A 56,451-nucleotide genomic window follows, 5' to 3' on the forward strand; every position below is an offset into this window, starting at 1 on the left:
GCCAACAGTTCGTCGGCCCGATCGGTGTAGCGCCGCATCAGCTTCGCCGACCGCCAGAACCGCCAGCCCAGCCCGCTCGGACTCTGCAACGCCAATTCGACATGTTCCCGGGCGGACAGCTGCGGAAAGAGGCTGGTGATCTGGAAGGAGCGGGCGACGCCCCGGCGGGCGACCTGCTCCGCCGGCAGGCCGGTGATGTCGCATCCCGCCAACTCGATCCGGCCACCGGTGGGCGACAGGAACCCGGTGAGCAGGTTGAACAGAGTTGTCTTGCCCGCACCGTTCGGGCCGACGAGCGCATGCACGCTGCCGTCGGCGACCGCCAGGTCAATGCCGTCGACCGCGCGGAAGCCCCGGAAGTCGCGGGTCAACCCGTGGGCCGACAGGAGACCTTGCCCGGCCATCGCCACCCCTCTCCCCGGCCTGGCGACGGACGAAAGTGGTGACTGCGGTCACAGGTCCGTCGGGTGTGCAGGAAACCTACGGCCGTAGATCGAGGAGAGGCTATGTTGCCGGACACCACATTCCGACATCCGGATGCGTGGCCGAACGACGCCCCTTCCCCCAGGTTCATCTCGCGGAGATGCTCAATCAACACACCCCCGCACACCAGCGAGCGTCTTCGGCAAGGCCGCCAACTCCTAACCCGCGGGCCTTGTTGCTTCTTCCGGTGTTGTTGCTTCCTCGGGGATTTGAAAACCGGGATCAGGCGGTCGCCGCCGAAGTGGATCTCGGCGATGTTGGCTTCGATCAGTGCCTTGCGCTGGCGTCGCGGCGGCGTGTGAGCTGCTCTAAGCGGATCTTGAGCTCACGAACCCCGCTCGCCGCAGAGGTCGGCGGTGAGGCTGCCCTCCAGGAGTACCTGGGCGTCCGGCGGGTACTGCTGGCCAGCTCCGGCACGGTCGCCCTGTACTCGGCGTACGCTGCATGCGGCATCGGACCGGGCGACGAGGTGATTGTGCCCGCGTACACCTTCTTGGCGACCGCGACACCGCTGTTCCACCTCGGCGCGATCCCGGTCTTGGCCGACTGCGACAACACCGGGAACATCGACCCCGCCGACGCCGAGTCCCGCATCAGCCCACGCACCAAGGCGATCATGGTCACCCACCTGTGGGGTATCCCCTGCAACATGGCAGCCCTGAACAGGCTCGCCGAGAAACACGGAATCATGCTGCTGGAAGACGCCTCTCATGCCCACGGGGCAATATCCCGTGGACGCAAGGTCGGCACCTTCGGGGCGGTATCCGCGTTCAGTCTCAACGGCCCCAAGCCCTTGTCGGCGGGCGAAGGCGGGCTCCTCGCGACCGACGACGACGAGATCTACTACCGGGCGCTGCTGCACGGGCACTACAACAAGCGCTGCCGTACGGAGATCCCCGAAGGCCACCCGCTGCGCACATACGCGACAACGGGTTTGGGACTCAAGTTCCGTATTCACCCTCTCGCCGCTGCGATCGCTCTGGAACAACTGCGCCATCTGGATGAGTACCTCGACGGACGAGCGCAGATGGCCGACTACATAACCAAGCAGCTCGCCGGAGTGCCGGGGATCGAGGTCCCCGAGTTGTACGACGGTGACCGTGCCGCCTGGTACGGGCTGCCGCTCCTTTACAAGCCAGGTGATCTTGACGGCCTGACGGCCGAGACGTTTTACGCCGCACTCAAGGCCGAGGGCTGCGCGGAGGCCGATCAGCCGGGCTCGACTTGTCCGCTCAACCTTCACCCGCTCTTCCAGGACCCGGGACCTCTCTTCCGCGCATACAGGGAGAAGCTGTCCTACCAGCCCGGCGACTTTCCGACCGCTGAACGCATCCACCAAAACACGATCAAGCTGCCGGTGTGGCACCGGTCCCAGGAGCGCCGCCTTGCTGACCAGTACATCGCGGCGATCATCAAGGTCAGTTCCCACTATCGCGACTTGCTAGGGTGATGAAATGGTCGATTTCACCGTCCTGGATGACCTCTGCACGACGGCGAAGGCCGACGGGGTACAACAACTCGTCGTCGGCGCGGTCGTCGCCGAAGACGATGCGGTCCTGCTTCTACAGCGACCCGCCGATGACTTCATGGGCGGCATATTCGAACTGCCCTCCGGCAAGGTCGAGCACGGCGAAGCGCTTGACGATGCCCTGCGCCGGGAGGTCGCGGAAGAAACCGGCCTGACCGTCGCCGACATCAACGAGTACCTGGGCAGCTTCGACTACACCTCGGGCAGCGGCAAGAAGACTCGCCAGTTCACCTTCGCCGTCGCAGTCGGCACGACCGAGCCAGTCCGCCTCACCGAGCACGACAGCTACCAATGGGCACCACTAAACGGTGACGTGCCGGTAACCGACGCGGTGTCGACCCTGCTGGATACCTACCGACAACTGCGCCCGCCCGCTCTCTGACCCACACCCACCCTGTAGGAGCAACGCTGACGCGTTCGAGGGACAAGACGGCGCAGGCAAAACCACGTTCCTCAATGCGGCATACGAACAGCTCACGGCCGACGGAGTGGACTGCCTCATCGTGGAGGAGTTCTCGACAAGTCGCCACGGACAACGACTTGTCGACGCCGTCGCACGCGACAAGTTCCTTCGGCCCGTTCCCGGTGATGAGAGCACCGCCATCACCCGCGCCCTGGAGATCGCCGCCGACCTCTACTACCTCAACCATCACGTGATCGGTCCGGCGCTCTCCAGGGACGGTGGTTCTCAAAGACCGCCATCGTGACACCCACATTTACACGGTCGCACCGATGCTGCTGGCCGCCGGAGCGATGCCCGACGAGGGCATCGCAGTGGCATGGCTGACGAGCCTGAATGTCACCGACGAAGACATCCGGATCTTCGGACACCGCGACAAGATCGCAAAAGCGCTCATCACAGCACACCCGGACCGCTATCTCGCCGTCGACAACATCGACATCGATGTAGCCGCAACTGCAGCGGCGATCATCTCCGCCGCACGCCAGCGGAGCAGGGGACTCCCCGCTCGGGCCCGCCCCAAGACCTGAACCTCGACGCAAGCCCTGCGACGACGACTGTTATCGCTATGCGACTTGCTGCCCATCGAGCGTGCTCGCGACACATGCACCGTGACGCGAACACCGACGGACTCACCGCAACCCGACGGCTCCCCGCCAAAGGCACGGGAGCCCACCGCCCACCACGACGGGATCACTGACATGGTGCTTGCCCTGCCTCTCACAACCAGGCTTGAGTCCGACGAGATCCGTACCGTGCTGGCGATCCATGTAGCCGAGCCGGACGGGCTCTGCCGTGGCTGTCTCGACGGGGCCCGGCTCGCGTACGCGCCGTGCCCTTGGGCGGTCTACGCGCTGCGTGTTCGCGCCGCGATCGAGTACGTCGACTGGCAGGAGCAATCATGGCGTGTTGTTCGAGGCGTGGCGTGAGCGGCAAGCGAGCCGTGGTCGCGGCGAACGCGCTGGCCGGGCCACAGGCGGCGCACAAGGTGATCGCCGAACACCTGCGATCGGATAGGGGCGGCCGGTGTCTGGCCTGCAGCGAGCTGGAGCCATGCAGCCAACGCGCGATGGCCCACGCGGTGCTGTTCGGCCACAGTCGTCAGCTTCCGCGACGCCGGCCGATGGAGCTGATCGGAGTACGGGGTGACTTCACCAACGGCGAATCGGAGACATTCCACGCGTTCGGCGAGTCGGGCTGACGCCGAGACTCGAATGTAAGCGCGGGTCGCCACGGAGGGACCCCCCGGCGGTTCCTTCGGCCCTCAAGACCTGCCCTGGCGTCTCCGTGGAAGGAGACGCCGGGGCGTGCATGGAACTCAAGCGGACCCGATTCCTGCATCATGCGGCATCACCACCCCGCCGAACCGGGGTCACGGGCAGCGGATCACCCGTGACCAGGAGTGTCGGCTCCGCCTGAAAACTGACCACGTGGTTCCGGCTGAATCGGGACCACCTCCTGAAGCATCGGGAGGTGCTGAGCGTGGAGGACTGGGCAGAGATCCGGCGGCTGCGGCGGTCGGAGGGTATGGCGATTCAGGCCATCGCACGGCGGTTGAGGATGTCTCGCAACACCGTGAAGAAGGCCCTGGCTAGTGATGAGCCGCCGCGGTATCGGCGGGCGGCGAAGGGCTCGATCGTGGATGCGGTCGAGCCGCAGATTCGGGCGTTGTTGGCGGAGTTCCCGGACATGCCCTCGACGGTGATCATGGAACGGGTCGGGTGGACCCGCGGTAAGACGGTGTTCTGTGATCGGGTGCAGCAGTTGCGGCCGTTGTTCCGCCGGCCCGACCCGAGCCAGCGGACGGAGTATCTGCCGGGTGAGTTGGCGCAGTGTGATCTGTGGTTCCCGCCGGCGGATGTGGCGTTGGGTTTCGGGCAGGTCGGCCGGCCGCCGGTGCTGGTGATGGTGTCGGGGTATTCGCGGTGGCTGTCGGCGGTGATGATCCCGTCGCGGCAGTCGCCGGACCTGCTGGGCGGACACTGGACGCTGATCTCCGGCTGGGACCGGACGCCGAAGGGCCTGGTCTGGGATAACGAGTCCGCGGTCGGGCAGTGGCGGGCCGGCCGGCCGCAGCTGACGGAGGCGATGAACGCCTTCCGCGGCACCCTCGGCATTACGGTGATCCAGTGCCGGCCGGCGGACCCGGAGGCCAAGGGCCTGGTCGAGCGGGCCAACGGCTATCTGGAGACCTCGTTTCTGCCCGGCCGCCGGTTCGCCTCACCGCAGGACTTCAACGCCCAACTCACCGAGTGGCTGGTGCGGACGAACAACCGCCAGCACCGGGCGTTGGGCTGCCGACCCGTGGACCGGTGGGACGCCGACCGGCAAGCGATGCTGTCGCTGCCGCCGGTCGCACCGGTGGTTGGCTGGCGGCAGAGCACCCGGCTGCCCCGGGATCATTACGTCCGGTTGGACAGCAACGACTACTCGGTGCACCCGGCGGCGGTGGGCCGACGGGTGGACATCGTCGCCGACGCCGACCGGGTGCAGGTGTTCTGCGAGAACCGCCTTTTCGCCCGGCATGACCGGTGCTGGGCCAAGCATCAGAGCATCACCAATCCCGCTCACCGCCAGGCCGCCGCCGATCTGCGAACAGCAGCCCGGCAGACACCAGCGGCGGCGGGCAGCATGCAGGTGGAGCACCGCCAGTTGGCCGATTACGACCGCATGTTCGGCCTCGATGTTGAGGTGGCCGCCTGATGGCCACCAAAACCAGCCGCAACGTCGCATCGGAGATCGCGTTCCTCACCCGCGCACTCAAGGCGCCGTCCCTGGCTGCCTCCGTCGAGAGGCTGGCGGAACGGGCCCGAGCGGAATCGTGGACGCACGAGGAGTTCCTCGCCGCCTGCCTACAACGCGAAGTCGCCGCCCGGGAGGCTCATGGCGGTGAGGGCCGTATCCGGGCCGCCCGCTTCCCGGCCCGCAAGAGCCTGGAGGAGTTCGACTTCGAGCACCAACGCTCCCTGAAGCGAGAAACGATCGCCCACCTCGGCACTCTCGACTTCATCACCGGCCGGGAGAACGTGGTGTTCCTGGGCCCGCCCGGCACCGGCAAGACGCACCTGTCCATCGGCCTGGGGATCCGGGCCTGCCAGGCCGGACACCGCGTCGCGTTCGCCACCGCCGCCGGATGGGTGTCCCGCCTCGCCGACGCCCACCACGCCGGCCGCCTGCAAGACGAACTCGTCAAACTCGCCCGGATCCCGCTACTGATCGTCGACGAGGTCGGCTACATCCCCTTCGAAGCCGAAGCCGCGAACCTGTTCTTCCAACTCGTGTCCAACCGCTACGAACGAGCCTCACTGATCGTCACCAGCAACAAACCCTTCGGCCGCTGGGGCGAAGTCTTCGGCGACGACGTCGTCGCCGCAGCCATGATCGACCGCCTCGTCCACCACGCCGAAGTCATCTCCCTCAAAGGCGACAGCTACCGCCTCAAAGACCGCAACCTCGGCCGCGTCCCCGCAGCCACCAAGACCAACAACTAAAGATCAAACAAACCCAAGGTGGTCCAGTTTCAGCCGGACCACGGTGGACAAGTTTGGGGCGGTGTTGACACAGGAGAAACTGGTTCAGGTTCCGCTGACCACCGCGCATCAAGAGCAAGGCCCTGACCTGGTATTTCGGTGCCGGTCGGGGCCTTTTCGCGTACGGCGGCGGTGGCTGGTCGCTCGGTGGGTGCTCAGGAGCCGTTGGACTTCGCGATCGTCCTGGCCGTCGCCAACCTCCTGGTTCTGAGGAGGCCGGCGGCGTGGTGCTGGAGTCGGCGGTGTCGTGCTGCGCTGCTCCCCCTACGCTGGCGGCATGAGGGGATCCCGGCGCGGACCGGACTGGTAGGTGCTGATGAACCGGCGTGCGGCAGCTGCTGCCGAGGCGATTCCCGACGCTGTCCGGGCGGACGTGGTGACGCTGTGGCGCTACCACGACCTGCGTCATGAGTTGCGTTCGTGCGATGTGGGGATCGGGCTGGGCAGTCATGATCTTGGGGTGGCGGTCGTCGCGACGCGTCTGTTCCACGAGGGCCTGTTTCCAAGGATCGTGTTTACTGGCGCGAATGCTCCGACGACGGTTGGGCGGTTTCCGCGTGGGGAGGCGGTGCACTACCGCGAGTACGCCGTTGAGCGGGGCGTATCGGCGGGAGCGATTCTGGTGGAGCCGCGTGCCACGAATACCGCCGAGAATCTGGAGTTCTCCCGTGCGTTGCTGGCCGAACGCCGGATCTCGGTGGCGTCGGTGTTGATCATGTCGCGGCCCTACCAGCAGCGTCGGGCTTATGCGACGTGCCGGCTGGTGTGGCCGGAGGTCGAGGTGGTGTGCGCGTCGAACCCACTCGACCTGGATGACTACGTGCGTAGCATCGGCGACGCGCGGCGGGTGGTGGACATGCTGGTGGGCGACACGCAGCGGATCGAGGTGTACGCGCAGCGCGGGTTCGCGATTCCGCAGGAGATGCCGGACGAGGTACGGGCGGCGTTCGAGCGTCTGGTGGCGGCCGGCTACACGAGCCGGCTGATCTGAGCCGGGCTACCAGCGCGGCCCTTCCGGCCGGACTCCCATCCGGTCGCTGAGTTCGACGGCGAGTCGAGGTGACCGGGGCGGGTGAGGATGTCCCGGACCAGGTCGCGGGAGAGCCGGTGGTAGCGCACCTGGTCAGGGCCGATGACCTCGGCGTCCAGCAGCGTGGCGAGCGCGTCGTCGATGCGGTTCCACCGGGCGAGGGCTCGGGCCCGCGCCTACCGCGTCAGTACCACCACAGCCGCCAGCATCGAAGAGGCCATCTCGTGAACGGCATCGCCTTCGGGGCGGTCAGCCGGTCAACGCGGTGAGGGCGCGATCGACGTCGTCCTCGCTGGAGTAGAGGTGGAACGAGACCCGGACCCGGCCGGCGCGTACCGCCGCCCGTAGGCCGGCGCGCTCCAGCCGTGACTGCGCCTCCGGCACCTCGGCGGTGGTGATCGCGCTGTCGCCGGGCGGCAGCCCGAGGCCGGCGCGGAATCGGTTGGCCAGCGCCACATTGTGTGCCTGGATCGCCGGCACCCCCACCTGCAGCAGCAGCTCCAGGGCGGGAGCCGCACCGATGTAGCTGAACCAGGCCGGGGAGATGTCGAAACGGCGGGCGCTGTCGGCGAGGCGCAGCGGCGGACCGTAGTAGGAGTCGTGCGGGTCGGCTCCGGCGTACCAGCAGGCGGCGTCGGGGCGCATCCGGTCCCGCAGCTCGGGCGCGTAGTACGCCAGGGCAGTCCCCCGCGGGGCCAGCAACCACTTGTACGCGGCGACGACAACCACGTCCGCGAGCGCGGCGTCGAACGGCAGCCAACCGCAGCCCTGGGTGGCGTCAACCGACACCAGGGCGTCGTGCGCCCGGGCCGCGGCGACGATGTCCGCGTATCGGGCCACCGCGCCGTCGGCGGACTGCACCAGGCTGAACGCGACCAGGTCGGTGTCGGCGTCGATCGCGTCCACGAGCCCCGCCAGCGGCACGGTCCGCACCCGGACGCCCCGCTGTTCCTGGGCCAGCCAGGGAAAGAGGTTGGAGGTGAACTCCACCTCGGGGACCACCACGGTCGCGCCCGGTGGCAGCGCCGCGGCCACCGGCGCGAACAGCTGCGACGCCGAGCTGCCGATCGCGACATCCCCTTCGGGGACACCGACCAGGCGTGCGAACGCCGCCCGGGTACGCGTCGTCGCCTCGTCCCAGCCCGCCCACGTCGCCCCCATGTTCCCCGTACGCCAGCCGGCGAGCGCATCCTGCAACGCCGCCCACGCCGGGTCGGGCGGCAGCCCGTAGCTGGCGGTGTTCAGCCAGCCCTCATGGGGCTGCCACAGCTGCTGTGCCTGCTTGATCTCCATGGCATCGACGCTAGCGACCGGGCTCGCTGCCGCAGAGGACCAATTCGGCGCGGGCGGCCCCGGCACCGGGCCGGTCAGGCCACGTTGGCCGGGCCCAGGACGCTCTTCAGGTCGGCCATCAGGGCGGTCGTCGGTGCCACCCGGAACGGGCCGAGGCGCAGCCGGGTCACCTTGCTGCCGTTGAGGAGCTTCACGTGCACCTCCGCGTCGCCCGGGTGCAGCACCAGGGTCTCCTTGAGCCGCTCCACCAACGGCGGCGTGCAGCGGGTCACCGGGATGGTGAGGGTGACCGGCTTGTTCGCCGAGTTGCTACTGACATCCGGAATCGACATGTCCATGGCCATGATCCGTGGGGTGTCGTCCCGGCGGTCAACCCGCCCCTTGACCACCACGATCGCGTCCTCGGCGATGTACTCCCCGATCACCTCGTAGGTGTTGGGGAAGAACAGCGTCTCCACCCCGCCGGCCAGGTCCTCCAGCGTCGCCGACGCCCACGCCCGGCCCTGCTTGGTGACCCGGCGCTGCACCCCGGAGAGGATGCCCGCGAGGGTTACCACCGTCCCGTCCGGGACGGTCCCCTCCTCGGAGAGGGCCGCGATGGTGGTGTCGGCGGCCGCACCGAGCACATGCTCCAGCCCGAACAGTGGATGGTCGGAGACGTAGAGGCCAAGCATCTCGCGCTCGAAGGCAAGCTTCTCCCGCTTGTCCCACTCCCCCTCGCCGATGACCGGCATCACCGTGGTGCTCTGTCCGGCGTCGGTGTCGGCGAACCCGGCGCCGAAGAGGTCGTACTGGCCGACGGCCTCCTTGCGCTTGACGTCGGCGTACGCGTCGATGGCGTCGGCGTGCACCGTGAGCAGGCCCCGGCGGGAGTGGTTGAGTGAGTCGAACGCACCCGCCTTGATCAGGGATTCAATGGTCTTCTTGTTGCAGACGACCGCCTCCACCTTGGACAGAAAGTCGTAGAAGTCGGTGTAGGCGCCCTTCTCCCCCCGACAGCGCATGATCGCGCTGACCACGTTCGCGCCGACGTTGCGGATCGCGGCCAGGCCGAACCGGATGTCCCGGCCGACCGGGGTGAACGGCCCGGCCGAGGTGTTCACATCCGGCGGGAGCACCTGGATGCCCATCCGGCGGCACTCCGACAGGTAGAGCGCCATCTTGTCCTTGTCGTCGCCCACCGAGGTGAGCAACGCCGCCATGTATTCGGCCGGATAGTTCGCCTTGAGATAGCCGGTCCAGTACGACACCAGGCCGTACCCCGCGGTGTGGGCCTTGTTGAACGCGTAGTCGGCGAAGGGGACGAGGATGTCCCACAGGGTCTGGATGGCCTCGTCGGAGTAGCCGTTGCCGCGCATGCCGTCGCGGAACGGCACGAACTCCTTGTCGAGGACCTCCTTCTTCTTCTTACCCATCGCCCGGCGCAGCAGGTCGGCCTTGCCGAGGCTGTAGCCGGCGAGGACCTGGGCCGCACGCTGCACCTGCTCCTGGTAGACGATCAGGCCGTAGGTGGGGCCGAGGATCTCCTCCAGCGGTTCGGCCAGCTCCGGGTGGATCGGGGTGATCTCCTGCAGGCCGTTCTTGCGCAGCGCGTAGTTGGTGTGGGAGTTGGCGCCCATCGGGCCCGGCCGGTACAGCGCCAGAACGGCGGAGATGTCCTCGAAGTTGTCCGGCTTCATCGTCCGCAGCAGCGACCGCATCGGCCCGCCGTCGAGCTGGAACACGCCCAGGGTGTCGCCCCGGGACAGCAGCTCGTAGGTCGGCTTGTCGTCCAGCGGCAACTGGAGCAGGTCGACGGTACGCCCGTGGTTGCTCTCGATGTTTTTCAGCGCGTCGTCGATGATGGTCAGGTTGCGCAGGCCGAGGAAGTCCATCTTCAGCAGCCCGAGCGATTCGCAGGTCGGGTAGTCGAACTGCGTGATGATCGCCCCGTCGGCGTCCCGGCGCATCAACGGGATGTGGTCGACGATCGGCTCGGCGGACATGATGACCCCGGCCGCGTGCACCCCCGTCTGCCGGATCAGCCCCTCGATCCCGCGCGCCGTGTCGATGACCTTTTTGACGTCCGGGTCGGACTCGTAGAGTCCACGGATCTCGCCGGCCTCCGCGTACCGGGAGTGCTTCGGGTCGAAGATGCCGGTCAGCGGGATGTCCTTGCCCATCACCGCCGGTGGCATCGCCTTGGTGATCCGGTCGCCGACCGCGTACGGGTAGCCGAGGACCCGCGCCGAGTCCTTGATCGCGGCCTTCGCCTTGATCGTGCCGAAGGTCGCGATCTGGGCGACCTTGTCCTCGCCCCACTTCTCGGTGACGTACTTGATTACTTCACCGCGCCGACGCTCGTCGAAGTCGATGTCGACATCTGGCATCGAAACCCGCTCGGGGTTGAGGAACCGCTCGAAGATCAGGCCGTGCGGCAACGGATCCAGGTCGGTGATGCCGAGGGCGTACGCGACGAGCGAGCCGGCGGCCGACCCGCGGCCCGGCCCCACCGCGATTCCCTCGTTCTTGGCCCACTGGATGAAGTCGGCCACCACGAGGAAGTACGACGGGAACCCCATCTGGATGATGACGCCCAGCTCATATTCGGCCTGCTTGACGTGGGTCTCCGGGACACCGTTCGGGAAGCGGCGGGCGAGCCCCTTGAACGTCTCCTTGCGGAACCAGGACTCGTCGCTCTCCCCCTCCGGCACCGGGAAGACCGGCATCAGGTTCCGGAAGTCGAACATCCCGGCCGGGTCGACCATCTCCGCGACCAGCAGGGTGTTCCGGCAGCCGGCGAGCCACAGGTCGGAGGAGTCGACGGCGCGCATCTCGTCGGCGGACTTGATGTAGTAGCCGCTGCCGTCGAACCGGAACCGGTTCGGATCGGCGACGTTCGCCGCGGTCTGCACGCAGAGCAGTACGTCGTGCGCCTCAGACTGCGCCTGGTAGGTGTAGTGCGAGTCGTTGGTCACCACCGGCGGGATATCCAGCTTGTGGGAGATCTCCGTCAGCTCCTGGCGAACCCGGCGTTCGATGTCGATGCCGTGGTCCATGACCTCCAGGAAGAAGTTTTCCTTGCCGAAGATGTCCTGGTATCTCGCGGCGGCCTTCAGCGCCTCGTCGTACTGGTCCAGCCGGAGTCGGGTCTGCACCTCGCCGGAGGGGCAGCCGGTGGTGGCGATCAACCCCTCGGCGTGCTCGGCAAGGAGCTCCGCGTCCATCCGCGGCCACTTGACGAAGAACCCTTCGGTGAAGGAGCGGCTGGTCAGCTTGAACAGGTTGTGCAGACCGACCTTGTTCTTCGCCCAGATGGTCATGTGGGTGTAGCCACCGCTGCCGGAGACGTCGTCGCTCTTCTGCTCCGGCCGCCCCCAGCGCACCCGCTTCTTGTGGAACCGCGACTCCGGCGCGACGTACGCCTCGATCCCCAGGATCGGTGTGACGCCGGCCGCCATCGCCTGCTTGTAGAAGTCGTTCGCGCCGTGCATGTTGCCGTGGTCGGTCATCGCCACGGCGGGCATCCCCTGCCGGTTGACCTCGGCGAACAAGTCCTTCAGCCGGGCCGCACCGTCGAGCATCGAATACTCAGTGTGCACGTGCAGATGCGCGAACGAATCGCCCATGCGTGGCCCCCCGGGTCGCTTCATGGGTGGTGAGAAGAACGGTCGGCCCACCCTATCCCTGGCCGCCGACACAGCTCCAGCGAGCCGCGCGGGGCGCCCAGTTGGGCGGCGGGGTGCCGGAGAAGCACCCCGGCGGTGCCGCCGGCGAGGCCAGGCCGACACCGCCGGATCCGCCGCTGGCGGATCAGTCCGCGAAGACCTCGGCCGGCAGCTCCACCGGGACCACCGTCGCGTCGATGTCAGCCCGCAGGGCGGCGATCCGCCGGACCAGCTCGGCCACCACCGCGGCGAGGGGCACCTGCGTCGTGACCCCGGTCACCCGGTCCCGGACCTCGGCTGCGCCGTCGGCGACGCTGCGCCGGCCGATGGTGACCCGCAGCGGCAGACCGATCACGTCCGCGTCGGCGAACTTGACGCCGGCCCGCTCGGCCCGGTCGTCGAAGAGCACCTCCACTCCGGCCGCCCAGAGCTCGTCGTAGACCCGCCGGGCCAGTTCACCGGCGGCGGACGCCAGGTCGTCGAGGAGGGTGAGGTGCACCTGGTACGGCGCGATGGTGACCGGAAGCCGCAGTCCCCGCTCGTCTCGGTGCTCCTCCGCGAGGCAGGCGAGTAGTCGCCCCACGCCGATGCCGTAGCAGCCCATGGCCACCGGCCTACGCTGGCCGTCGGCGTCGAGGTACTCCGCGCCGAGGGCGGTCGAGTAGCGGGTACCGAGCTGGAAGATCTGGCCTACCTCGACCCCGCGGGCGGTACGCAGTGCGCTGCCGCACTCGACGCAGGCGTCACCGGCACGGGCGGCGGTGATGTCGCCGACGTGATCGGCGACGTAGTCCCGCCCCACGTTGACGTTGCGCAGGTGCACGCCCTCCCGGTTGGCGCCCGCGACCAGGTTCGTGGAGGCGGCGACCAGCTCGTCAACGATGACGGTCACGCCCGTCGCTCCGACCGGCGAGCCGTAGCCGGCCACTGCGCCGATCTCGGCGATCTCCTCCTCGGTCATCGGACGCAGCTCCGCCGCCTGCACGAGGTTACCGATCTTGGTCTCGTTCGCCTCCATGTCGCCCCGGACGACCGCCAGGATGAACTCGGTGCGCACCGGCTGGTCGCGCTTCTCCCGCGACACGGCCAGGAAGATCGCCTTGGCGGTCTCGGCCGCCGGCACGCCCAGCGCCGCCGTCAGCGCGGCGATGGTGGTGGCCCCCGGGGTGGCGATCTCCGCCAACTCCGCCCACGGCGCGGTGGACGGCGCCGGCTTGCCGAAGGTGGCGGCCTCCCGGTTGGCGGCGAAACCGCAGGAGTCGCAGATCAGCAGGGTGTCCTCGCCGATCGGGGTGAGGTAGACGAACTCGTGGGCCAGGCTGCCGCCCATCATGCCCACGTCGGAGCCGACCGCCGCGACCGGCAGCCCGCACCGTCGGAAGATGTTGAAGTACGCCTGGTACTGCGTCCGGTACCGCGCCGCCAGCCCCGCCGCGTCCACATCGAAGCTGTACGCGTCCTTCATGACGAACTCCCGTACCCGGATCAGGCCGGCCCGCGGCCGCGGGTCGTCCCGGAACTTTGTCTGGAGCTGAAACACCAGCCGCGGCAGCTGGCGGTAGGACTCGATCTCCGACCGGCCGAGGAACGTCACCAACTCCTCGTGGGTCATCGCCAGGACCAGTTCCCGGCCACGACGATCCTGGAAACGGGTCAACTCCGGGCCGATCGTGAAGTATCGGCCGGACTGCTTCCACAGCTCCGCCGGATTCACCACCGGCATCGAGACTTCCTGTCCCCCGACCCGCTCCAACTCCGCACGCAGCACGGCCTCGATCTTGCGGATGGTGCGCCAACCGAGCGGAAGATAGGCGAAGATGCCCTGCCCGACCTGCCGCAGCATGGCGGCCCGCTGGAGCAGTTGGTGTCCCTCAGACTCAGAACGTCCCGGCGCGGTATGCAGGGTGGCGCCGAACATGGTCGACATTTTCATGGGTAGGCCCTCACAAAATCCGGATGGTGCTGCTCAGGGTTACGAAGTGGCCCGGGGCTTACGCGATGAATGACCCCAGAGCGCGAGCGCGAAACGGCGCGGAAAGGCGGCGGGGACGAAGCGGCCTGGTCGCCGGAAGGGGCAAGCCGCCGGAAGGTTTGCCGGCGCGAACACCAGCCGAGGACGGAGCGTCGCTCAGCGGGGCGCCGGCGGAGTAGGTCGAGGCGCTGGCGGGCCGGAGGGCGCAACGAGCACCGGGCTCGGCCCGCCCTGCTCGATGCCGCTCATCAACGCCCACCCTCCACATCAACCACTGCGACTGTAGCGGAAAACTCCCCCGACCGCCGGCACGCCGACACGCCCTCCGGCAAGCCACGCGGGGAGACGAGCCACGCGGGCAGACGGGTCACGCGGGCAGACGGGTCCCGGCACCGGTCCCGTGCCGGGAACAAGACGGATCCAGCGAGATGGCATCCTCGACCGATGGACACCGCGGCGGGGACGTACTGGCGGCGGCCCAGGCCGACCCCGGAGCAGCAGCGGCGGGACCTCATCCTGGGGCTGGCCGTGACCCTGCTGGCCCTCGCCAGTCTCACCCTCACCCGCGGCACGGGTCTGTTCCTGCTCGGCCCGCCACCGTCGTTCACGGAACAGCTGTTCTGGGCCGTCGCGGTGGGCCTACCGCTGATCTGGCGGCGACGATTCCCCGTAACGACGACGCTGGTCATCTCGGTCGCGTTCGTTGCCGCGCAAGCCCGCTCCGCACCGGAGACGCGGGTCACCGCGGGGGTGCTGTTCACGGCCATCTACACCCTCGGCGCCTGGGGACAGGACCGCCGCCTGGCCCATCGGATTCGGATCGGCGTGATCGCCGCCATCTTCGGTTGGGTGGGCATCTGGTACTCGGTCAATCTGGGTAGCATGTTGGCGGACCCACCCCCCGAGGCGTTCGCCAACGCCGTGGGACCGATCCCCCCGCTGATCGCCGCGGTGCTCACCGACGCACTTTTCAACATCCTGTTCTTCGGGTTCGCCTACTTCTTCGGTGAGATCGCCTGGCTGGCCGCCCGACGCGAGCACGAACTCCAGACTCAGACCGATGAGCTACGCCGGTCACAGGCCGAGGTCAGAGCGCACGCCGTGGTCGGTGAGCGGGTGCGGATCGCCCGGGAACTGCACGACGTCGTCGCCCACCACGTCTCGGTGATGGGGGTGCAGGCCGCCGCCTGCCGCCGGGTCCTCGACCGGGACCCGGCCAAGGCCCGCACCGCACTGGCCGCGGTCGAAGAGTCGGCCCGCACGGCGGTGGACGAACTCCGCCGGATGCTCGGCGTCCTGCGGGCCCGCGACCACGAGCCGGACACCGTCGAACCGCCCGCCGGGATCAGCCGGGTCGCCACAGTGGTCGAGCGGGCGCGCGAGACCGGGCTAAGGGCCACGCTGGGGGTGTACGGCGAACCGACGCCGATCCCGGAATCGATCTCCCAGACGACGTACCGGATCGTGCAGGAAGCAGTGACGAACACGCTCAAACACGCCGTTGCGGCGACCACACTGGACGTGCGGATCCGCTACCTGGCACACGAGGTGGAGGTGGACGTGACCGACGATGGCCGAGGCGGAAGCACGACGAATGTCGACGGGGTGGGCCTGGTCGGCATGCGAGAGCGGGTCGCCGCTCACGATGGCTCGCTGGAGATCGGCCCCCGCGCCGCCGGCGGCTGGCGAGTCCGGGCCCGCTTCCCGCTGCCGCTGACCGAGCGGCAGGCGGCGTGACCACCGAGCCGGCGACCAACCGGGCCATCCGGATCCTGCTCGCCGACGACCACCACCTCGTGCGTACCGGGTTCCGGGTCATCCTCGAGGTGGAAGACGACATCCATGTCGTCGGGGAGGCCGCCGACGGCGAGCGGGCGGTGAGCATGGCCGGTGCGCTCCGCCCAGACGTGGTCCTGATGGACGTGCAGATGCCCCGGTTCGACGGGCTGGAGGCCACCCGACGGATCGTCGCGGAGATGGACCGACCGAACGCTCCGGCGGTGTTGATCCTCACCACCTTCGATCGGGACGACTATCTGTTCGCCGCACTGCGCGCCGGAGCCAGCGGATTTCTGCTGAAGAACGGCACGCCGGAGGCGCTCGTGGCGGCGATCCGGGTGGTCGCCCGCGGCGATGGACTCATCGCCCCCGAACTGACCCGGCGAGTGATCGCCGCCTTCGCCCGGCCGAGCGGCGAACCAACGACGACGGCCGTGGCGCTGCCGGACCTCACGCCACGCGAGCACGAGGTACTGGTTCTGGTCGCCTCCGGAGCGAGCAACGCCGAAATCGCCGCCACCCTACGCCTCGGCGAGGCCACCGTGAAGACCCATGTCAGCCGGGTGCTGGCCAAACTCGGCCTGCGGGACCGGGTGCAGGCAGTGGTCTTCGCGTACGAACACGGGGTGGTGCGGCCGGGGAGGTGACCGCCTCCGTCGCTGGGTGGAGCCGATCGTCCATCTGTAGACGGACGGAACGGGACACGAGGTGATCTAGCCTTGCCCGTGTGACGAACATGCTCCGACTCGAGGGCGTCGACCGCAGCTTCGGTGGTCGACGCGTGCTCCAGAATGTGTCCTTCGACGCGGAAGCCGGTCGGATGACCGGCTTCGTCGGCGGCAACGGTGCCGGCAAGACCACCACGATGCGCATCATCCTCGGCGTGCTCGCCGCCGACGCCGGCCAGGTGACCTGGCAGGGGGCGCCACTGACCCGGCAGGTCCGTCGGCGCTTCGGGTACATGCCGGAGGAGCGCGGCCTGTACCCGAAGATGGCGGTCCGGGAACAGCTCATCTACCTGGCCCGCTTGCACGGAATGACCGCAGCGGCAGCGGGGCGCAACACCGATACGTTGTTGGAGCGGGTCGGTCTCGCCGACCGCAGCAACGACCTGCTGGAGAAGCTGTCGCTGGGCAACCAGCAACGCGCCCAGATCGTCGCCGCGCTGGTCTCCGACCCCGAGGTGCTGGTGCTCGACGAGCCCTTCTCCGGCCTCGACCCACTGGCCGTGGACACGGTCGTGGACGTGCTGAAGGAACGGGCCACCGCAGGGGTACCGGTGCTCTTCTCCAGCCACCAGTTGGATGTGGTGGAGCGGCTCTGCGACGACCTGGTGATCATCAGCGCGGGGACGATCCGCGCCGCCGGCAGCCGAACGCAGCTACGGGCCACGTACACCGCGCCCCGCTACGAACTGGTGGTGGAGAACGACGCCGGCTGGCTACGCGACCACCCGGGCGTGACCCTGGTCGAGCTCGAGGGCGCCCGCGCCGTGTTCGAACTGCCCCAGGGGGCGGATGAGCAACCGGTACTTCACGCCGCGCTCGCCCGTGGGCCCGTCCGCGGGTTCCGACCCGTCGTCCCGTCGCTGGCCGAGATCTTCCGAGAGGTCGCCCTGTGAACACCCTCGCCGCCACCCAGTTGGTCGCGGCCCGTGAAGTCCGGGCCAAGCTGCGCGACCGCACCTTTCTCCTCAGCACGCTGATCTTCCTGCTCATCGCCGCCGCCGCGACAACGCTGCCGTCACTGCTCTCCGGCGGCCCAGCCACGGTGGCCGCCACCTCGGAGATCTCGGCCGAACTGCGCGCCGCCGGACTCGAGGTCCGCGAGGTGCCCGACGACGCCGCCGCCGAACAGGCGGTTCGGGACGGCGACACCGACGCGGCGGTGGTCGCCGGGCCAACGGTCCTCGCGCGGGAGGAGGCTCCCGCCGACGTCGTGGCGGCGCTCAGCGTTGAACCGCCGGTACGGTTGCTGAACCCCGCCCCGGCGGAGCCACCGGGGGCCTTCCTGGTGCCGTTCGTCTTCGCGTTCGTCTTCCTCCTCACGTCCCAGACCTTCGGCGTACAGATCGCGCAGAGCATCATCGAGGAGAAACAGACCCGGATCGTCGAGATCCTGGTGGCCGCGGTGTCGGTACGAGCCCTGCTCCTCGGCAAGATGATCGCCGGCACCGTGCTGGCCCTGGGTCAGATCGCGCTGGTGGCGCTCGTCGCGGTCGTGGGCTTGCGGCTCTTCGGTGACAGCGAGCTGCTGAACCTACTCGGGCCAGCGATCGGCTGGTTCCTGCCGTACTTCCTGCTCGGCTTCGTCCTGATCGCCGCGCTGTGGGCGGCGGCGGGAGCCCTGGTCAGCCGCCTGGAGGACATCGGCACGGTGGCCATGCCGGTCCAGTTGGTGGTGATGATCCCGTTCTTCGCGGTGATCTTCCTCAGTGACAACGCGTTCGCCATGCAGGTGCTGTCCTACGTGCCGTTCTCGGCGCCGACCGCGATGCCGCTCCGACTGTTCACTGGGGACGCCGCTGGCTGGGAGCCTCCGCTGTCCCTGGCCCTGCTACTGGTCACCGCGCTCGCCGTCGTGGCCGCCGGTGCCCGGGTGTACGAGGGGTCGCTGCTGCGGACCAACGGCAACACCTCGCTCCGGACGGCCTGGCGGGAACGAGAGACGGTGAACTGAGGAGTCTCGCCCCGGTAGCAGCCCACCCCGTGGATCCGGCTCGGGCCGGATCCACGGGGCCCGCGACCAACGACGGGTCAGCCGAGCTTCGCGAGCAGCTCGTCGGAGGCGTCGAAGTTCGCGAAGACGTTCTGCACGTCGTCGCAGTCCTCCAGCACATCAATCAGCTTGAGGACCTTCCGAGCGCCCTCCTCGTCCACCGGGACGCTCATGCTCGGGATCAGCGAGGACTCCGCCGACTCGTACTCGATGCCGGCGTCCTGCAACGCGGTCCGCACCGCGACCAGGTCACCCGGCTCGGAAAGCACCTCGAACGCCTCGCCCAGGTCGTTGACCTCCTCGGCGCCCGCGTCCAGGACGGCCAGCATCACGTCGTCCTCGGTGGTGCCGGCCTTCGCCACGATCACCACGCCCTTGCGGTTGAACAGGTACGACACCGAGCCGGCATCGGCGAACGATCCGCCGTTGCGGGTCAGGGCCGTCCGCACCTCGGTGGCGGCGCGATTCCGGTTGTCGGTCAGACACTCGATCAGCAGCGCGACGCCGTTGGGCCCGTAGCCCTCGTACATGACCGTCTGGTAGTCGGCCCCACCGGACTCGAGACCGGAGCCACGCTTGACCGCACGATCGATGTTGTCGTTGGGGACCGAGCTCTTCTTGGCCTTCTGAATCGCGTCGTAGAGCGTTGGGTTACCAGCCGGATCACCGCCGCCGGTCCGCGCCGCGACCTCGACATTCTTGATCAGCTTGGCGAACATCTTGCCGCGCTTGGCGTCAATTACCGCCTTCTTGTGCTTGGTCGTCGCCCACTTTGAGTGGCCGGACATCCGCTACCTCCGTTGCTACCCGCCGTCTGCATCGACCGCACCGCACTCGCCCGCTCCCGCCGGCGTACGCGGAGAGTGCCGGTCGGCTCTGGTGGAAGCCGCGGCGGAGAGCTGGCCCTGCCGAATCCCGGCAATCCTACCGGTGACCGGCGGACGTGCGTCAGCGCCGCACGGCACTGCCGGGTCGCGCCGCGGATGGCACGACCCGGCGGGGCTCGCCCGACCCGGCCCGGTGGCCGATCAGATCGCGGCCCGGACCAGGTCCGCGAAGTACGCGTGCAGGCGCCGGTCGCCGGTCAGCTCGGGATGGAACGCGGTCGCCAGCAGGTTTCCCTGGCGGACCGCGACGATCCGACCCGCCGCCGGGCCCTCGGTCACCGTGCCGAGCACTTCGACGCCCTGGCCGACGCGCTCGACCCAGGGCGCCCGGATGAACAGCACGTGGAGTGGGCCGCCGTCGATGCCGGCCATGCGCACCGGCGCCTCGAACGAGGCGACCTGCCGCCCGAACGCGTTACGCCGGACAGTCATCTCAATGCCGGCGAAGCCGCGCTGGTCAGCTCGACCGTCGAGTACCTCACTCGCCAACATGATCATGCCAGCGCAGGAGCCGTAGACGGGCATGCCGTCGGCGATCCGCTTATCGATCGGCTCCCGCAGCTCGTAGAGGCCGACCAGCTTGCTGATCGTGGTGGACTCACCCCCCGGGATGACCAGCCCGTCGACCGTCTCCAGCTCGGTGGGGCGACGGACCGGGCGGGCCTGCGCACCCGCCGCCGCCAGGGCGGCCAGGTGCTCCCGGACGTCGCCCTGCAGAGCGAGCACCCCGATCACGGGTGCCGTCATGTTCACTCCTTCCGGAGGGTAGCGAGCAGCCCCGGCAGCCAGACCGTCGGCGTTGACCAGGGCTGCGCTCCCCTCACCAGCCGCGCTCGGCCAGGCGGTCCGACTGCGAAAGGGTGCCGGCGTTGATACCGACCATGGCCTCGCCGAGCCCACGGGAGACCTTGGCCAGCGTCTCCGGGTCGTCATGGAAGGTGGTGGCCTTGACGATCGCGGCGGCCCGCTGGGCCGGGTTGTCGGACTTGAAGATGCCGGAGCCGACGAAGACCCCCTCGGCGCCGAGCTGCATCATCATCGCGGCGTCGGCCGGGGTGGCGATACCACCAGCGGTGAAGAGCACCACCGGCAGCTTGCCCGTCTCGGCGATCTCCTTGACCAGTTCGTACGGGGCCTGGAGCTCCTTGGCGGCCACGTAGAGCTCGTCGGTGGGCAGGGACTGGAGCCGGCGGATCTCGGTGCGAATTCCCCGCATGTGGGTGGTGGCGTTGGAGACGTCGCCGGTACCGGCCTCGCCCTTCGACCGGATCATGGCCGCGCCCTCGGTGATCCGCCGCAGCGCCTCGCCCAGATTGGTCGCGCCACAGACGAACGGCACCGTGAAGGCCCACTTGTCGATGTGGTTCGCGTAGTCCGCCGGGGTCAGGACCTCCGACTCGTCCACGTAGTCGACCCCGAGCGACTGGAGGATCTGCGCCTCCACGAAGTGACCAATCCGGGCCTTGGCCATGACCGGGATCGAGACCACGTCCATGATGCTGTCGATCATGTCCGGATCGCTCATCCGGGAGACCCCGCCCTGGGCCCGGATGTCGGAGGGGACCCGTTCCAGCGCCATCACCGCGACCGCACCGGCGTCTTCGGCGATCTTGGCCTGTTCCGCGGTGACCACGTCCATGATCACACCGCCCTTGAGCATCTCGGCCATCCCCCGCTTCACGTGGGTGGTGCCGGTGACCGGGGCGTCGGTGGAAGAATTCGAAGTCTGGGGATCGGGCACGGTAATCGCTCCTAGGGACGTGCACGAGAGTGGCTGGTGCGAATGCTACGAGGAGCCACCCCGGCAGCCCGACAGCCAATCAGACCCTTGGTGGCCTGCCCTGTGTCCGGCGTCACTTACCCGGTCAGTCCTCGCCTATGCCCTCGGGAGCGGCCAGCGTTGGTTCGTCGATGTCGAAGTACCGCGGACACGGACGCCGGCGCCCCATCCGCAACAGCCGCACCAGCGGCCGGCTCCGGGCCGCACGGGCGTCCCGGACCAGGTCCGTGTGCACCTGGCGGGCCAGGGCCAGCCGCCGGCTGGCGGCAATGACGGCCTCGGTGTCCGGATCGCCGGGATCAAGCGGTAACGCCCGGAGCTGCCGGGTGAGATCGTTCTCAGCGGCCTCCCGCTCGTCCGGACGAACGTCCAGGGCGACGCGGGCCGCCGCGTACAACTCGACGCCGTAGCGACGCTCGGCGAGCACCGCGGCGGTCGCCGCCCGGCGCAGTAGGTGGGCGTCGAGCGCCCGGGCCGCGAGCTCCGCCCGGTCCTGCAACCGCTCGACCCGACCAGCCGTCCAGACAAGGTACGTCGCCAGCAGCGCGCCGACCAGCGTCGCACCCACCAACCACCACATGCCCGGCATCGTAGTGCTGCTCCGATCCGCTCCGCCGGCCTCCCGCTACCGCCGTCCCCCCGGTCAGCCCAGCCCCACCCACTCCTGGTCAATCACCCCGCCGTCAGCGGCCTCGATCGCGGCCGCGTACACCTCGAGAATCCGGCGGGCAACCGTGGGCCAATCGAAGGTCGCCACCACCTGATCCGCGTAGGCGGTCAGCTCGGTCCGCGCGTCGGCGTCGTCCAAGAGGTCGGCCAGCACCGCCCGCAGCTCCACCGAATCGCCGGTACGGAACAGGCGGCCGGCACGACCCCGGTCCAACACTCGGCGAAACGCGTCGAGATCGCTCGCCACGACCGCGGTCCCCGCCGCGAGCGCCTCGGTGAGGATCATGCCGAACGATTCCCCGCCCGTGTTCGGTGCCACGTAGAGATGGACACTGCGCAGCATCCGCGCCTTGTCCGCCTCGGAGACCAGCCCGAGAAAGGTGATTCGATCCCGCAGCTCGGCCGGGAACTGGTCGTACAGGTCGGCCGGATCACCAGGACCGGCGACCAGCAGGCGCAGCCCCGGACGCTCCGCGGCCAGCGATACGAACGCGTCCCGTAGCACCGGGAAGCCCTTGCGAGCCTCGGTGAAGCGGCCGAGGAAGCCGATCGTGCCGCCGTGGCCAGGAGTGCACGACCCCGGCCAGCCCGCCAGCGGCTGGGCATCGGCGAACTTCGCGACGGCCACCCCGTTCGGGATCTCCACCGCTCCGCCGTCCATGTGCTCCACCTGCACCTTGCGGGCCAGGGCACTCACCGCGATCCGGGCGGTGATGCGCTCCAGCACGATCTGGAGTACCCCCTGGGCGGCAGCGAGCACCCGGGAACGCGTCATCGCCGTGTGGAAGGTCGCTACCACCGGCCCCCGCGCGCAGAGCACGGCGAGCATCGACAGGCTCAGCGTCAGCGGCTCGTGTACGTGCAGCACATCGAAGTCGCCCCGGTTGATCCAGCGGCGGACCCGCGCGGTGGAGACCGGGCCGAAGGCGATCCGTGCCACCGAGCCGTTGTACGGCAGCGGAACCGCCCGACCGGCCGGCACCACGTACGGCGGTAGCTCCGAGTCCTCGTCGGCGGGGGCCAGGACACTCACCTCGTGCCCAAGCTCGATCAGCGCCTCGGCGAGGTCCATCACGTGGTTCTGCACGCCGCCGGGCACATCCAGGGAGTACGGGCACACGATGCCGATCCGCACGTTGGCGCCCCTCCCCTCAGACCTGTCCGACAGGCGGCGAGGGCTGCGCCGCGCCGTTCGGTGTGACGCGTTGGTCCAGCCACATCCGTTGCAACATGTGCCAGTCTTGCGGATGTCGGGCTACGCCCGCCGCCAGACCGTCGGCGACCCGCTGGGCCAGTATCCGCACCCGTACATCGAGTGGACCCTGCTCGGGACTGGGCAGCTCCAGTGGCCCCTCGATCCTGGCACACGCGACCTCCGGCTCGTACCACAAGGAGGCGACGTAGAGCGGCGCACCGGTGCGGAGCGCCAGCAGGGCCGGGCCGGGCGGCATCCGGGTGGGGGAACCGAAGAAGTCGACCGTCACGCCGCGGGCCGAGAGGTCCCGGTCGGCGAGCAACGGCACCACATAGCCGGCGTTCACCCGGTCGACCAGCACGTCGAAGGCGGGCCGTTCGCCACCGTGGGTGGGCAGGATCTCCATCCCCAGACCCCGCCGGAACGCGAGGAAGCGCTGGTAGATCCCCTCAGGCTTGAGCCGCTCGGCGACGGTGGCGATCGGCCAGCCCATCGCCGCGACCCAGGCACCCGCCATGTCCCAGTTGCCGGAGTGCGGCAACGCCACGATCGCGCCCCGGCCGGCGGCCACGTCCGCGGCGAGCAGTTCCTCGCGGTCGAGCCGGAATCCGGCGAGCAGCTGCGCCCGGCTCAGCGTGGGCAGTCGGAACGTCTCCATCCAGTACCGGGCGTAGGAGCGCAGCCCGGCGCGAACCAACCCGTCCAGCTCGGCCTCGGAAACCTCCGGACCCACCACCCGGCGCAGGTTGGCGCGGAGCCGGGCCGCGCCCGCACCACCGCGGCGGTGGGTGTGGTCGGCGCCCGCCCGGAAGACGGTGGCCGCCACCGACCGGGGCAGTGCCCGTACCGCACGCCACCCCGCGAGGTAGGCCAGCTCGGTGAGGTTCACCGGCGCCACCCCTCGACCGCCCTCACCCCTGCCCGCCCGAGGCGGTGGGGAGCTGCTGGGCCTGCCGGTACACGTGGGCCATCCGCTGCCCCACCGTGAAGATCGAGACGGCGGCGAGCAACCAGAGCGCGACCGGCAGAGCGACCTTCAGGCCCAGCCCGGCCAGCAGGCCACCGACACCGACGATCAGCAGCCGCTCCGTACGTTCGGCGATGCCCACGTTGCAGGTCAGGCCAAGCCCTTCGGCCCGCGCCTTCACGTACGAGACGAGTCCACCGGCGGCCAGACAGAGCAGCGCGGCGGCGGCCCCCGCCTGGTCGCCCTCGGTGGCGAGGTAGTAGGCCACCGCACCGAAGACCGCGCTGTCGGCGACCCGGTCCATGCTCGAGTCGAGGAACGCCCCGAACCGGGTGGAGCCACCGCTCATCCGGGCCATCGTCCCGTCCAGCAGATCGGTGAGGGCGAAGACGGTGACGATCAACGCGCCGGCGACGAGATGGCCGCGGGCTCCGAAGCCGAGTGCTCCGACGAGCACCCCGAGGGTGCCCGTCACGGTAACGGTATTGGGGGTCACGCCCGCACGAAGCAGGCGGCGCGCGACCGGTTCGACGACGCGGGTCATGCCCGCACGGGCCGTCACTTGGAAGATCTTCGCCATGGCGGTCCCACGATAACGGTCCGGTGCCCCCGGCGGTACGGACGGTCGGGCGACCCGCCCGAGGGAACTTGTGCCATCCGGGCATTGGGGTGTCTGATCGACCCAGAAAGGTGAGGCAGCTCACCGCTGTGCCCATCCCGTTTCCGCTTGGCAGCAGTACCCCGGAGGATATCGCCGCGCACCCGCCCCAAGCCGCTTTCTCTCGCGCGCGGCGGTCGCCACCACACACCCGGCTGAGGGAGGTGCGCCCATGGCGCAGAAGAGTCAGGACAAGGGGGTCCCCGGTGCGGTACCGGCGGTGACCCGTCCCGAAGACATCCGCAACGTAGTGCTCGTCGGGCACTCCGGTGCCGGCAAGACGACCCTGGTCGAGGCGTTGCTCGCGGCGACCGGCACGATCAGCCGCGCCGGGACCGTCGCCGATGGCACCACCACCTGCGACCACGATCCGGCTGCTATCCGCCAACAACGGTCGGTGACCCTGGCCTGCGCGCCCCTCGTGCACGACGGAATCAAGGTCAACCTGCTGGACACCCCCGGCTACGCCGACTTCGTCGGCGAGCTGCGCGCCGGGCTGCGGGCCGCCGATGCCGCGCTCTTCGTCGTCTCCGCCGTGGACGGGATGGACGCCACCACCGCCGCGCTGTGGGAGGAGTGCGCGGCGGTGAACATGCCCCGGGCGGTGGCCGTCTCTCGGCTGGACCACCCGCGCGCGGACTTCGACGAGGCGGTCGCCCTCTGCCAACGGGTCTTCGGTGACAACGTGCTCCCGCTCTACCTGCCGATGCTCGGCGACGACGGCGTCTCCACCGCCGGCTTGCTCGGGCTGATCACCCGCCGGGTCCTCGACTACACCGCCGGGCTCCCCGCCGAGGTGCGGGAGCCGGACCCGGAACACCTGCCGGCGATCACCGAGTCCCGCAACGAACTGATCGAGGGAATCATCGCCGAGAGCGAGGACGAGACCCTCATGGACCGGTACCTCGAAGGCACCGAGATCGGCACCGACATCCTCGTCGAGGATCTGGAGAAGGCGGTCGCGCGCGGTCACTTCTATCCCGTGGTGCCGGTCTGCGCAGAAACCGGGGTCGGGCTCGACGCCCTCCTGGAAGTGCTCACCGCGGCCTTCCCCGCGCCACTGGAGCACGACCTCCCGGCGGTGACCGGGGTGGACGGTACGCCCCGCCCCCCGCTGGCCTGCGACCCGGCCGGCCCGCTGGTCGCGGAGGTGGTCAAGACCACCATCGACCGGCATGTGGGGCGCGTCTCCCTGGTCCGGGTCTTCTCCGGCACACTCCGCCCCGAACAGGTCGTGCACGTCTCCGGGCACGGTCTGGCCGACCGCGGCCACCCCGACCACGACGCCGACGAGCGGGTCGGCCACCTCTACTCGCCGCTCGGCGCGACCCTGCGCGAAGTGCGCGCCGGGATCGCCGGTGACCTCTGTGCGCTCACCAAGTCAGGCAGCGCGGAAACCGGCGACACCATCTCGGCCAAGGACGACCCGCTGCTGATCGCGCCCTGGGAGATGCCAGAGCCGCTGCTGCCGGTGGCGATCGTGGCGCGGACCCGGGCCGACGAGGACGCGCTCGCCCGCAACCTCGCCCGGCTGGTAGCCGGCGACCCCACCCTGCGGCTGCACCGGGACAGCGAAACCCGCCAGCTGGTGCTCTGGTGCATGGGAGAGGCGCACGCCGACGTGGTGCTGGAACGGCTGCGCAGCGGCGGGGTGGAGCTGGAAACGACACCGGTGCGCGTCGCCCTGCGGGAGACCTTCACCGTGCCGGCCAAGGGGCACGGTCGGCACGTCAAGCAGTCCGGCGGGCACGGCCAGTACGCGGTCTGCGACATCGAGGTGGAACCGCTACCCCGGGGTTCCGGCTTCGAGTTCGTCAGCCGGGTGGTGGGCGGGGCCGTACCGCACAACTACATCCCATCGGTGGAGAAGGGGATCCGAGCGCAGCTGGAGCGCGGGCTGACGGCCGGCGCTCCCCTGGTCGACCTGCGGGTGACGCTCGTGGACGGGAAGGCGCACAGCGTCGACTCCTCCGACGCGGCGTTCCAGACCGCCGGTGCGCTGGCGCTCAAGGACGCGGCTGACAAGGGCCAGCCGACACTGCTGGCACCGGTTGACGAGGTGGTCATCCGGGTCCCCGACACGTCGGTCGGCGCGGTGTTGGGCGACCTCTCCGGCCGACACGGCCGGGTGCTCGGCACCGAGCCCGACACCACCGCCGAGGGGCGAACGCTGGTCCGCGCCGAGGTGGCCGCGACCGAACTCCTCCGCTACGCCGTGGAGCTGCGCTCGATGACCGCCGGTACGGGTACCTTCCGCCGCGAATTCGCCCGCTACGAACCCATGCCCAACGACCAGGCCGAACGGGTCCGCGCGGAGCGCGCCTGAACGCCTACCCCGACGGTGGTCGCCGCCCTCGATCCGGGGGCGGCCGGCACCGCGGGATCGCGAAGTAGTCAGGAGGGCCAGGCGCTGGCCAGCAGCGTCCGGGTGTCGCCGAGCAGCTGCGGCAGGATCTTGGTTCGGCCGATCACCGGCATGAAGTTGGCGTCACCGCCCCATCGGGGTACCACGTGCTGGTGTAGGTGCGCCGCGATACCGGCACCGGCGACCCCACCCTGGTTCATCCCGAGGTTGAAGCCATGGGCACTGCTGACCTTACGGATGACGCGCATCGCGGTCTGGGTGACGGCGGCCAGCTCCGCCGTCTCCCGGTCGTCGAGGTCGGTGTAGTCGGCAACGTGCCGGTAGGGGCAGACCAGCAGGTGCCCCGGGTTGTACGGGTACAGGTTGAGCACCACGAACACGTGCTCACCGCGCGCCACGACCAGGTTCTCCGGCTCCGGCCGCTGGGGGGCGAGACAGAAGGGGCAGCCCGCGGGCCGCTCGTATCCGCCCTCGGGCCGGTCCCCGCCGGAGATGTAGGCCATCCGGTGGGGCGTCCAGAGCCGGTCCAGGCCATCGGCCATAGCGTCGCCGTCGATGTGTTCCTCCGCCCCAGTCACAGCAGCGATCCTACGGCCCAACACCAGGTGGGCCGAAGCTCGGCGTACCCGACCGGCCTGATGGGCGGGCCGGGTACCCCACGTCGAAGGTCTCCCCGGCGGTCGTGCCGCCGGCCCGGGCGCCCGTCACCCCTCGGCAGCGGAGGGCCCCTGGTTGGCGCGGGAGTTGACCACATCGAGGACGTGGTTGACCGCCTCGGCCGCCGGCACCCCGTTGCGCTGGGAGCCGTCCCGGTAGCGGAACGACACGGTGCCCGCCGCCACATCGTCGTCGCCAGCGATCACCATGAACGGAATCTTCTGCTGCTGGGCGGTCCGGATCTTCTTCTGCATCCGGTCGTCACCGGCGTCGACCTGGGCCCGCACCCCCGCGGCGCGCAGCGCGGCGACGAAGCCGTCCAGGTACTCGGTGTGCTCCGCCCGGATCGGGATGCCGACCACCTGCACCGGCGCCAGCCAGGCCGGGAACGCTCCGGCGTAGTGCTCGGTGAGTACGCCGATGAAGCGCTCGATCGAGCCGAACTTCGCGCAGTGAATCATGATCGGCTGCTGCCGGCTGCCGTCGGCTGCCTGGTACTCCAGCCCGAAGCCCGCCGGCTGGTTGAAGTCGTACTGAATCGTCGACATCTGCCAGGTGCGACCGATGGCGTCCTTGGCCTGGACCGAGATCTTCGGGCCGTAGAAGGCCGCGCCCCCCGGGTCCGGCACCAGTTCGAGCCCGGTGTCCCGGGCGCACTGCTCCAGCACCGCCGTCGCCGTCGCCCAGTCCTCGGCGGAGCCGACGAACTTGTCCGGCTTGGTGTCGTCCCGGGTGGACAGCTCGAGGAAGAAGTCGGTGATGCCGAAGTCCTGCAGGAGGCCGAGCACGAAGGCCAGCAGGTGCTTGATCTCCGCTGGCGCCTGCTCCTTGGTGCAGTAGGAGTGCGAATCGTCCTGGGTGAACCCACGCACCCGGGTCAACCCGTGGATGACGCCGGACTTCTCGTACCGGTAGACCGAGCCGAATTCGAACAGCCGCATCGGCAGTTCCCGGTAGGAGCGCCCGCGCGACCGGTAGATCAGGTTGTGCATCGGGCAGTTCATCGCCTTGAGGTAGTAGTCCGCCCCTTCGAACTGCATGGGGGGGAACATTCCGTCGGCGTAGTACGGCAGGTGGCCCGAGGTGTGGAAGAGGCCTTCCTTCGAAATGTGCGGGGTGCCGACGTAGTCGAAACCCTCCTCGACGTGCCGGGACCGGACGTAGTCCTCCATCGTCCGCTTGAGCACGCCGCCCTTGGGGTGGAACACCGGCAGGCCGGAACCGATCTCGTCGGGGAAGCTGAACAGGTCGAGGTCGGCACCGAGCTTGCGGTGGTCCCGCCGGGCGGCCTCCTCCAGCAACCGCAGGTACGCCTTCAGTTCGTCCCGGGTCGGCCACGCGGTGCCGTACACCCGCTGTAGCTGTGGGTTCTTCTCTGAGCCACGCCAGTACGCGGCGGCCGACCGCATCAGCTTGAACGCCCCGATCAGGCGGGTGTTCGGCAGGTGTGGCCCGCGGCACAGGTCCGACCAGCAGACCTTGTCCGCGTCGGCGGCGAGATTGTCGTAGCTGGTCAGTTCCCCGCCGCCAACCTCCATCACCTGGGAGGAGTCCAGCCCGTCACCCTTGAGCTCAATGAGCTCCAGCTTGAACGGCTCAGCCGCGAGTTCGCCGCGGGCCTCGTCCCGGTCCCGGAAGCGGCGGCGGCGGAACCGCTGACCGGACTTGATGATCTCCTGCATCCGCTTTTCCAGCTTCGTCAGGTCCGCGGGCTGGAACGGCTGGTCAACCGCGAAGTCGTAGTAGAAGCCGTTCTCGATCGGCGGACCGATGCCCAGCTTCGCCTCGGGAAAGAGATCCTGCACGGCCTGGGCAAGCACGTGGGCCGTGGAGTGCCGCAGCACGGCCAGGCCGTCCGGGGTGTCGATGCCGACCGGCTCGACCGCGGTCTCCTGCTCCGGGACCCAGTCCAGGTCGCGAAGCTGGCCCTGCGGGTCCCGCACCACCACGACTGCGCTGCGACCGGTCATCGGTAGTCCGGCCGCCGCGACCGCATCGGCCGCCGTCGTCCCGGCGGCCACGACGACGGGGTCGGCCACAACGGGGTTACGGGGTGCGGACACGGTGACTCCTCATGGCAGACGGTACGACTCGCTGCCGATGCTATCGGTCGACCCGCCTGGCACCCGCCGGGCACCCGCCGCGGCCGGGCCGCCGGCGCTCAGGGCAGCCACTCCGGCAGCGGTTCGCGGGCATCCAACCACTCGGTCGGCACTCCGGCTGGGGTGCCGACCCCGGTGTACGCGGCGACGATCGCGCCGACGATCGCGGTGGTGGTGTCCACGTCCCCGCCCGCTTCGACGCAGACCCGCACCGCCGCCGGGTAGTCGTCCAGGTGACCGGCGGCGACCCAGCAGGTGAAGGCGACGGTGTCCTGCGCGGTTTCCCGCGACCCGTTGCCGAGTTCGGCGACGGCCACCTCCAGTTGGCGGCCGAGTAGACCGGCGGCCCGCTGAATCCCTCGGTACACGTCGCTCGTCGGGTCGAGCGCGGCGGCCACTCCGGCGAGCAGTCGCGCCGGCTCCGAGCGGTGGCCGGCCAGCCGACCCCGGGCGGCGAGCGACGCCGCCACGGCCACCGCGATGGCACCGGCGATGCCCTCCGGGTGGGCGTGGGTCACCTCGGCCGAGGCGCGGGCCTGGACCGCCGCGCGGCTGGTCGAGTCAGCGAAGTACGCCCCGAGCGGCCCGACCCGCATCGCGGCGCCGTTGCCGCAGGAGCCCTGCCCGCCGAAGGCGGAGGCCGCGGCCACCGGCCACGGGGTGCCGGTGCGGATCAGCCGCAGAATGCCGACCGCCCCTGAGCCGTAGACCCGGTATGGATCGCACCGCTCGGCGAAGGCCAGGGCAAGCGCGTCCCGGTCGATCCGCCCGGTCTCGGCGAGCGCGGCGACGACCGAGCAGGCCATCTCGGTGTCGTCGGTCCAGGCCCACGGGGACGGCGGGAGCTGGCCGGCGGCCAGGTCGGTCGGCTGGCGACCGGGGACGAAAAACTGGGAGCCGAGCGCGTCACCGACCGACAGCCCGGCCAACGCGTCCCGGGCGAGCGCGAGTCTCGTGTCGGCGAAGAGGGTGAAGGACATCGTTGTACCAGCTTGCCGGTTTCACGGCGGTGCCGCAACGCGACCACCTTGCCGAGCCGAGTACCGTCTTGGGGTGGCCACCGTGCTCCTGGTCGAAGACGATCACGTCGTCCGCGGCGCAATGCTGCGTTCCCTCACCGGCCGGGGGCACGCCGTACATGCCGTTGGCACCGCACTCGAGGCCCTGCGCCGGGTGGCGGCGGAGACACCCGACCTCGTCGTGCTCGACCTGGGCCTGCCCGACCTGGACGGTTCCGACGCCCTGCGGATGCTGCGGGGTATCACCGACATTCCGATCATCATCGCGACCGCGCGCGACGACGAACAGTCAGTCGTCCGGCTGCTGCGCGCCGGCGCCGACGACTACATGGTCAAGCCGTTCACCGGCGCGCACCTGGACGCCCGGATCACGACCGTGTTACGGCGGGTCGGCCGGGCCAGCCGGACGGTCCAGCCCGCCGTGCACGAGGTTGGCGGGCTCCGCATCGACGTCGGCGAACGCAGCGCCGAGCTGGACGGGGAGCCGTTGGCGCTGACCCGTAAAGAGTTTGACCTGCTGGCGTACCTGGCCGCACGACCGGGCCGGGTAGTGTCGCGCCGGGAACTCTTGGAGGAGGTATGGCAACAACCGTCGGTCGGCGAGGACCAGACCATCGACGTTCACCTCTACTGGCTGCGTCGCAAGATGGGCGAGACCGCGGCGAAGCCGCGCTACCTGCGCACCGTGCGGGGGGTGGGCCTCCGACTGGTAGTGCCCGGCTGAGGTGGTCACTGGCCCTGGTCGTGGCCGGAATGGGCACGCTCACGGCCCTCACATTCCTGGTGCTGCCCGCCACCGGTCTCGGCGACGGGAGCCCGTGGTGGCTTCCGGTCGGCGTGGGGGCGGCGCTGATCGCCACCGCGGTGTTGGTGGTTGATCGCGTGGCGGCCCGTACGGTGCACGCGGCCCGGGACCTGACGCAAGGGGCGCTGGAGCTCGGCGCGGGCGACCTCAACGTCCGGGTGGAACCGAACGGTCCACGAGAGCTGGTTGCGGCCGGGTACGCATTCAACCGGATGGCCGAACACCTCGTCGCCACTCGCGCAGACGAGCGGGAACTGGTGGCCGACCTGTCCCACCGACTACGAACGCCGCTGACCGCGCTTCGGCTAGACGCCGAGGCGCTGGACCCGGACGACACCAGCATCGGAACCTTCAGCGAGGCAGAGCTGGATCGTCGCCGTGGAATCCGGCGGATCCGGCAGGCGATCGCCACACTGGAGGACGAGGTCGACCAGCTGATCAAGACCACCCGAAAGGCGGCCACGCAGGAGACCGCGCCGGGTAGCTGCGATGTCAGCGAGGTGGTCCGGGAACGAATGCGGTTCTGGTCTGCGCTGGCCGGCGACCAGAACCGGCCGTACCGGGTCACTGGGGCACAGCTGCGCATCCCGGCGCCGGTGCCGCGCGCGGAGCTGGCCGCCGCACTGGACGCGGTGATCGGCAACGTGTTCCGGTACACCTCCCAGGGAACGGCCTTCGAGGTCGCGGTCTCTCGGCGAGACGGATACGTCGCCATCCGAATCGACGATGCCGGACCGGGCGTCGCAGACCCGGACCGGGCGCTGCGCCGGGGTACCAGCGACCGTGGCTCGACCGGGCTCGGCTTGGACATCGTGAAGCGGGTCGCGGTGCAGGCCAACGGGTCGGTCAGCATCGACCGGGCCCGAATGGGCGGGGCGAGTGTGGTCATGCTGCTGGCCGACCCGGAGGCGACACCGCGGCAGGTCAGCCGGTTCGGCCTGATCGGCCGGAGGACCCGGGAGGCCCGCGACCACGCCGGCAGCGGCCGACGCTGGAACCGGTACCGCCCGGCGGATCGCTGAGCTACCCAAGCTGAGGCCGCGTCTAAGTTCTCCTTAGATCCTGCTTAACACCGGCGCTGCGCCGACGCCGGCCTGCCATGATCGGAGGGCGAACCCACCACTTCACTGGCCAGCCGCCCAGCGCAGCCTCGGCCGGTGAAACTGTGCGCGCGGCGGGCACCCGTTCCCCCCTCCTCCTCCCGCCGCGCGCACCCCCCTTCAGGATGCATTCGCCAGGTAGGCGTCGATCTCCCCAGCGATTCGTTGCTTGCTCGCGGGGTCGAGGAAGGACGCGGTCACCGCGTTGCGGGCCAGCGCGGCGATGCCCTGCGGACCGAGGTCGAGCAGCCGGGCGGCCACCGCGTACTCGTCGTTGAGGGTGGTGCCGAACATCGGCGGATCATCGGAGTTGATCGTGACCAACAGCCCGGCCTCGACCAGCCGGGGCAACGGGTGCTCCTCGATGCGGGCCACCGCGCGGGTACGGACGTTGGAGGTCGGACACACCTCGAGGGCGAGCTGCCGCTCGGCCAGGAACTCGAGCAGTTCTGGGTCCTCGACCGCCGAGATACCGTGCCCGAGTCGTTCGGCGCCCAGGTCGCGCAGCGCGTCCCAGACGGTCTGCGCCCCGGTGGTCTCCCCTGCGTGCGGCACCGACCGAAGGCCGGCCGCGCGGGCCTGATCGAAGTACGGCTTGAACTGGGGTCGGGGCACGCCGATCTCCGGACCACCCAACCCGAAACTGATCAGGCCATCGGGGCGCTCCTCCAGGCTGATCCGTAGGGTCTCCTTGGCCGCCGGCAGGCCGGCTTCACCCGGAATGTCGAAGCACCAGCGCAGCTCGATACCGAAGTCAGCTGCCGCCCGTTTGCGGGCGTCCTCGATCGCCTCGCAGAACGCCGGCGCGGGAATGCCACGGTGCACGTGCGAGTACGGGGTGACCGTCAGCTCCGCGTAGCGAACCTGCTGGCGGGCCAGTTCTCGGGCCACCTCGTGGGTGAGGAGCCAGACATCCTCCTGATCCCGGATCAGGTCCACCACGCTCAGGTAGACCTCGACGAAGTGCGCGAAGTCGCGGAAGGCGAAGTAGTCGGCGAGGGCCGCCGGGTCGGCCGGGACCGGGCTGCGCCCCTCATGCCGAGCGGCCAACTCGGCGACGATCCGGGGCGAGGCGGAGCCAACGTGGTGCACGTGCAACTCAACCTTGGGCAGGCCGGCGATGAAGGTGGACAGGTCGATCACAGGTTCTCCTCTACGCGGGCGGCGGTACGGGCAACGAAGAAGACGCGGCGGAACGGAAAGCACACCTGGCCCTGCTGCACCGGGTACGCCTCAGCGAGGCGTACGCTCAATTCCTGCCGAAAGTCGGCCCAGTTCGCGGGGTCGAGTGCGGCGCGCACCGGACGTAGCGCGGTCCCCTCCATCCAGCTCAGCACCGGATGGTCGGCGTCGGCGGGAGCCGGAAGCAGGTGCACGTAGCTAGTCTCCCAGGCGTCCACCGCGCACCCCTCGGCGACCAGCAGCCGGGCGTAGCCGACCGCGTCGTCCACGGGCGCGGTGCGGAGCAGTGGGCCGAGCACCGTACGCCAGGCCGGGCGGTTGGCCACCGTCCGCAGTGCTCGGTGCGACGGCGCGTCGAAGTTGCCCGGCACCTGCACCGCGATGACGGCGCCAGCGGGCAGTTCCCGAGCCCAGCGGGTGAGCAGGTCCCGGTGCTCGGGTACCCACTGGAGCAGTGCGTTGCTGATAATCACGTCCTGGTCCCGGCCGGGGCGCCAGTGTCGGACGTCGGCGACGGCGAACTCCACCGGGCTGTCCAGCTTGGCGGCGCGGTCGATCATCTCCGGCGCGGCGTCGATGCCGGTGACCCGGCTGTCGGGCCAGCGTTCGGCGAGGATGGTGGTCAGCGTGCCCGGTCCGCAGCCGAGGTCGACCACGGCCCGGGGGCGGGCGGTCGGCACCCGGGCAAGCAGGTCGTGGAACGGCCGGGCCCGTTCGTCGCCGTAGCGCAGGTATGTCGTCGGATCCCACATGACTCCTCCAAACCGTACGTACGTCTTGTTTAGACTACGGCCCACCGTGAGTCCGGACCAGCCCGAATCACTAGGCTCACCCCATGGAGCAGCGCACCTTTCCCCGGCTGAACCGCGCCGTCGGCGTGGTCGGCCTCGGCACCTGGCAGCTCGGAGCCGACTGGGGCACCGTCAGCGAGGAGGCCGCCCTGCGCATCCTCGCCGCCGCCGTCGACTCCGGGGTCTCCTTCCTCGACACCGCCGATGTCTACGGCGACGGGCGCAGTGAGACGCTGATTGGCCACTTCCTGCGCACCCGGCCCGACGCCAACCTCACCGTCGCGACGAAGATCGGCCGGCGGGTCGAGCAGCGGCCCGAGGCGTACACCCTCACCCATTTCCGAGAGTGGACGGACCGGTCCCGGAGCAATCTCGGGGTCGACACCCTCGACCTGGTGCAACTGCACTGCCCACCGACCCCGGTCTTCGCCGACGACGCGGTCTTCGACGCCCTCGACACGCTGGTCGCCGAGGAACGGATCGCCGGGTACGGCGTGAGTGTCGAGACCTGCGCGGAGGCGCTCACCGCAATCGCTCGGCCCGGAGTGGCCAGCGTCCAGATCATTCTCAACGCGCTACGCCACAAACCCCTGGAGCGGGTCCTACCGGCTGCCGCCGAGGCCGGCGTCGGCATCATCGCCCGGGTACCGCTGGCCAGCGGGCTGCTCTCCGGCCGGTACGACGAACACACCACCTTCGCCCCGGACGACCACCGCACCTACAACCGGCAGGGCCAGGCGTTCGACGTCGGGGAAACCTTCGCCGGCGTCGACCTCACCCTCGGCCTGGCCGCTGTCCGCCGGCTCGCGCCGCTGGTCGGCACGGAGCGGACGATGGCGCAATTCGCACTGCGCTGGGTCATCGACCAACCCGGGGTGACGGTGGTGATCCCCGGCGCCCGCGACGTGACCCAGGCCCAGCGAAACGCCGAGAGCGCCAGCCAGCCCGCCCTCTCCGACCAGGAACGCGCGGTCGTCACCGACGTGTACGACGACCTGGTCCGGCCGCAGGTGCACGACCGATGGTGAACGAGACGAGCGCCCCCGACGGGCGCGAACGCGAATTCGTCCTGCGGGGCTGGCTGGCGCTGGCCCTCGGGCTGCTGGCCGTGGTGCTTGGCGCCCTCTGGACGGTGCAGGGGCTGGGATACATCGAGGGCAGCGTGATGACCGACGTGCGGCTCTGGGCCGTCGCCGGTCCGGCGCTCGCGCTCGCCGGGTTGGCCTCGCTCTGGCTCGGCCTCCGCACCCGCCGCCGCTGAGCCACCGAGCCCCAAAACAACGAGGCCCCGCATCCCGGAATGGGGTGCGGGGCTCGTGTCGATCCGGGCGAGCCGGATCAGCCATTGACCGGCGGTGCGCCGGTCGGCGTAGCTCAGAGGGGGCGGACCTGCTCGGCCTGCGGACCCTTCTGACCCTGGGCGATCTCGAACTCCACCCGCTGGTTCTCCTCCAGCGTGCGGTAGCCGCTGGACTGGATGGCCGAGAAGTGGACGAACACGTCAGCACCCCCGCCGTCGACGGTGATGAAGCCGAAGCCCTTGTCAGCGTTGAACCACTTCACGGTTCCCTGCGCCATGTGTATCTCCTTCTAAAACTGGCGGCCGAGCACGCCGTGCGGCCGGTTGGCCGTTTTCGAGCAGCGGCGCCTGAGGCGGCCCCCGATGAAGGAGACTTCTCTCAACCCACGCCATCTCTCAACAGCGTGGAACAGCAAACCACGTACGCAAAAACTCTGCACAGCCTACCGGACGAAATTCTCTGACATGTGACCTGTCGGATGCCTAAGATCGGCCCGGCCGGCCCCGCAAACCGACGGAAAGGCCCCACGTCGTCAAAATTCGGTGAGTACGCCAGCTCAACTGAGCCGAGATCACTTCGGCCAGTTGCCCGTCACCCGGCGCATCCCCACCGCTCCGCCCCGGTCCACCGCCGCCCGGACGACCGCGAAAATCGCCCCCTGCAACGCCGCCGCGGCCAGAATCTCGCCCCAACCCCGGTCCTCATCGGTGGCGTTCGGCGCCTCGCCAGCACCCGCCACCTTCCACACCTGCTCGAAGATGGCGCCCGCAGCGGCACCGGCGGCGAAACCCAACAAAATGCCGACCGGCTTGTACGCGGTCTTACCCAACCCTCTGCTCACCGACGTCTCCCTCGGACGATCATCAGTACAACGACGGCGGCCACCGCGCCCGCGGCCAACGCGGTGAACGGCACCGGGCTGCCGTGGACCCGCTCACCGCGCGGGCGGGCCCGCCCGCGCACCCGGGCCACCGCCACGGTCGCCTGCTCCCGCATCCGCTCCTTCGCCTGCTCAGTCGAGGAGCGCAGCCGCTTCTTCACATCGGCCTTGGCGGCCAGCGCCTCCATGGTCTCGCTGAGTTCGACCCGGGTCCGCCGGATCTCCTCGCGGAGGGCCTCGGTGTCCCCGCTGGCCCGTCCGTTACCCGTCATGCCTGCCTCCCGTCCTGCGCCGCGGCCTTCCCATCCTTCATCGCTGCGGTGACGGTGTCGACGTCGGCCCGGACGCTGCGCACCGTGCTCGCCGGCATCGGCGGGACCGCCTGGGTGACCTGCTTCTTACCGACCAGGGCGAGGACCCCGGCGGCGACGAAGAGCACCACCGCGACGATCAGGGCGGCCACCCAAGCGGGCAGGACCAGAGCGAGCAGCAGGATCACGGTCGCTGCGAGCGCACCGATCCCGTACAGCACCAGCACCCCAGCGCCACTGAAAAGGCCGATGCCGACCCCGGCGTGCTTGCCCTTCTGGGCCAGCTCGGCCCGGGCCAGCGCCAACTCGTCACGGACCAGCCGAGAGACCTGCTCGGTGGCCCGCTGCACCAGTTCGGCGGTGGACGGCTCGCTCCCGGCCTGGGTTGGGCGGGCGTTCCCCACGTCAGCCATGCTGTCCTCCTCTCCTCGTCACCGCGCTTCATGCCCCCAAGGAGCCGTCCGTCGAACCGTCGCCCGATCTACCAACGCGCGGCGCAGGTCACGGGGTCGCGCAGCAGGTCCCCCCAAAACGCCGTTCCAAACGTTGTTCACTCGACCCAACGTCCCCCGCCCGACCATGTCACGCTAACCCCTCCGACCAAGCCGGCGCAGCCAACGATCGCAGTGGATGCTCGTCGCTGACCCGTCGGTCAGAACCGACCAGCCAGCGGGGTGGAGGCAGTCACGGCGGGAGCGGAGGCAATCAGCGACGGTCAGCCGGAGGCGGGCAGCGGCGGGCGGCGGAGGCGGGTAGGAGGCAGTCAGCGGCGGGAATCGGCCGGCTCGTCCGGGCCGACGAATGCCTCGCTACGCGCGGCGCCATCCTCGCTGCCGCCGAAGATCCGCGCATCGTCGGACCCCGCACCGTCGGCGAGCCGGCCGGCCTGGGGTGGGCGACCGGGCGAGGCCCACTGCCACGGCTGGCCGCCCCCGGCGTCACCGACCTCGGCCCGCATTCGGGGCATCGCGGTCGGCCGCTGCTTCCACACCCAGGCAACCAGGTGCTCACGGACCAGGCAGCGCAGGTCCCAGAGGTTGCCGGCGTTCGCTGCGCTGACCAGCGCGCGTACTTTGATCATGCCGCCGGTCGCGTCGATCACCTGCAACACACAGACCCTGCCGTCCCACAGTTCGCTGCTCTCCGCCAGACGACGCAGCTCCTCGCGCATCGCCTGCACCGAGATCGACCAGTCGACGTCGAACTCGGCAGTGCCGAGCACCGCGGCCTCGGTCCGAGTCCAGTTCTGAAACGGCTTGCTGGTGAAGTACGACGTGGGCAGGATCAACCGCCGGTCGTCCCAGATTCGCAACACCACATAGCTAAGGGTCAGCTCCTCGATCCGGCCCCACTCCCCGTCAACAACCACCACGTCGCCGAGGCGTACGGCGTCACTGAAGGCGAGTTGGAGGCCGGCGAAGACGTTGCCCAGCAGACTCTGCGCAGCCAACGCCGCCACCACACCGACCACACCAGCGCTGGTCAGCACCCCAGCGCCGATCCCGCGTACGGCAGGGAAGGTCATCAGCATCACGCCGAGCGCCAGGAAGACGACCACCGCGATGGTCAACCGGCGCAGGAGCACCACCTGGGTGCGAATCCGGCGGTGCCGGTTGTCCGCCACCTCGACCTGGAACCGGGCGAGCGCGGTGTCCTCGACCACCACCAACAACGCGGCGACCAGCCAGGCCGTGGCGGCAATCACCCCGAGTACCAGGATGTGCAGCAGGGCCTGGCGCCAGCTGGTGCCGGTCGCGTAGCCGGTGGTAAACCGCACGGCGAACTGCACGGCGAGAACGGTCGTCGCCACCTGGAACGCACGGTGCGCGTGCTGGGCCAGCCCGGTCAACAGCAGGGAACGCTGGCCGAGCCGCCGGGTTATCCGGTGCGTGACGCCGACCACTAACAGGGCGCTCGCCGCTGCGGCAAGCGCGGCGACGATCGTCCCGAGATAGCTCTGCACGGTCTCTCCTCCTCACCAACCGGGCGTCGGGACGCCCGGCGAAGGCCCAATGGTGCCGGCGATCGGTTGGGCCGACCAGTTCAGCCCTTCTGGTCACAACAGCGGAGGAGGCAGAAGGCACCGAAGGGGGGATGCCGGAGCGACGACGCTGATAGCACCTGCCCGGAGCTACCGTACGTCACGCCCGCGGCGGTAGCCCCGGAGCGAATAGGAAAATCCGCCCCGGGGCGAACGGGGATTCCGGGCGCTCAGCCCCCCGAACCCTGCGTCAACCGGATAGCGACCTGGTCGGCGCTGACGCTGTCCAGCGTGACTGAGAGCCCGCCGACCTCGGTGGCCGGCTGCCCGGCGGTGAGGGTGAGCTGCTCGCCGGCGACCTCGACGGTCACCTGGTCGTCCTGGGAGCCGATCAACTTGGCCTGGACGCCGAGGATGCTGGCCTCGGCGTTGGTCTCGCGGTCGAAGGTGACCATGCAGCCGTCCAGCCCACAGTCGGTGGAGACCCCCTCGGAGGAGCCGCAGCCGGCCAGCACGGCGGCACCGAGCGCCAGGCCGACGAGGAGGCCGGCGGCCCGACGGGGGGTTTTCGGGGGGAGGGGAACACGTCGGTTCGTCACGGCCCAAGGGTACGAGACGGCCGCCGTACCGACGCTCCGCCGACTTCAGTAGCGCGGGTTAGGGTCGCTCATGCCGTTCGACATCGCCCGCATCCGGGCCGCCTATCCCGCCCTGGCCGAGGGGCACGTCCACTTCGACGGGGCCGGAGGCACCCAGACCGCCGCGCCGGTGATCGCCGCGGTGGCCGAGACGATGGGTACGGCGCTGGGCAACCGCAGCGGCGGCAACCGTCCCGGCCGCCGCTCGCTGGAGCTGGTGGCCGCCGCCCGTACGGCTCTGGCCGACCTGCTCGGCGCAGATCCGGAGGGGGTGGTGCTGGGCCCGAGCGCGACCGCGCTCACCTACACCCTGGCCCGCGCCCTCGGGTCGACCTGGCGACCGGGGGACGAGGTGGTGGTGTCCCGACTCGACCACGACGCCAACGTCCGGCCATGGATCCAGGCAGCCGAGGCGGCGGGCGCCACCGTACGGTGGGCCGAGTTCGATGCGCACACCGGCGAGCTACCAGCCAGCCAGTACCCCGAGCTGGTCAACGAACGGACCCGGTTGGTGGCGGTCACCGCCGCCAGCAATGCGATCGGCACGATGCCCGACGTCGCGGCAATCGCCAAGTCGGCCCACGCCGTCGGAGCGCTGGTCTGCGTGGACGGTGTGCACTCGGTGCCGCACGGTCCGACCGACCGCGCCGCGTTGGGCGCTGACTTCCTGGTCACCAGCGCCTACAAGTGGTCTGGCCCGCACCTGGCCGCGGTGGCGGCGGATCCGGCGTGCTGGGAGCACCTGCACCCGGCGAAGCTGCACCCCTCGGCCGACTCCGTACCCGATCGATTCGAGTACGGCACGCCCAGTTTTCCGCTGCTGGCCGGCGTGGACGTCGCCGTGGACCACCTCGCCGGGCTGGACTCGACGGCCACCGGGAACCGGCGGGAACGGCTGCGGAGCAGCCTGAGTGCGGCCCGCGCGTACGAGGAGGGGTTGTTGGACCGGTTGCTCGACGGTCTCGCCAACCTGCCCGGGGTCACCGTGCTCGGCTCGCCGGCCCGGCGCTGCCCCACGGTCTCGTTCCGGTTGTCCGGCCAGTCTCCGGCCGAGACCCAGGCGGCGCTCGGCGCGGCGGGGTTCTGCCTCTCCGCCGGTGACTACTACGCCTACGAGTACTTCCAGACGTTGGGGCTACGGGACAGCGGCGGGGCGGTACGCGTCAGCTTGTACCACTACAACACCCTTACCGAAGTGGATCGCCTGCTCGACGAGGTGGCGAGGCTCTCCCCCAAGGGCTAACGCGCTTCGGCCGGCGATCAGCCGATCCCGTTCCGAAAGGCTCCGTCGCGGCCGGCGATCAGCCGACCCCGGTCAGGAGCTCCGCCGCGGCCCGACTGCTGGCCCGGGTCGCGCCGTGCGTGGCGATGTGCACCGCCCCGGTGACCAGTTCGGGTACGCCCAGCTCGACGACGACGGCATCCGGGCGGCTGGCCAGAGCACGCGTCACGGCCGCCCGCATCCACGGGTGCCGGTGCAGGTCACGGACGACGAGGACGAGGTGGCGACCACTGGCTTCGGTGGTGAGGTCCGGGGGCACCTCGGCCTCGGCGTACCGGACGGCGGTGGTGCCTGGCTGCAGATCTGTCAGGGGGGCGGCGACGCCCCACGGTGTCTCCGTGCCGATCGCGAGGTTGCGGGGCGGTTCGAACTCGACCACGTGGGCGGGGCCGGCCAGCGGCAGCGCGCCCAGCCCGGCACGGGCCGTCGTGACCCGGACGGCCCGGCGGGCGGCGGCGAAGCCCACCGCCGAGCCGCTGCCGGCCGCTGGGCGGGCGGGCCGGCCGGCCTGACGGGCGGCGGTAGCGGCGGCGAGTTGGTCAACCCGCTTCGCTGCCTCGACGAGGCGTTCCTCGGGCAGTTCTCCCGCCGCGACGGCGGCCACGATCGCGTCCCGCAGCCGCCGGGCCGCGTCCTCATCGGCGTGCTCGCCACCGACGCAGATGGCATCGGCCCCCGCGGCCAGGGCACGTACCGCGGCGCCGGTGAAGCCGTATCGGTCGGCGACCGCGCGCATCTCCACCGCGTCGGTCACCACGACCCCGGCGAAGCCCAGCTCGTCCCGGAGTAGGCCGGTGAGGATCCGCCGGCTCAGGGTGGCCGGTAGGTCTGGGTCCAGCGCGGGCACGAACAGGTGGCCGGTCATGACCGCCTGCACGCCCGCGGAGAGCGCGGCGCGGAACGGGGTCAGCTCCACCGCGTCCAACCGGCTCCGGTCGCCGGCGATCCGGGGCAGGCCGTGATGGGAGTCGACCTGGGTGTCACCGTGCCCGGGGAAGTGTTTGGCGCAGGCGGCGACACCGCCAGCTTGGAGGCCCCGCACCCAGGCGGCGGTGTGCCGGGCGGTCAGATCCGGATCCGCACCGAAGGAACGGACTCCGATCACCGGGTTGTCCGGATTGGAATTGACATCGGCGTCCGGCGCGTAGTTCAGGGTGATCCCGAGCGCCGCCAGCTCCGCGCCGAGGTCGTTGGCCACCTCCTCGGTCAGCAGCGGATCGTCGACCACGCCGAGGGCCAGGTTGCCGGGGCGGGAACTGCCAAGACCCGACTCGATCCGGGTCACATCACCGGCTTCCTCGTCGATGGCGACGATGACGTCCGGCCGCTCCGCGCGCAGCGTCGCGGTCAGCGCGGCGACCTGCTCCGAATCGACCACGTTGCGGGCGAAGAGCACCACCGCACCGAGTCCTTCCCCCAACCAACGGCGCACCCAGGACGGGGCGGTGGTGCCGACGAAGCCCGGTTGCAGAACGGTGGCGGCCAGGGATGCGAGATGTGCCGCACGTGCATTCACGCCGCCACCTCGGGCCACTCGGCAATCCAGTCGGTCATGTCCCTCCTTCATCCCTGCACCCGGCGGCGGCGCTTTGCCATGGTCACATCACGCGAATAAATAGTCAATAAACCTAACAGTTGCTGAGTCGCGACCGGCCCGGGAGAGTTCAGGGATGGACTCCGAACTCCTGGCCGAGGCGACGAGCCCGGCCGACATCCCCGGCGTACGCCTCCTCGGTGTGGTGGTGGGCGGCCTACTGCTGCTCGCCGCGATCCGAGAAATGTTCCGCCGCTGAGCCCGCTCCGAATCACCACTGGCCACCCCGGACACCCGACTCAGCACGGACGGCTGCAGCCCACCCGGACCTCCGACTCAGCACGGACGGCTGCAGCCGACTCGGGCACGACCGACACCGGTCAGGTCTCGGCCAACAGTTCGAGGACCCCGCGCTCGGCATCCTCGCGGGGCATCCACCGACCGACCGGCGCCAGCACTCCATCGTGGTAAAGATCCACCACCCGGGGATCGACATAGGACGTACGGGCCACCGTGGGGGTATTCCCGAGCAGCCCTGCCACCTCACGCATCACCGCGGCCACCGCGCGGCGGCGAGCGGTGGCCGACCGCTGGCCGCCAGCAGCGGCCAACCCAGTGGCCGCCAAAACGGTGGCGTGCCAGGTCCGGAAATCCTTCGCGGTCATCTCCCCACCGCTGGCCACCCGCAGATACCCGTTCACATCATCTCGGCGCACGTCCCGCCAGTGCCGGCCGTCCCAGTAGCCGAAGAGCCGAGCCGCAGCGCGCCGGCGACGTCGCAGGTTGGCCAGGACCCGACACAGCACCGGATCCTCAATCCAACGAAGTTGTTCGACGCCACCCTTCGCCGGAAACTCAAGGACCATGCAGCCGCGGCGGGAGTAGGCGTGCTCCGGACGCAAAGTAGACACCCCGAACGTCGGATCGTCGCCGGCCGCGTACTGCTCGCTGCCCACCCGGAAGGCACCCAGGTCCAGCAGTCGAGCCACAGTGGCCAATACCCGATCCCGGTTCAGCCCCCGACCGTCGAGGTCCTCCGCGATGCGCTCGCGCAACCGGGGCAACCGCCGGGCCACCTCGAGCACGTGGTCAAACTTCGCCTCGTCTCGCTTGCGCCGCCACTCCGGGTGATACAAGTACTGTCGACGACCAGCAGCGTCAATGCCGATGGCCTGGATATGCCCATTCGGATGCGGCGAGATCCACACGTCCTGCCAGGCCGGTGGGATGACGAGGTCACGCAGGCGTGCCAGCCGATCCGGATCACGGACCGGCTCGCCGGCCGGATCATAGAAGCCCCAGCCCCGGCCGCGCCGGTGGCGCCGGTAGCCGGGCCGGCCCGGATCACTACGCCGCAGTCGCACCGGTCGTCCGCACCATCCGCTCCACCTCGGCCACGGCGACCAGCACCTGGTCAACGTTGACCGCCGCCAGCGCCGGATGGGGGACCGTCCCGTCCGGCGCCGAATGGTCCCCGCCGCCGTCCGTCCCGAGGCACCGGTGCCACGTCCGTTCGGGTGGCGGCCCCCAATGGGCCGGCGAGTGGGGACCGAAGAGGACCACCGAGGGAGTGCCGTAGGCGGTGGCGAGGTGGGCGATGCCGGTGTCGCCGCTGATCAGCAGGCGGGCGTGGGCGACCAGGCCGGCGAGGTGGCGCAGGTCGGTACGGCCGGCCCGTACGGTGTGCCCGGGCAGCCCGGCGAGCTGCGCGACCCGGCGGGCTAGGGGTTGCTCGGTCGCGTCGCCGGTGATGACGATCTCATGGCCGGCGCGGGCGAGCTGGCGACCGAGGGCCGCGAACCGCTCCACCGGCCAGCGTTTGCCCGGGACTTTCGAGCCTGGATGCAGCACAGTCACCCCGGTCGGGGTCCGGCCCGGTGCTGGTCGGCGCAGGCCCAGGTCAGTCGGGTCGGTCGGAACTCCGTGCCAGGCCAGGAGGCGGCACCACCGACGGACTTCATGCTCGTCGGCCCGCCAAGAGGGGCCGTCGTGGTGCCCAGCGGCCCGGTTGGCGAAGGCGAACAGTTGACGGGGGCGGGTACTGACCAGCAGGCGGTGTGACTCGGGCCCGCGGCCGTGCAGATTGACCGCCAGGTCGGGGGCGGGGCCGCGCCACCTCAGGTGAGTCAGGCCGGCGGTATCGACCAACTCGTCAATCCCGCCGATCAGCTCGACCAACGGGGCCAACCAGCGCGGGGCAAGCAAAACCCGGCGCTCGTCGGGGTAGTAGCTCTGCAGGGCACGCAGGGCCGGCACGGCGGTGGCGAGGTCGCCGAGGCCCAGCGCACGAAGGATTAAGATCACGGGTAGGAGGACTCCTGTTCAGCGCAGACGACCAACTCCCGGACGGCGCAGCCCGCGGGTTGGGTCAGGGCGAACAGGACCGCGGCGGCGGTGTCCGCGGGGTCGTTGAGGATCGCGTCGGGCCCGGGTCGGTACTGCGGGTCGCGCTCGTCGAAGAAGGCGGTACGCATGCCACCGGGGATCAACAGCGTCACACCGACCCGACCGGCGAGCTCGGCGGCGAGGGAGCGAGTGAACCCGACCACCCCGAACTTCGCCGCGCAGTACGCCGTCGCGTCGCTGACCGCCTTGACCCCCAGCGTCGAGGCGACGGTGACAATTCGGCCCCGAGACGCCTCAAGGAACGGCAGTGCCGCCCGGATGACGGCGGCGGTGGCGAGCAGGTCTACCGTGACGATCCGGTCCCAGACCTCCCCCGACAGATCGGCCAGCCGACCCGGTACATCCATTCCGGCCGCTGTCACCACGGCGTCCAGGCCGCCGTGGTTCGCGGCGAGTTCCCGGGTGGCGGCCTCGGCCGCTCGGGTATCGGCCAAATCGCACGCCGCCCACGGCACCCCCGCCGCCGGGGGCTGCCGGTCCAACACCAGCGGTCGCCCACCCGCCTCGGCCACCGCCGAGACCACCGCCGCACCCAGCCCGCTCGACCCACCGGTCACCAGGACCGTGTGCCCGGCGTTCATCGGATCCCCGCCGAACGATGGGTCGTCACCCCGGATGGCGGGTCTCCCCGCAGCACCGCGGTTGCCGCCGATCTGGTGGCGCTGGCCTCTCCCCGCCGATGTGCTGCCGCGATCAGGTCAGTGGTCGAGCGCCCATCCAGGTACGGCACCACCACGGTGTGCCCACCCCACCGCCGAACCAGGTCCGCCTCCGGCAACACTGGCTCGCCACCACCGGTGGCATAGTCGCCACCCTTGACCCAGATATCCGGCCGTAGCCAGGTCAGCGCCGCCTGTGGAGTCGGATCGTCAAAGACCATGACCGCATCGACGCAGCCCAACGCGGCGAGGAGGCGGCTGCGGTCACCCTGCGACATCACCGGCCGGTCCGGACCCTTCAACGCCGCGACGCTGGCATCGGAGTTGAGGCAGACCACCAGGCAATCGCCGAGTTGACGGGCGGCCTGCAAGGTCGCCACGTGCCCCGCGTGCAGCAGGTCGAAGCAGCCTCCGGTCGCGACGACGGTGCCGCCGGCGGCGCGCACCTCGGAGACAACCGTGGCGGCAGCCGCCACGCCGACGCGCTCGGCTGGGACACCCGGCACCACTGATGGCAACGGCCCAACCGGTGGCGGCAGCATGCTCGCCACTCCCCCACCCACCACGTACGCACACGCCTCGGCGACCGCCTCCTGCACCGCCTCGGAGACCAACGCACCTCGCCCCAGGGCGATGGCGGCGGAGGCCGCGAACCGATCCCCCGCACCGCAGGTATCCCCGTCCGCTGTGGAGACCGCGGGCACGATCAGCGGCGTCGGCCCGGCGTGGCAGAGGAGCGCTCCCTCCCCACCCATCGTCACCGCGACCGCCCGCGCCCGCCACCGCTGACGCAACTCCAGCGCCCCCCGCGACGCGGTCACCAGCCGAGTCTCGTCCGGCGGCACCTTCGCCAGCTCGCGCACCTCGGACTCGTTGGGCGTGGCCAGATGCACCCCGGGCACCGCGGCCGGCCCCCGGGGATGCGGATCCCAGACCACCGGCGCCCGGGTACCGGCCAACGCCGCCCGCAGTGCGGGCTGCCCGGCCACTCCACGGCCGTAGTCGCTGACCAGCACAGCGGCGGCCCCGGCGATGACCCGCAGCACCGCTTCCGCCGGCGGGCTGGGCTCACCGACGACACCGCCGCGGTCATGGCGCAGCAAGACCCGGCCCTGCGACCGCAGCCGGACCTTCTCCGGAGTCCCACCGGCCAGCCCAAGGGCATACACTCCGACGCCGGCCGCGGCGAGAAGCGAGCTGAGCCGGGCGGCACCGGCATCGTCGGCCAGAGCGGTCACCAGGACGACCTCGGTGTCCGCCGCCGCCGCGAACATCGCGGCCAGGCCGGCACCGCCCGGCCGGTCGGTGGACGACGTCTCGTCGAGCACCGGCGCCGGCGAGTCCGGACAGAGCCGGTTCACCGCCCCCTCCACATCCCGGTCGAGCAGGGTGTCACCGACCACCACCAGAGGTCCCCTCACACTTACCTCCTCATCCCCTCGACCTGCTGCCCGTCCTCCGGCACCACCTCAACCCCGGTCCGTACCGGCCCGGCGGCCGACAGGTCGGCCGGCACCTCGGCTTCCACTCCGGTCAACGGCACCTCCGCCACCGGCGGCCCCTCCGGCGTACCCGCGGAGGCGGCCAGGACCACCGGCAGCGCCTGCTCGACGTACTCGCAGAGCAGGTGACTGGTGACCAGGTGCAGCTCCTGGACGATCTGCCCGTCCGGCGCGGCGACGGCGAGGGTCTCGTGGCAGAGAGCGGCCAACGGATTGGGGGCGGGGCCGGTCAGCGCCCAGCAGCGCAGGCCGACCTGGTGGGCAGCCTGCGCGGCCTGGAGGAGGTTCCGGCTCCGGCCACTGCTGGACAGCAGCAGCAGGACGTCCCCGGGACGGCCGTGGGCGTACACCTGACGGGCGAAGACCTGGTCGTAGCCGTAGTCGTTGCCGATGGCGGTAAGGGCGCTGGTCTCGGCGTGCAGGGCGATGGCGGAGAAAGGCTGGCGGTCAGCACGAAGCTTGCCGACAAGTTCGGCGGTGAGGTGTTGCGCCTCGGCGGCACTACCGCCGTTGCCGGCCACCAGCAGCCGACCACCACCAGCGAGAGTACGGGCGAGCTCGGCTCCCCAGGCGGGGAGTCGCCGGGCGGCCCGGCGATACGACGGCAACGCAGCGGTGAGCCCCGCCAGGTGCTCCTCCAGCAGCGACCGAGCCGGCGTCATCCGGCCACCACCCGGGTCGCCCGGCCGACGGCCACCACGTCGCCGTAGACCTCCACCAGCCGCTCGGCCGTGGCCGACCACGCGTAGCGCTCCCGAGCCCGGTCCAGCGCCGCCGCCGCGTACCCGAACCGACGAATCCGGTCGTCGAGCAGTCGCTGGATCGCGGTACCGAGCACCCGGGGGTCCCGGGCGGGTACCAGGTCACCGGTCACCCCATCCACCACCGTGTCCCGGATCCCCCCGACCGCGGTCCCCACCACCGGCACCCCGCACGCCATCGCCTCGAGCGGGGTCAGCCCGAACGGCTCGTACCACGGCGCGGCCACCAGCAGGTCCGCTGACCGGTACCAATGGCCCATCTCCTCCCGGGGCACCGCGCCGGCCAGCTTGACCCGGTCAGCCACCCCGCAGGTGTGCGCCAAGGCGCGGAGCCGGCCCGCGTACGGGTCGGTTTCGAGGAGCCCGGCCGGCGGGCCGCCGACCACCACGCACTCCGCCTCCGGCACGTGGGCCATCGCCCGGACCACGGTCTGGAAGCCCTTCCGCTCCACCAGCCGCCCCACGGTGAGAATGCGGGGGCGGCCGTCGTCGCGTTCGGCGGTCGGACCCAGCGGGGCGAAAGTACGGAGGTTGACTCCGGAGGGGACGACCGTCATCCGCGACCGGGGCACCCCCATCCGAACCAACTCGCCGACCTCGTCCTGGCACTGGGCGATCACCCGGTCCACCGAGCGGCCGAGTTGCCGCTCGTATCCGATCCGACGGGCCGGGCTGGTGTCCTGTACCCCCTGGTACCGCCGCTTCACCACGCCGAGCGCGTGGTACGTCTGCACCACCGGCACACCTGTCTTGCGACCGGCGGCGAGCGCGGCAAGGCCGCTCATCCAGAAGTGCGCGTGCACCACCTCCGGGGTCCACTGGTCGCCGCGCCACTGTTCCGTCAGCCAGTGGCTGAACTCCCGCATGTGTGGCAGCAAAGCGTCCTTGGCCAATGGCTCGGCCGGGCCGGCCGGGACGTGGACGACCTCGTACCCGTCCGGGCAGCGAACCGCCCCCGGCAGGTCAACGGCGTCCCAGCGGGTGTAGACCCGAACCTCATGGCCGGCCGCGGCGAGCGCTGCGGAGAGTTCGGCGACGTGCGTGTTCTGACCGCCGGCGTCCTCCCCACCGAGGACCGCGAGCGGGCTGGCGTGTTCCGAGATCATCGCGATCCGCATACTTCCTCCTCCAGCAGCCGGTCCCAGTCGGTGAGGAAACGGTCAAGGCCGTACCGGTCGCGGGCGGCACGGCGGGCGACGGCCCCCGCTCGGTGGGCGCTCGCCGGGTCCGCCAGCAGCTGACCGGTAGCGCTGAGCAGGTCGTCAACCCGGGTGGCGAGGGCGCCAGCCCCGGGCGGCACCGCCATCACGGCCTCCGTGGCGGCAAGGGCGACGACCGGCATACCGATCGTCATCGCCTCGATCAGGCTCAGCCCGAGCGAGGTCCAGCGGCACAGGTGCAGGTATGCCCGCCGCCGGGCCAACTCGGCGTGCATCCGCGCCTGGGGCAGGTCGTCGTGACTGGTCACGCGGTCGGCGGGCAGTCCAAGCCGGTCGGCGAGCCCGGTAACTTTCAGGCCGAACACGTCCAGCGGGGCGATCTCAGCGAACCGGGGCAGCAGGTCGGTACCGGTGACCCGCCACCGGCGGATCGGCTCGTTGATCACCACTGCGAGCCGCTCCAACTCGCCGCTGTAGCCGACCGTCGGCGGCACGACACCGTGGTCCACCACGGTGGTTCGGGTACCACCGGTGTCCCAGAAGAGCTGGTTGAAGGCGGTCACATGGGCGATCAACAGGTCGTCGCGGTCGGCCATCGGGTGTCGGCTGTTCGGCACCGCACCGTCCTTCGGGGTGTTGTGCTCGACGTAGATCGCCGGGAGGTCGCGGCCCGGCCGACGGCCCAGCCACTCGGTGGCCAGGGCCTCTTCCTCGGGGCGCTGCAGGAGGACCAAGTCCACCTCGGCAGTGGCCAGCTCCGACGGGGTGATCTCGACCGCGCTCTCCGGCCACGGATAGGTACGGGCCCGACCCCGGCCGTCCGGGCCGCGGTCGGGGGTGACCGGCACCAGGTAGCGATGCTTGCCGTGGACGAACGACGTCGTCCAGGAGCCGTGCACATGCCAGAGCAGGATGTTCATCGGCCGCTCCGGGCCAGGGCGGTGGCCCCCGCCGACCTCGGCGGTCGGGACGGCGCTACGCCGAGCAGGGTCAGCGCGGTCAACACCTCCTCGGGCCGGATCCGGCTCAGGCACGGGTGGCCGGGCACGGGGCAGGTGGCGGCGCGGGTGCCGCGGCAGGGGGCGTCCGGATCGCCAAGCCGCACAGTCGGCACCCGCCACGGCCCCCACTGACCGAACGGGACGGTTGGGGCGAAGAGGCTGACTACCGGTATGCCGTACGCGGCGGCGAGATGGGCCGGGCCGGTGTTGCCGACGATCACCGCGGCGGCACCGGCGACGGTCGCGGCCAGCTCGGCCAGTTCAGTCCCGCCACCGAGGTCAACAGCGTCTCCGCCGGCCACGTGGGCGGTCAGCGCCACCTCGTCCGGACCGCCGGTGACCACGACCCGGTGGCCCACGTGGACCAGGGTCCGGACGAGCTCCACTGCCAGGTCCGGCGGCAGCCCCCGGGACTGCGCCGCCGAACCGGGGTGTAGCACCACATAGCCCGGTGCGCCCGCCCGCCCGGGCGGCGGCGGCACGGGCCGCAGCCGCAGGGTCGGTTCGTCGTCGGGGGGTAGGGGGTAACCAGCAGCGGCGGCGAGCGAGAGCGCGCGTTCGGGCTCGGGGACGCCGACCGGAACGCGGTGGCGGAGGTCGAGCAGGCTTCCGGGGTAGTCGTCGCTGATCGCGCTGATCCGCCCCACACCGACAGTACGCAGCAACAGCGCCAGGGGCAGAGGAGACTGGTGGTAGCTGGTGAAGATGATTGCTTCGTCGGCGTTAACGGCGGCGAGGGTGGCGGTGAGCGCGGCGATGTCCGGGGCGGTGGTCGGTGCGGGCGCGGGATCGATCCAGGGCAGTTGGTGTACGACGACGGTGTCCACGCCGGGTAGCAGGTCAGCGGCGGCGCGACCCCGCGGCCCGCACAACAGGACGACTCGACGCGCGTGGGCAGCGACAGCCCGGATACCCGGGCCGGTGACGACGACGTCACCAGCCGAGTCGGAGCGGACGACAAGAACGGTTCCGGTGCCTGCGCTGGAGCGCGACGGCCGGGCTGGCCCGGCCTTGACCAGGGGCGGAGCAGCGGACTCCACAGCGGTCAGCGGCGGCGGGGCCGCCGACTCAGCGGTGGACCGGTGGCTGGCCGGGGCAATAGCCGTCTGCCGGCGAAGAATCTCGGCTACCGCGGTCGACAGATCCGCGGCGACCCATGGGGCGGCGCTGGTCTCAGCGGGTCGGGTCAGTGGCGTGGGCACCAACACCGCCTGGGCGCCGGCAGCCAGAGCCGCGGTGACATCGCGGCCGATGTCACCGATCAGAACGCACCGTTGCGGTGTGGTGCCGAGCCGGCGGGCGGCGGCGTGGATCAGTTTCGGCGCGGGTTTGCGGCAGTCACACCGGTCCACTTCGTCGTGCGGGCAGACCAACCAGGCATCGAACGGGCCGAGCAGCTGCTCGACGCGGGCGTGCACGGCCCGTAGCTGTGCCGTGGTGAACAGCCCCTTGGCCAGTCCGGACTGGTTCGTGACCACCGCCAGCCGCAAGCCCGCCGCGCGGAGCGCATCCAGCGCTACCCGTGCCCCCGGCATCGGCCGGACCCGATCCGGGTCCCCGTTGTACGGCACGTCCTCGATGAGGGTGCCATCCCGATCCAGCAGCACCGCGTCAAACAGGCGGGGAATCCCAGCAACCCGGCCCGAGCGGGCTACTACCCGGGCCGACCTGCGCTGATCCGGCTCCACCTGTGGCACGGCCGGCGGGTTCCCGGCGCCCCGGGGAGTAAACCTCGGCGCCGACGCCACCGACGCCGTCCCGCGGGCACGATGACCTGACTCGGTAACGGCCCCGCACCCTGGACTTACCCGCCGCCCCCGAGAAGCTAACCCGGCCATCGGTCGCCCCCGCGCGCCGGCTCGGCGCGCCCCCAGCGTTGAGGCAGAATGTGCCCGAACGCCCCACCGAGGGGCTTTTCAGTGACCGAGCGTACCCTCGGGGCAGCGCTGGGCGTTGACAGACGACGTGGGCCGGACCAGAGCCCGGGAGCAGTCACACGACGTACCGGAGCACTGGCTACCCTCGCAGGGAGCCAAGTCCGCGAAACAAGGATTTCCGACATGAGTGAACCCGTGCAGTTGCCGTCGCCCTGGCGGGACGTGCGCCTGACCGTGGTGGTGCCGACCTACAACGAGGTGGGCAACCTTCCGGCGCTGGTGGAACAGTTGCTCGCGCTGCCCTTGCCCGGGTTGAAGATCCTGGTGGCCGACGACAACTCGCCGGACGGCACCGGTGAGGTCGCGGACAAGCTGGCCCTCGAGCACCCGGGCCGAATCGAGGTCGTCCACCGGAGCGGGAAGGAAGGCCTGGGCCGGGCCTACGTTGACGGCATCGGCCGAGCCCTCGACGGCGGTGCCGAGTTCGTGGCGCAGATGGACGCCGACCTCTCCCACCCACCAGACGCGCTGCCGGGCATGCTGGGCGCGCTGCTGTCCACCCAGGCTGGTGTGGTGATCGGGTCCCGCTACGTGCCGGGCGGCGAGCTGGACGAGAACTGGCCACTCTACCGGCGGGCGCTGAGCGGCTGGGCGAACCTATACGTACACACCCTGCTGCGGGTACGGATCCGGGACCTCACCGCCGGTTTCAAGATTTGGCGGGCCGACGCACTGCGCGACATCGGCCTGGAGCGGGTGCAGTCCAATGGGTACAGCTTCCAGGTGGAGATGCACTACCTGGCCACGAAGCTGGGGCACACGATCCTTGAGGTGCCGATTCGGTTCGAGGAGCGGCGAGACGGCGCCTCGAAGATGACCACCGCCACCAAGATTGAAAGTGCTCTGATGCCGTTCCGCCTACGCAGCAAGCACCGCAACGTCGAACGCTGAGCTGGCCGCCGGCTCAGCGGTTCGGCCCGCGCTCCCATCGAGCGTCGAGACGGGCGCCGCGCCGGGCAGGGTTCGCACCGCACACCGCATCCGGTCAGCGGTAGACCGCGCGCTGGGCAGCGCCGACCGTCGCCGCGTACACACCACCGGTGAGCGCGGCGTCGCGGGCCAACGCCGCCCGCGCCGCGTTCGCACCGGGCGCGCCGTGGACCCCCGCACCGGGATGCGCCGACGAACTGGCCAGAAAGAGCCGGTCAACGGGGGTGTCTGCGCGGCCGAGCCCAGGGACCGGGCGGAAGAAGAGCTGCTGGTGGGCGGCGGCCGTGCCACCACCGAGCGCCCCGCCGATCAGGCTCGGATCGCCCGCCTCCAGGTCCGCCGGTCCCGCCACGTGCCGGCCCACCACCAGGGCACGGAAGCCCGGGGCGGCCTCCTCCAGCACGTTTTCCATCCGCTGCACCTGCGCGGCGATCTCCTCGACCCGCCACCGCCGTCGGAACGGCAGGTGGGTATACGACCACAACGACTCCGTACCGGGGGGCGAATGGCTGGGGTCGGCCAGGGTCATCTGCCCGACCAGCAGAAACGGGTTCCGGGGGAGCTCCCCGCGGGCCAGCGCCGCCGCATAGCTGGTCAGCCCGTCGAGGTCGGCCCCGAGGTGCACGGTGCCAGCAGTGGCTACCGCCCGGTTCCGCCACGGCACCGGGGCGGAGAGCGCCCAGTCGACCTTCAGCGTCGAGCCGTCCCAGCGGAAGTGGGCCAGGTCTGCCACCAGCCGCGGCGGCAGGGCGTCGGCCCCGACAAGATCCAGATAGAGCGCGGGTGCCGGCACGTCGGCCAGCACCGCACGGCGGGCCCGCCAGAGCGCGCCATCCGCGGTCCGAACGCCCATCGCCCGTCCCCGGGCGGTCAGCACTCGATCCACCCGCGCGCCGCAGCGAATCTGGCTACCCCGGTCGGCGAGCCGGGCCACCAGAGCATCGGTGATCTGTTGGGCGCCGCCCTCCGGTACCGGCCAGCCGACCTGCTGACCAAGCATGGCCAGCAGCCACCCGTACGCCCCGGAGCCAGCCTCCTCCGGGGCCAGGTCGGTGTGCAGCGCGCAGCCGGCGAGCAGTGCCGTCCCACCCGCTCCGGTGAAGAGTTCATCGCCGAGCCGGCGTACCGGTGTCACCAACCGGCGGGCCAGCCGCAGCGCGCCAGCGACCCGCAGCCGACGTAGCAGTGTGAGGCTGCTCCGCAGCGGCGGAAAGGGGGTGGTGATGGCGTCCAGCACCGGGCCGCCCACCTGGCACCAGTCGCCGTAGGCCGTCAGCCATCGTTCCCCGTCACCGGCGGCGAAGCTCTCCAGGGAGGCGGCGGTGGTCTCCGGGTCGCGGTTGAGCACCGCCGCCCGCCCGTCCGGCAGCAGGTGCGCCAACACGTCCGGGGCATGTCGCCACCGCAGCCCGTACCGATCCAGGCCCAGCCCACGCAGCACCGGCGACGCGTAGCCAAGGGGGTAGAAGGAGCTGTAGAGGTCGCTCAGGTAGCCGGGAGCGGTCACCTGGGCTGACCGGACCGCGCCGCCGGGAGCCCCGGTCGCCTCCAGCACGAGCACATCCCAACCGGCGTCCGCAAGCAGATTGGCGGCCACCAGGCCGTTGTGGCCCGCTCCGACGACGATGGCGTCCGGCGACGCCACATCGATTCGACTCACTCGATCATGCTAGCCGGCGACAATCAGGACGAATAGCGTTTGCCCGGGGCTGCCCGGGGCATTCACCGCCGCATGTACACGGTTGCTCAGCTCATCGGTGGGGTGTGGGGGGCGGGCGGCGAAGGGGGCGACCTGGTCGTCCACGACCCGGCCGACGGCACTGCGGTCAGCTCGGTGCCGGTGGCGACGGCGGAAGAGGTACGCAAGGCGGTGGCGGCGGCGCGGGACGCCGCCACCGAGTGGGCCAGAACACCTCTGGCGGAGCGGGCCGCCGCCCTCCACCAGGCCGCGGACGCGGTGGCGGCAGCCGCCGCCGAGCTGGCGCAGGCCACCACCGCGGAGATGGGCAAACCGCTCGCGGACGCGCGGGGCGGGGTGGACGCGGGCGTGGGTACCTTGCGCCAATACGCCGAGCTGGCACCGATCCGCGGTGGACGGACCCTACACGGCGCCGCTGAGGCGATCGACTTCATGCTGCCGCAGCCCCGCGGTGTGGTCGCCGCGATCACCCCCTGGAACGACCCGGTCGCGGTCTCCTGTGGCCTGCTCGGCGCGGCGCTGGTCACCGGCAACGTGGTGCTCTACAAGCCCAGCGAACGGACTCCGGCGACCGGGTGGCTGCTGGCGAAGGCGGTGGACGCGGCGTTGCCGCCCGGGGTGCTCTCGCTGCTGACCGGGGGCCCCGAGGTGGGCGCGGCGCTGGCCGCCCAGCCGGTGGACGTGCTCGCCCACGTCGGATCGACCGCCACCGGCCGGGCGATCGCCGCCGCGGCGGCCCGGACCGGGGCGAAGGTGCTACTGGAAAACGGTGGCTGCGACCCACTCATCGTTGACGCGGACGTGGACCCGCTGTGGGCAGCCGAGCAGGCGGGCATCGGCGCGTTCGCCAACGCCGGCCAGATCTGCGTCGCCGTGGAGCGGATCTACGTACATCGGGATGTGGCCGAGGACTTCGTGGATGCCCTGATCGAACGGGCGCAGGCCCTGCGTACCGGCCCGGGTGCCGATCCGGCGACCGAGCTGGGCCCGTTGGTTGACCGGCGACACCGAGACTACGTGCACGGGCAGATCACGGCCGCGGTGGCGCAGGGAGCCCAGCTTCGGATCGGCGGCACGCTACCGGATGGGCCGGGCGCCTTCTACCCGGCGACGGTGATCACGGACTGCCGGCAGGACATGCCCCTGATCCGCGAGGAGACCTTCGCCCCGGTCGCCCCGGTCATGGTGGTCGACTCGTTTTCGGAGGCCCTTCGGTGCGCGGCCGACTCGTCGTACGGGCTCGCTGCGACTGTGCTGACGGCATCGATGAGTCATGCGCAGCGCGCCTGCCGGGACCTCCCGGTCGGCACCGTGAAGATCAATGCAGTCTTCGGCGGGGCACCGGGTGGGGCCGCACATCCGCGTCGGGGCAGCGGGCAGGGCTTCGGGTACGGGCCGGAGTTGCTTGACGAGTTCACCGCCACCAAGGTGGTTCACCTCCAGGCGCCGGGCGGCGGACACTGGTGAGGTGGGCCGCCCGGCGCCGGGCCGTGGGCTTACGGCCCGGTCCCGCTGCCAGACCTGGGCCTAGCGGCTCCGGCCCCGCTGCCGGGCCTGGGCGGTCCGCCGGTTGTTCGCCTTCTCGATCGCCTGCACCAGTTCCGGCTTGGTCATGGTGGATCGGCCGGAGATGTCGAGTTTGCGGGCGACCCGCAACAGGTGGTCCTTGCTGGCGTTCGCGTCAACGCCCCCCGCGGTCGCCGCGCGGCGCTGGGGACCACCACCGGCGGCCTGCCGGTCGCTTGGACCCTTATGGCCCTTCGGCTCCCAGTGGTCGCCGACCTTCTCGAACTCGTTCTTGACCGCCGCGAACGCGGTCCGGCTGGCCCGCTCCCCCTCGCCGTACGTCTGC

55 protein-coding genes and 1 pseudogene (2 of these 56 only partly in view) are annotated in these 56,451 nt (G+C 70.5%); 22 read left to right on the forward strand and 34 right to left on the reverse strand.

The annotated features are described in order from the left end of the window. On the reverse strand, positions 1–404 hold the 5' portion of the coding sequence (locus B116_RS0118320) for an ABC transporter ATP-binding protein (protein WP_027660900.1). The gene continues 358 nt to the left of window position 1, outside the view; only the first 404 of its 762 coding nucleotides appear in the window; the start codon lies at positions 402–404; its stop codon lies beyond the left edge, outside the window. Positions 405–658: 254 nt separating this feature from the next. Between B116_RS0118320 and B116_RS0118325 the strand changes: the two genes are divergently transcribed. The 9 genes from B116_RS0118325 to B116_RS0118365 all read left to right on the forward strand — a co-directional run bounded on the left by B116_RS0118325 (position 659) and on the right by B116_RS0118365 (position 6,992). Next, positions 659–1,933: a DegT/DnrJ/EryC1/StrS family aminotransferase gene (locus B116_RS0118325; protein WP_223874609.1), complete on the forward strand. Its 1,275-nt coding sequence runs from the start codon at positions 659–661 to the stop codon at positions 1,931–1,933. 4 nt (positions 1,934–1,937) lie between these two features. Next, complete coding sequence (locus B116_RS0118330; protein WP_027660902.1) at positions 1,938–2,393, forward strand: NUDIX hydrolase; 456 nt, start codon at positions 1,938–1,940, stop codon at positions 2,391–2,393. Between the two features lie 121 nt (positions 2,394–2,514). Next, positions 2,515–2,718, forward strand: coding sequence for a hypothetical protein (locus tag B116_RS28795; RefSeq protein ID WP_317888969.1), 204 nt, complete (start codon positions 2,515–2,517; stop codon positions 2,716–2,718). Between the two features lie 25 nt (positions 2,719–2,743). Beyond that, a complete protein-coding gene (locus B116_RS0118340) occupies positions 2,744–3,001 on the forward strand; it encodes a hypothetical protein (protein ID WP_027660904.1) in 258 nt (85 codons plus the stop codon). A gap of 81 nt (positions 3,002–3,082) precedes the next feature. Next, positions 3,083–3,400: a hypothetical protein gene (locus B116_RS25360; RefSeq protein WP_223874610.1), complete on the forward strand. Its 318-nt coding sequence runs from the start codon at positions 3,083–3,085 to the stop codon at positions 3,398–3,400. Beyond that, complete coding sequence (locus B116_RS0118350; protein ID WP_027660905.1) at positions 3,397–3,672, forward strand: hypothetical protein; 276 nt, start codon at positions 3,397–3,399, stop codon at positions 3,670–3,672. The genes B116_RS25360 and B116_RS0118350 overlap by 4 nt, the downstream gene beginning before the upstream one ends. 272 nt (positions 3,673–3,944) lie before the next feature. Further along, complete coding sequence (gene istA / locus B116_RS0118355) at positions 3,945–5,174, forward strand: IS21 family transposase (RefSeq protein ID WP_027660906.1); 1,230 nt, start codon at positions 3,945–3,947, stop codon at positions 5,172–5,174. Then, positions 5,174–5,962, forward strand: a complete 789-nt coding sequence (gene istB / locus B116_RS0118360) for an IS21-like element helper ATPase IstB (protein ID WP_027660907.1) — start codon at positions 5,174–5,176, stop codon at positions 5,960–5,962. Before istA ends, istB begins: the two co-directional genes overlap by 1 nt. A 349-nt stretch (positions 5,963–6,311) precedes the next feature. After that, positions 6,312–6,992: a YdcF family protein gene (locus tag B116_RS0118365; protein WP_027660908.1), complete on the forward strand. Its 681-nt coding sequence runs from the start codon at positions 6,312–6,314 to the stop codon at positions 6,990–6,992. 6 nt (positions 6,993–6,998) lie between these two features. Here the strand turns inward: B116_RS0118365 and B116_RS28800 are convergent. The 4 genes and pseudogenes from B116_RS28800 to B116_RS0118390 all read right to left on the reverse strand — a co-directional run. Beyond that, a pseudogene (locus B116_RS28800) lies at positions 6,999–7,201 on the reverse strand (hypothetical protein); the annotation flags it as partial. 79 nt (positions 7,202–7,280) lie between these two features. After that, a complete protein-coding gene (locus B116_RS0118380) occupies positions 7,281–8,324 on the reverse strand; it encodes an aminotransferase class V-fold PLP-dependent enzyme (protein WP_027660909.1) in 1,044 nt (347 codons plus the stop codon). A gap of 74 nt (positions 8,325–8,398) precedes the next feature. After that, positions 8,399–11,932: a DNA polymerase III subunit alpha gene (gene dnaE, locus B116_RS0118385; RefSeq protein WP_027660910.1), complete on the reverse strand. Its 3,534-nt coding sequence runs from the start codon at positions 11,930–11,932 to the stop codon at positions 8,399–8,401. Between the two features lie 184 nt (positions 11,933–12,116). Then, positions 12,117–13,898, reverse strand: a complete 1,782-nt coding sequence (locus B116_RS0118390) for a proline--tRNA ligase (protein ID WP_027660911.1) — start codon at positions 13,896–13,898, stop codon at positions 12,117–12,119. Between the two features lie 489 nt (positions 13,899–14,387). Here B116_RS0118390 and B116_RS0118395 point away from each other — a divergent pair, with 489 nt between their 5' ends. The 4 genes from B116_RS0118395 to B116_RS0118410 all read left to right on the forward strand — a co-directional run bounded on the left by B116_RS0118395 (position 14,388) and on the right by B116_RS0118410 (position 18,401). Further along, on the forward strand, positions 14,388–15,680 hold the full coding sequence (locus tag B116_RS0118395) for a sensor histidine kinase (protein WP_027660912.1): 1,293 nt from the start codon (positions 14,388–14,390) through the stop codon (positions 15,678–15,680). Next, on the forward strand, positions 15,677–16,369 hold the full coding sequence (locus B116_RS0118400) for a response regulator (protein WP_027660913.1): 693 nt from the start codon (positions 15,677–15,679) through the stop codon (positions 16,367–16,369). The genes B116_RS0118395 and B116_RS0118400 overlap by 4 nt, the downstream gene beginning before the upstream one ends. Before the next feature lie 89 nt (positions 16,370–16,458). Next, on the forward strand, positions 16,459–17,343 hold the full coding sequence (locus B116_RS0118405; RefSeq protein WP_020608283.1) for an ABC transporter ATP-binding protein: 885 nt from the start codon (positions 16,459–16,461) through the stop codon (positions 17,341–17,343). Then, entirely contained in the window at positions 17,340–18,401 is a 1,062-nt protein-coding gene (locus tag B116_RS0118410) for an ABC transporter permease (RefSeq protein WP_018722740.1), read from the forward strand. Before B116_RS0118405 ends, B116_RS0118410 begins: the two co-directional genes overlap by 4 nt. Positions 18,402–18,478: 77 nt before the next feature. Here B116_RS0118410 and B116_RS0118415 read toward each other — a convergent pair whose 3' ends face one another. The 7 genes from B116_RS0118415 to pgsA all read right to left on the reverse strand — a co-directional run bounded on the left by B116_RS0118415 (position 18,479) and on the right by pgsA (position 24,518). Further along, entirely contained in the window at positions 18,479–19,228 is a 750-nt protein-coding gene (locus tag B116_RS0118415; RefSeq protein WP_018722739.1) for a YebC/PmpR family DNA-binding transcriptional regulator, read from the reverse strand. Positions 19,229–19,468: 240 nt separating this feature from the next. Next, entirely contained in the window at positions 19,469–20,074 is a 606-nt protein-coding gene (gene pdxT / locus B116_RS0118420; RefSeq protein WP_018722738.1) for a pyridoxal 5'-phosphate synthase glutaminase subunit PdxT, read from the reverse strand. A 73-nt stretch (positions 20,075–20,147) separates the two neighbouring features. Beyond that, on the reverse strand, positions 20,148–21,068 hold the full coding sequence (pdxS, locus tag B116_RS0118425; protein WP_020608282.1) for a pyridoxal 5'-phosphate synthase lyase subunit PdxS: 921 nt from the start codon (positions 21,066–21,068) through the stop codon (positions 20,148–20,150). 124 nt (positions 21,069–21,192) lie between these two features. Next, positions 21,193–21,687: a hypothetical protein gene (locus B116_RS0118430; RefSeq protein WP_018722736.1), complete on the reverse strand. Its 495-nt coding sequence runs from the start codon at positions 21,685–21,687 to the stop codon at positions 21,193–21,195. Positions 21,688–21,750: 63 nt separating this feature from the next. Then, complete coding sequence (locus B116_RS0118435; protein ID WP_018722735.1) at positions 21,751–22,911, reverse strand: glycosyltransferase family 4 protein; 1,161 nt, start codon at positions 22,909–22,911, stop codon at positions 21,751–21,753. A 16-nt stretch (positions 22,912–22,927) separates the two neighbouring features. Continuing rightward, positions 22,928–23,860 (reverse strand): phosphatidylinositol mannoside acyltransferase, encoded by a 933-nt coding sequence (locus tag B116_RS0118440; protein WP_027660914.1) that lies wholly within the window; start codon positions 23,858–23,860, stop codon positions 22,928–22,930. Between the two features lie 22 nt (positions 23,861–23,882). Next, a complete protein-coding gene (gene pgsA, locus B116_RS0118445) occupies positions 23,883–24,518 on the reverse strand; it encodes a phosphatidylinositol phosphate synthase (protein ID WP_027660915.1) in 636 nt (211 codons plus the stop codon). A 250-nt stretch (positions 24,519–24,768) separates the two neighbouring features. Between pgsA and B116_RS0118450 the strand changes: the two genes are divergently transcribed. Then, positions 24,769–26,922, forward strand: a complete 2,154-nt coding sequence (locus tag B116_RS0118450; RefSeq protein WP_027660916.1) for an elongation factor G-like protein EF-G2 — start codon at positions 24,769–24,771, stop codon at positions 26,920–26,922. Positions 26,923–26,990: 68 nt separating this feature from the next. Here B116_RS0118450 and B116_RS0118455 read toward each other — a convergent pair whose 3' ends face one another. The 3 genes from B116_RS0118455 to B116_RS0118465 form a co-directional block, all read right to left on the reverse strand. Further along, complete coding sequence (locus B116_RS0118455) at positions 26,991–27,503, reverse strand: HIT family protein (RefSeq protein WP_082312860.1); 513 nt, start codon at positions 27,501–27,503, stop codon at positions 26,991–26,993. 162 nt (positions 27,504–27,665) lie between these two features. Then, positions 27,666–29,681 carry a threonine--tRNA ligase gene (gene thrS / locus B116_RS0118460; protein WP_026321807.1) on the reverse strand — a complete coding sequence of 672 codons (2,016 nt, stop codon included), beginning with the start codon at positions 29,679–29,681 and terminating at the stop codon, positions 27,666–27,668. Positions 29,682–29,779: 98 nt separating this feature from the next. Beyond that, positions 29,780–30,700, reverse strand: coding sequence for an ADP-ribosylglycohydrolase family protein (locus B116_RS0118465; protein ID WP_027660917.1), 921 nt, complete (start codon positions 30,698–30,700; stop codon positions 29,780–29,782). A gap of 73 nt (positions 30,701–30,773) precedes the next feature. Between B116_RS0118465 and B116_RS0118470 the strand changes: the two genes are divergently transcribed. Together B116_RS0118470 and B116_RS0118475 are read left to right on the forward strand one after the other, a co-directional pair. Next, entirely contained in the window at positions 30,774–31,463 is a 690-nt protein-coding gene (locus tag B116_RS0118470; RefSeq protein WP_027660918.1) for a response regulator transcription factor, read from the forward strand. Positions 31,464–31,492: 29 nt separating this feature from the next. After that, on the forward strand, positions 31,493–32,566 hold the full coding sequence (locus B116_RS0118475; RefSeq protein WP_188116046.1) for a HAMP domain-containing sensor histidine kinase: 1,074 nt from the start codon (positions 31,493–31,495) through the stop codon (positions 32,564–32,566). Between the two features lie 198 nt (positions 32,567–32,764). Here B116_RS0118475 and B116_RS0118480 read toward each other — a convergent pair whose 3' ends face one another. After that, positions 32,765–33,787 carry an adenosine deaminase gene (locus B116_RS0118480; RefSeq protein ID WP_018722726.1) on the reverse strand — a complete coding sequence of 341 codons (1,023 nt, stop codon included), beginning with the start codon at positions 33,785–33,787 and terminating at the stop codon, positions 32,765–32,767. After that, positions 33,784–34,578, reverse strand: a complete 795-nt coding sequence (locus B116_RS0118485; protein ID WP_027660920.1) for a trans-aconitate 2-methyltransferase — start codon at positions 34,576–34,578, stop codon at positions 33,784–33,786. The genes B116_RS0118480 and B116_RS0118485 overlap by 4 nt, the downstream gene beginning before the upstream one ends. An 83-nt stretch (positions 34,579–34,661) precedes the next feature. On the opposite strand from B116_RS0118485, the gene B116_RS0118490 reads away from it, so the two are divergent. Further along, a complete protein-coding gene (locus tag B116_RS0118490; RefSeq protein ID WP_027660921.1) occupies positions 34,662–35,645 on the forward strand; it encodes an aldo/keto reductase in 984 nt (327 codons plus the stop codon). Further along, positions 35,639–35,878 carry a hypothetical protein gene (locus B116_RS0118495; protein ID WP_027660922.1) on the forward strand — a complete coding sequence of 80 codons (240 nt, stop codon included), beginning with the start codon at positions 35,639–35,641 and terminating at the stop codon, positions 35,876–35,878. Before B116_RS0118490 ends, B116_RS0118495 begins: the two co-directional genes overlap by 7 nt. Before the next feature lie 113 nt (positions 35,879–35,991). Here the strand turns inward: B116_RS0118495 and B116_RS0118500 are convergent, their stop codons facing one another. The 6 genes from B116_RS0118500 to B116_RS0118525 form a co-directional block, all read right to left on the reverse strand. Next, positions 35,992–36,195, reverse strand: a complete 204-nt coding sequence (locus B116_RS0118500; protein WP_013732668.1) for a cold-shock protein — start codon at positions 36,193–36,195, stop codon at positions 35,992–35,994. Positions 36,196–36,489: 294 nt separating this feature from the next. Further along, a complete protein-coding gene (locus B116_RS0118505; RefSeq protein ID WP_026321805.1) occupies positions 36,490–36,759 on the reverse strand; it encodes a DUF4235 domain-containing protein in 270 nt (89 codons plus the stop codon). Next, entirely contained in the window at positions 36,756–37,070 is a 315-nt protein-coding gene (locus B116_RS0118510) for a DUF3618 domain-containing protein (RefSeq protein WP_018722721.1), read from the reverse strand. The genes B116_RS0118505 and B116_RS0118510 overlap by 4 nt, the downstream gene beginning before the upstream one ends. Beyond that, a complete protein-coding gene (locus B116_RS0118515) occupies positions 37,067–37,522 on the reverse strand; it encodes a phage holin family protein (RefSeq protein WP_018722720.1) in 456 nt (151 codons plus the stop codon). The genes B116_RS0118510 and B116_RS0118515 overlap by 4 nt, the downstream gene beginning before the upstream one ends. Positions 37,523–37,872: 350 nt before the next feature. Next, positions 37,873–39,072 carry a mechanosensitive ion channel family protein gene (locus B116_RS0118520; RefSeq protein WP_027660923.1) on the reverse strand — a complete coding sequence of 400 codons (1,200 nt, stop codon included), beginning with the start codon at positions 39,070–39,072 and terminating at the stop codon, positions 37,873–37,875. A 248-nt stretch (positions 39,073–39,320) separates the two neighbouring features. After that, positions 39,321–39,689, reverse strand: a complete 369-nt coding sequence (locus B116_RS0118525) for a hypothetical protein (RefSeq protein WP_018722718.1) — start codon at positions 39,687–39,689, stop codon at positions 39,321–39,323. Positions 39,690–39,759: 70 nt separating this feature from the next. On the opposite strand from B116_RS0118525, the gene B116_RS0118530 reads away from it, so the two are divergent. Next, complete coding sequence (locus B116_RS0118530; RefSeq protein WP_027660924.1) at positions 39,760–40,971, forward strand: cysteine desulfurase-like protein; 1,212 nt, start codon at positions 39,760–39,762, stop codon at positions 40,969–40,971. Positions 40,972–41,029: 58 nt separating this feature from the next. Here the strand turns inward: B116_RS0118530 and B116_RS0118535 are convergent, their stop codons facing one another. Further along, positions 41,030–42,526 carry a glycoside hydrolase family 3 protein gene (locus B116_RS0118535; RefSeq protein WP_027660925.1) on the reverse strand — a complete coding sequence of 499 codons (1,497 nt, stop codon included), beginning with the start codon at positions 42,524–42,526 and terminating at the stop codon, positions 41,030–41,032. A gap of 154 nt (positions 42,527–42,680) precedes the next feature. Here B116_RS0118535 and B116_RS28680 point away from each other — a divergent pair, with 154 nt between their 5' ends. Further along, complete coding sequence (locus B116_RS28680) at positions 42,681–42,803, forward strand: hypothetical protein (RefSeq protein ID WP_263404928.1); 123 nt, start codon at positions 42,681–42,683, stop codon at positions 42,801–42,803. 121 nt (positions 42,804–42,924) lie between these two features. Here B116_RS28680 and B116_RS0118545 read toward each other — a convergent pair whose 3' ends face one another. The 8 genes from B116_RS0118545 to B116_RS0118580 are packed head-to-tail and all read right to left on the reverse strand — an operon-like array spanning position 42,925 to position 51,730. Further along, positions 42,925–43,908: a DNA topoisomerase IB gene (locus B116_RS0118545; protein WP_027660926.1), complete on the reverse strand. Its 984-nt coding sequence runs from the start codon at positions 43,906–43,908 to the stop codon at positions 42,925–42,927. Next, positions 43,892–44,848, reverse strand: a complete 957-nt coding sequence (locus B116_RS0118550; RefSeq protein WP_027660927.1) for a glycosyltransferase family 9 protein — start codon at positions 44,846–44,848, stop codon at positions 43,892–43,894. The genes B116_RS0118545 and B116_RS0118550 overlap by 17 nt, the downstream gene beginning before the upstream one ends. Continuing rightward, positions 44,845–45,531 carry an SDR family oxidoreductase gene (locus tag B116_RS0118555; protein WP_027660928.1) on the reverse strand — a complete coding sequence of 229 codons (687 nt, stop codon included), beginning with the start codon at positions 45,529–45,531 and terminating at the stop codon, positions 44,845–44,847. The genes B116_RS0118550 and B116_RS0118555 overlap by 4 nt, the downstream gene beginning before the upstream one ends. Further along, positions 45,528–47,030: a PfkB family carbohydrate kinase gene (locus B116_RS0118560; RefSeq protein ID WP_027660929.1), complete on the reverse strand. Its 1,503-nt coding sequence runs from the start codon at positions 47,028–47,030 to the stop codon at positions 45,528–45,530. Before B116_RS0118560 ends, B116_RS0118555 begins: the two co-directional genes overlap by 4 nt. Before the next feature lie 2 nt (positions 47,031–47,032). Continuing rightward, on the reverse strand, positions 47,033–47,773 hold the full coding sequence (locus B116_RS0118565) for a D-sedoheptulose-7-phosphate isomerase (RefSeq protein WP_027660930.1): 741 nt from the start codon (positions 47,771–47,773) through the stop codon (positions 47,033–47,035). Then, positions 47,770–48,990: a glycosyltransferase gene (locus B116_RS0118570; RefSeq protein ID WP_018722709.1), complete on the reverse strand. Its 1,221-nt coding sequence runs from the start codon at positions 48,988–48,990 to the stop codon at positions 47,770–47,772. Before B116_RS0118570 ends, B116_RS0118565 begins: the two co-directional genes overlap by 4 nt. Next, positions 48,975–49,952 carry a glycosyltransferase gene (locus B116_RS0118575; RefSeq protein WP_018722708.1) on the reverse strand — a complete coding sequence of 326 codons (978 nt, stop codon included), beginning with the start codon at positions 49,950–49,952 and terminating at the stop codon, positions 48,975–48,977. The genes B116_RS0118570 and B116_RS0118575 overlap by 16 nt, the downstream gene beginning before the upstream one ends. Further along, positions 49,949–51,730 (reverse strand): HAD-IIIA family hydrolase, encoded by a 1,782-nt coding sequence (locus B116_RS0118580; protein ID WP_027660931.1) that lies wholly within the window; start codon positions 51,728–51,730, stop codon positions 49,949–49,951. The genes B116_RS0118575 and B116_RS0118580 overlap by 4 nt, the downstream gene beginning before the upstream one ends. 363 nt (positions 51,731–52,093) lie before the next feature. Here B116_RS0118580 and B116_RS0118585 point away from each other — a divergent pair, with 363 nt between their 5' ends. Next, positions 52,094–52,861 (forward strand): polyprenol monophosphomannose synthase, encoded by a 768-nt coding sequence (locus tag B116_RS0118585; RefSeq protein WP_018722706.1) that lies wholly within the window; start codon positions 52,094–52,096, stop codon positions 52,859–52,861. A gap of 94 nt (positions 52,862–52,955) precedes the next feature. Here the strand turns inward: B116_RS0118585 and B116_RS0118590 are convergent, their stop codons facing one another. Continuing rightward, positions 52,956–54,545, reverse strand: a complete 1,590-nt coding sequence (locus B116_RS0118590) for a phytoene desaturase family protein (RefSeq protein ID WP_397540839.1) — start codon at positions 54,543–54,545, stop codon at positions 52,956–52,958. An 87-nt stretch (positions 54,546–54,632) separates the two neighbouring features. Between B116_RS0118590 and B116_RS0118595 the strand changes: the two genes are divergently transcribed. Next, entirely contained in the window at positions 54,633–56,066 is a 1,434-nt protein-coding gene (locus tag B116_RS0118595) for an aldehyde dehydrogenase family protein (RefSeq protein WP_026321801.1), read from the forward strand. A gap of 60 nt (positions 56,067–56,126) precedes the next feature. Here B116_RS0118595 and B116_RS0118600 read toward each other — a convergent pair whose 3' ends face one another. Continuing rightward, positions 56,127–56,451 carry the 3' portion of a ChaB family protein gene (locus tag B116_RS0118600; RefSeq protein WP_027660933.1) on the reverse strand. 89 nt of this gene lie beyond the right edge of the window, so only the last 325 of its 414 coding nucleotides appear in the window; its start codon lies off the right edge, out of view — the gene reads right to left on this strand; it ends in the stop codon at positions 56,127–56,129.

The sequence above is a fragment of the Salinispora fenicalii genome (assembly GCF_000514815.1).
Lineage (GTDB): Bacteria > Actinomycetota > Actinomycetes > Mycobacteriales > Micromonosporaceae > Micromonospora > Micromonospora fenicalii.

What these genes read in the sequence shown, in the direction of transcription:
- B116_RS0118380 (WP_027660909.1), bottom strand. Translation starts at nt 8,324, where the DNA reads ATGGAGATCAAGCAGGCACAGCAGCTGTGGCAGCCCCATGAGGGCTGG.
- B116_RS0118585 (WP_018722706.1), top strand. Translation starts at nt 52,094, where the DNA reads ATGAGTGAACCCGTGCAGTTGCCGTCGCCCTGGCGGGACGTGCGCCTG.
- B116_RS0118595 (WP_026321801.1), top strand. Translation starts at nt 54,633, where the DNA reads ATGTACACGGTTGCTCAGCTCATCGGTGGGGTGTGGGGGGCGGGCGGC.
- B116_RS0118500 (WP_013732668.1), bottom strand. Translation starts at nt 36,195, where the DNA reads ATGGCGCAGGGAACCGTGAAGTGGTTCAACGCTGACAAGGGCTTCGGC.
- B116_RS0118515 (WP_018722720.1), bottom strand. Translation starts at nt 37,522, where the DNA reads ATGGCTGACGTGGGGAACGCCCGCCCAACCCAGGCCGGGAGCGAGCCG.
- B116_RS0118430 (WP_018722736.1), bottom strand. Translation starts at nt 21,687, where the DNA reads ATGTGGTGGTTGGTGGGTGCGACGCTGGTCGGCGCGCTGCTGGCGACG.
- B116_RS0118395 (WP_027660912.1), top strand. Translation starts at nt 14,388, where the DNA reads ATGGACACCGCGGCGGGGACGTACTGGCGGCGGCCCAGGCCGACCCCG.
- B116_RS0118475 (WP_188116046.1), top strand. Translation starts at nt 31,493, where the DNA reads ATGGGCACGCTCACGGCCCTCACATTCCTGGTGCTGCCCGCCACCGGT.
- B116_RS0118510 (WP_018722721.1), bottom strand. Translation starts at nt 37,070, where the DNA reads ATGACGGGTAACGGACGGGCCAGCGGGGACACCGAGGCCCTCCGCGAG.
- B116_RS0118490 (WP_027660921.1), top strand. Translation starts at nt 34,662, where the DNA reads ATGGAGCAGCGCACCTTTCCCCGGCTGAACCGCGCCGTCGGCGTGGTC.
- dnaE (WP_027660910.1), bottom strand. Translation starts at nt 11,932, where the DNA reads ATGGGCGATTCGTTCGCGCATCTGCACGTGCACACTGAGTATTCGATG.
- B116_RS0118455 (WP_082312860.1), bottom strand. Translation starts at nt 27,503, where the DNA reads ATGGCCGATGGCCTGGACCGGCTCTGGACGCCCCACCGGATGGCCTAC.
- B116_RS0118450 (WP_027660916.1), top strand. Translation starts at nt 24,769, where the DNA reads ATGGCGCAGAAGAGTCAGGACAAGGGGGTCCCCGGTGCGGTACCGGCG.
- istB (WP_027660907.1), top strand. Translation starts at nt 5,174, where the DNA reads ATGGCCACCAAAACCAGCCGCAACGTCGCATCGGAGATCGCGTTCCTC.
- B116_RS0118530 (WP_027660924.1), top strand. Translation starts at nt 39,760, where the DNA reads ATGCCGTTCGACATCGCCCGCATCCGGGCCGCCTATCCCGCCCTGGCC.
- B116_RS0118485 (WP_027660920.1), bottom strand. Translation starts at nt 34,578, where the DNA reads ATGTGGGATCCGACGACATACCTGCGCTACGGCGACGAACGGGCCCGG.
- B116_RS0118330 (WP_027660902.1), top strand. Translation starts at nt 1,938, where the DNA reads ATGGTCGATTTCACCGTCCTGGATGACCTCTGCACGACGGCGAAGGCC.
- B116_RS0118495 (WP_027660922.1), top strand. Translation starts at nt 35,639, where the DNA reads ATGGTGAACGAGACGAGCGCCCCCGACGGGCGCGAACGCGAATTCGTC.
- B116_RS0118390 (WP_027660911.1), bottom strand. Translation starts at nt 13,898, where the DNA reads ATGTCGACCATGTTCGGCGCCACCCTGCATACCGCGCCGGGACGTTCT.
- B116_RS0118415 (WP_018722739.1), bottom strand. Translation starts at nt 19,228, where the DNA reads ATGTCCGGCCACTCAAAGTGGGCGACGACCAAGCACAAGAAGGCGGTA.
- B116_RS0118340 (WP_027660904.1), top strand. Translation starts at nt 2,744, where the DNA reads ATGCTGCTGGCCGCCGGAGCGATGCCCGACGAGGGCATCGCAGTGGCA.
- B116_RS0118565 (WP_027660930.1), bottom strand. Translation starts at nt 47,773, where the DNA reads ATGACGCCGGCTCGGTCGCTGCTGGAGGAGCACCTGGCGGGGCTCACC.
- B116_RS28680 (WP_263404928.1), top strand. Translation starts at nt 42,681, where the DNA reads ATGGACTCCGAACTCCTGGCCGAGGCGACGAGCCCGGCCGACATCCCC.
- B116_RS0118405 (WP_020608283.1), top strand. Translation starts at nt 16,459, where the DNA reads ATGCTCCGACTCGAGGGCGTCGACCGCAGCTTCGGTGGTCGACGCGTG.
- B116_RS0118570 (WP_018722709.1), bottom strand. Translation starts at nt 48,990, where the DNA reads ATGCGGATCGCGATGATCTCGGAACACGCCAGCCCGCTCGCGGTCCTC.
- pdxT (WP_018722738.1), bottom strand. Translation starts at nt 20,074, where the DNA reads ATGACGGCACCCGTGATCGGGGTGCTCGCTCTGCAGGGCGACGTCCGG.
- B116_RS0118575 (WP_018722708.1), bottom strand. Translation starts at nt 49,952, where the DNA reads ATGAACATCCTGCTCTGGCATGTGCACGGCTCCTGGACGACGTCGTTC.
- B116_RS0118465 (WP_027660917.1), bottom strand. Translation starts at nt 30,700, where the DNA reads ATGTCCTTCACCCTCTTCGCCGACACGAGACTCGCGCTCGCCCGGGAC.
- B116_RS0118555 (WP_027660928.1), bottom strand. Translation starts at nt 45,531, where the DNA reads ATGAACGCCGGGCACACGGTCCTGGTGACCGGTGGGTCGAGCGGGCTG.
- pgsA (WP_027660915.1), bottom strand. Translation starts at nt 24,518, where the DNA reads ATGGCGAAGATCTTCCAAGTGACGGCCCGTGCGGGCATGACCCGCGTC.